The organism is Rhizobium sp. BK538, from assembly GCF_014197575.1.
Classification (GTDB): domain Bacteria; phylum Pseudomonadota; class Alphaproteobacteria; order Rhizobiales; family Rhizobiaceae; genus Rhizobium.
The window spans coordinates 1-57,321 of record NZ_JACIFT010000026.1; the positions used below are offsets into that span (position 1 = coordinate 1).

Consider the following 57,321-nt stretch of genomic DNA (forward strand, 5'->3'; position numbering starts at 1 on the left):
TCCCCACATCGGCGCATCGAACCCAGGACATCACCCGTCGCCTGGACCCGGCGCATTGAACAGATAAGTCCCCACCCGGGATCACCCGGTCGGGGCGGCGGCCCGCGCGGCAACTGATCGCCATCTTGATCATTCCGGAAGTTCGGATCCAGCAGACGCGGCAGAATCTGATCGGCAGCACCAACGAATTGCCCGCCCGGCAAGAGGTTGTTGTTGCTGCCATCAACATGGCGCAGACCCCACGGAAGGATCGCCGCATTCGGTCCGATGATCGATTGCAGGCTTTCACCGGCAACTTCGCGTTCGGCGACGACGATCTGCTTCAGAATATACGCAAGGTCGTCCTGATTGGCGGTGAAATTCGGATTCTGCGTAACCATGTCGGTCCTCGAAGCAAACGCCGCCCCTCGGAAAGAACGCTCATTCTTTCCGTTGCGATCGGCTGGCAATTGTTGACCGTCTGAAGTTGTACAGGTCCCGAGGTGCAGTGATCTACAGAACAAGGTCCAAGGAATGTCGCGACCAAGAGGCCAGTTCATTCCTGCCACCAAAGTCGCACAATGCTTGGACCGAGGTCCCGGTATTATCAGACCAAAGTCCGAGAGGGGCGTTGGCTATTCGCCGTCGCGCGCGGCATCCGTCGTCTTCTGCGCGATCAGCGCCAACTCGATGCGATTTTTCGCATTGACCTTACGGAGCAGCCGCGAGACGTGAAATTTGACGGTACGCAACGTCGTACCGGTCGCTTCGGCAATTGCCTGATTGCCCATGCCACGCCCCACGCATTCCAACACGTGGCGCTCCTTCGCCGACAACTCCGTTAGCAAATTGCCTTTCGTTCTCGGCTGCGTCTGCCCTCTCATTGTAGCAACCAGCTTGGAGCCGAGCGTCGGCGCGAGATAGGTGCTACCCCGCTGGACGGTCATCAACGCATCCAAAAGCTCGGTCGCGGCAATACCCTTGAGAATATAGCCGGAAGCGCCCGCTTCCAGTGCTTCGAGGGCATCTTGGTCATCCTCCGAAACGGTCAGCATCACAACCTTCACATCAGGCCATCGTTCATGGATTTCGCGGGCCGCTGCCACGCCACCACCCGGCATGGAAATATCCAGAAGCACGATCGTCGGCTGATGCAGCGCGATGAGGTCAAGCGCATCCTGCTTCGACGCGCCTTCGGCGACAACCTGCAAGTTCTCGCTGAGCGCAATCGTCTGCAGCACCCCCATGCGAAAGAGCGCGTGATCATCGACAACAATGACAGAGGCCGGCACCACCATTCAGATTGTCTCCCGAAGCTCGAAGAGCATTGTCAGCTTTGTTCCCGTGCCGGCGATGACGATCTGCAGGCTGCCGCCCAGGCTCTCGATACGCTGCCGCAGGCCCTGGAGGCCCATTCCGCCACCCGTTCGAGTAGCCGGCTTGACGAAGCCCTGCGGCGCCCCCCTGTCGGAGACGACCACTTTCATGTGTGCACGGCTCATCTCGCACCAAACTTCCTGGCCGTTGCCGCCAGCGTGCCTATAGGCGTTATTTAGCCCCTCCTGCACGAAACGGAAAAGGCAGATCTTCAATGCCGCCGGAATGTCGATATCCTCCGACACGACCGTCGAAGCGACCTTCGTTTCCGACCGGCTCTCGTGCATCTTGATCGCGCGTTCGATGATGCGACTGGGTGAAAGGTGCTCGATCTCCGGCAGGATCAACGATCGGGCGATCGCCCGGATCTCGGCCAGGGCAGTATCGAGCGACTCCTCGAGTGTCGCGAGCGGCACCTTGCGCGCAGGATCGGTCTTGGCCTGTCGGACCTGCTCGACCTGCAGGCGTGCGAAGCTGAGAAGCTGGGCCGGGCCATCATGAAGATCCGCGCCAACCCCACGCATAAGTTTTTCATTGCGTTCGGCAAGCTGCATCGACGCCTGACGGGCGATGCCCTGCAATTCTGCGAGCTTGCGCGACGCGGCCTCCGCATCTTCCGCGCGTTGGTTCAAGGCTCGCCGCTGTTCCTCAATGGTGTTGCTGCCCCGGCGAACGATCATGAAGAGACAAAGCAGGATCGCGCAGGAGGCAAGAGCCACCGCGACCCAACTTGCCAGTCGCACATATCCTACATCGTAATCGAAGGTTGCGGGATCCTCCTGTATCTCCGCGACAGCGATGATCGTGCCGGAGGAGCTGTCACGCAGTGGGCTATAGATCTCCAGATAATTTGTCTGGAAATTGCGGACGACGTGTTCGCCTGCATCGAGGTCGGCAAAGGAAAGCGCAACCTCGCCTGCCAGCGCACTCCTGGCACCAGAAGGCAGAGGGAACTTTCGACCGATTAGGTCCGGCGCGATCGAATAGGCAACCGTCCCATCCGGCTTCCATATCTCGACATGCGGGAAACGTCCCCGCAACATGGGATCGGTGAAAAGATTGTGGAGCCTGGCGAGATCCTCCGGCGGCACGGCATCCGCCGAAGCCAGCTTCTGCACTAACGGCTCGGTCATACTCTGAACGAATATCGCGGCGGCTCCGGCTTTGCTGCGGATGGCGTTTTGCTCAACGATTCCGGAGATGACGTAGCCCGAGATCAGTGTCGCGAAGAAGATCAGGATGCCACTGGCAAACAGGAACTGAATCGACAATGGTCGACTCCTCACCCAACTCAGCAATCCTTTGGACCGCAATCCTTGTCCTCCGATCGAAGAAAGCAGCTCTTGCCAGTATAAGCCCAGCAGAATGATCGCAGTGTTCGCGAAAAATTGAAAGACTGGCCTGGAAGGCATCGCAACGGCTAGTCGACGCGTCATTTTTCAAGGAGCCAGTTCTTCCGTGAGTGAAGGAGAATTGAGATGCGAAAGATCCTTGTGAACTGCACTGTCGCGGCGATGGCGCTCTGTTCGCTCGTCCTCCCCTCCATGGCCGACAGCGTGACCGTGACGCGCCAACGGAGCTTCGCCAACGACTATGATCAGGCGCGTCCCGCAATACCATCAACGATCACGGCATCAGAGTTGGCGCCGTTCGCGAGCGTGACCGCCACTATCGCGATCGCTGCTACACCAAGACGGTCAGAACGATGACCGACGATGGCGATGAGATCACCAAGACGGTACGCCGTTGCAGATAGCCACAAACGTGGCCGACCTCTTGCGACAATTCGAAATCCGAAGCAACAAACGCCTCGACCGAGGCGAGCGCAAGAGTGTCGACCATAAAGCGATAAGCCAAAGGAGAAATGCCATGCTTCTACGAGCGCTTGGAGCGCCCGTTCTAGCAATTGGTCTTGCAACCAGCGCTATGGCGCGATCGAGCGCGCGACCGGCGGCGGAGCAAATACGACCGGCAGCGGCTCGACAACACGCCCGGCCTGAACAACAACACACCTGTATCAACGACAGTAACAATGGCACCGGCACGCTGGATCCAAACGCTGCGAATAACGTCACCACTGCGAACGGACAGTCAGGCTCGTCGGGCGGCAATCCGAATGACCGCCAGCGCCGCGAGTCCAGTGGCACATCCAACCCAACGCCGCCGGTGAGCACCACGATGACCTCGCCTGACACCCAGCAGGCGTGCCGATAGAACTAAACCCGCCTTCGACCGGGTTTTTCCTTTTAGACTAACTCTCTGCCTCAAACTCGTCGGAAGGCGTCAGCGGAATCGATTGCAGCAGAGTCTGCCGCGCCGAGCGCAGATGCAGGCGGCACGCGAAATCAATCGTCGCCTGATCACGTGATTCCAGTGCGGCGATATAATCCAGATGTTCGTAAATGGCGCGTTCGTTGCGCTCACGGGCGAAAGCTTTGTTCCACTGGTAGTGATAGTGAAAGATGATCGCGATCGCATCGTAGAAATCGGCGATGAAGCGGTTCTTCGAGGCTGCGTGGATAAGCAGGTGGAAGCGTTCGTCGAGGGTGGAAAACTCCTTGTAGCGCGTATCGAGATCGCGCAGCATCGCCTGGTGTTGGGCCTTGATGTCCGAGAGCGCGCGCCACGCGTCGCTCTCGGGCGGAAGCTTGCCGAATTCCGCGGCCGAATGCAGCTCGAACATCTCACGCACGTCAGCGAGTTCAAGCGCAAAGTCACGCGTGAACCCCTTGAGGATCCAGTGGCTGTTCGGCCGCTTCTCGATCAGGCCGAACCGCGAAAAGCGGATCAGGAACTCGCGGACGCTGGTGGTGCCGGTGCCGATTTCGCGGGCGAGTTCCAACTCGTTGATCTGCATGCCGGGTGCAGCATCATCCGACAGAATGCGCTGCATAAAGCTGCGCTCGATGATGTCGTGCAGCGAATCCGTCTCTTCCGTCGGGAAGAAATCGGCCTCGGTCGGCTGCCGGAGGACAACCTTCTGGCGCTTGTTCCAGCGAATGATGCCGGCATCGCTGAGCCGTGTCAGGATGGCACGCGCCGTGCTGCGGCTGATGCCGAGCTGGGACGCGATCTCGGGCTCCGACGGTAATGCGGCGTCCGTCCGCAAAGCCGCGGCATAGCGGTTGTACGCTTCCTTGAAGACTGTATTCTGCCGTGCCATACGCGCTCCGCCCTCTTGCCTCGGCAACACGAACGGCCGGCCGCGGAGCGCGGCACGAAGCGTGGCAGAAGCTTATCTCTCAGCAATCCTTATCTTATTTTGGATCGCATGCGGCTGTTTGCCTCCCTCGTCCACAGGATCAATAATCCCGTTGACTTGAAAATGTTTATTGTAGATAAAAAACAAAATCAATGAGCATTCGCCGACGCAGCGAGTGTTTCCCTAGGGAGAAGAATGTTGACCAAGGACCCCTGGATCATCTTGTCTGCCGGCGACAACGTTGCGGTCGCAACGGCGGCGATCCCCTCTGGCGCGACGGTCGCCGGCATCCAGACCCGCGAGAAGATCGATCCCGGCCACAAGATTGCATTGGCCGATATTCCGCTCGGCCAGCCGGTCGTCAAATACGGGCAAGCGATCGGGCGGACGACGGCTGACGTTAGGGCCGGCGACCATATTCACAGCCACAATCTGCATTTCGAGAACGATCGTCTTGCGGCAACGGCCAATTCGGCGCCCGAGGAAGCAAGCGCCGCAGACAGAGCGCGCACGTTCATGGGCTATCGTCGCGCCGACGGCCGCTCGGCGACGCGCAACTACATCGGCATCATTGCCAGCGTGAACTGTTCCACCACGGTCTGTCGGGCGATCGCCGACGAGGCCAACCGGACGATCCTGCCGCATTTCGACGGCATCGACGGTTTCGTGCCGATCGTGCACGATCAAGGTTGCGGCATGAGCTCCACCGGCGACGGCATGGCGGTCCTCCACCGGACACTTGCCGGCTATACCAGGCATGTGAACTTCGGTGGCGTGCTGATGATCGGGCTCGGCTGCGAAGTCAACCAGCTCACGCTCTACGGCCAAAGCGGCGCCGGCAATTCCAAGCGCCATTTCAACATCCAAGATGCCGGTGGCTCGCGCCGTGCGGTTGCGCGCGCCATGGGCATGCTGCGCGAGATTGCTCAGGATGTCGCCAAGGAAAAGCGGGTGCCGCTGCCGATCAGCGATATCATCATCGGCCTGCAGTGCGGTGGCTCGGATGGATTTTCCGGCATCACCGCCAATCCGGCGCTTGGAGTGGCCGCCGACCTGCTGGCGGCTGCCGGCGGCACGGCGATCCTCTCCGAAACATCCGAGATCTATGGCGCGGAGCACCTACTGCGAAGCCGTGCAGTCAACGATGAGGTTGCCCGCAAGCTCGACGATAAGATCGCCTGGTGGGAGAAATATGTGGCGTTGCATGGCGCATCGCTGGATAACAACCCCTCGCCCGGCAACAAGCGTGGCGGCCTGACGACCATTCTAGAAAAATCGCTTGGCGCCGTCGCCAAGGGCGGTCGCTCGCCCTTGACCGCCGTCTATGGCTATGCCGAGCGCGTCAGCGCGCCGGGTCTGGTCTTCATGGATACCCCCGGCTACGATCCGGTTTCGGCAACCGGCCAGGTGGCCGGTGGCGCGAACATGATCGCCTTCACCACCGGCCGCGGCAGCTGCTTCGGCTGCCGCCCGGCGCCTTCGATCAAGCTTTCCAGCAACTCGGCTCTTTATGCCTCGATGGAAGAGGACATGGATATCAACTGCGGCACGATCGCGACAGGCGATGCAACCATTAGCGCGAAGGGCCGCGAGATCTTCGATCTGATCATCGACACAGCGTCGGGCAAGAAGACGAAAAGCGAAGAATTCGGCTACGGCGACAATGAGTTCGTGCCGTGGCATCTCGGAGCGACGCTCTAAACCACACGAAATATCAGGTCTTCGCAGGAGGAAGGATGAAGAGGAGGAGCATCGGCAGGACGGAGCTTGACGTGACCGAAGTGAGCTTCGGTGGCGCGGCTCTCGGCGGCCTGTATCGGACCTGCCCGCGCGAGCAGGCCATGGAGACGCTGGAGGCTGCATGGGACAGCGGCATTCGCTACTTCGATGTCGCGCCATGGTATGGCCTTGGCCTTGCGGAGCGTCGCTTCGGCGATTTCCTGCGTGACAAGCCGGAAAAGGAGTGGGTGCTCTCGACCAAGGTGGGCCGGCTGCTGCGCCCGGTGCCGACGGGGACGGTTCCCGATTATAGCTATGTCGATCCGCTCTGCTTCGATGCCGACTACGACTATTCCTACGACGGCATCATGCGCTCGGTGGAGTTCAGCTACGCCCGTCTCGGCCTGAACCGGATCGATATCCTCTATGTCCACGACATCGGCAGATACACCCATGGTGCGGCCAAGAACGCCATCCTCCAGAAGCAATTCCTGGATAGCGGCATCAAAGCGTTGGAGGAGCTGAAATCCTCCGGAGCGATCAAGGCCTTCGGGCTTGGCGTCAACGAGGTCCCGGTCTGCCTTGACGTGATGCGTAATGCCGATATCGACTGCATCCTGATGGCCGGGCGCTACACCCTGCTCGACCGATCGGCAGTTGCCGAGCTGCTGCCGCTCTGTCGGAAGAAGGGCACATCGCTCGTGGTCGGCGGCGTCTTCAATTCAGGTATCCTTGCAACCGGACCCGTGCCTGGCTCGCATTTCGACTATATGCCGGCGACAGATGACGTGCTCGCCAAGGTCGCGAGCATGGAAAAGATTGCCGTTAAGCACGGTGTGCCACTGGCCGCCCCTGCTCTGCAGTTTCCGCTCCGCGATCCGCTCGTCTCGTCCGTGCTGATCGGCACGGCCAAGGCATCAAGCTTGCAGCGCAACATGGAGCTTTTCGAGCCCACGTTGCCGGACTCCATCTTCCCCGAATTCGACGCTCTGACGCTCGTCGCGCCGCCGCTCGGCGAAGACGCTGTGCGTATTTAAGGACTGGCTATGCTTAAAGGCATCCACCCCATCCTCAATCCCGACCTGCTGCGTGCGATCGCTCGCATGGGACACGGCGACGACATCGTGATTGCCGACGCCAACTTCCCGTCGAGCACGATGGGGCCGGAGGTCATCCGCGCCGACGGCGTCAGCGCGACCGACATGGCCGGGGCCATCCTGACGCATTTTCCGCTTGATACGTTCGTGCCGGAAACGGCGTGGCGCATGGAGGTGGTCGGCGATCCGACTGCCGTGCCCGAAGTTTGTGCCGAATTTCAGGAAATCGTGTCGAGGCGCGCTGGCGACTTCAGGATCGCCTCCCTCGAACGCTTTGCCTTTTATGAGCGCGCTCGCACGGCTGCCTATATCGTGGCAACGACCGAATTCCGGCTCTACGGCAACTTGATTTTGAAGAAAGGCGTCGTTCACCCCCATGAAGTCTATCGCGGTTGACAGAACGTCAGACTGCGGTTGAATAATCGTAAAAACAATCACTTACGGCGAATGAAGAAACGACAATCGAGCCTGCTAAGCTACTTGCAATTTGACTTTCGCTCGGCTAGCTTCTCGTAGTAAATGTTTTTTATCGATAAAAATCGTCCGCCTGCGTTCAGCGGTACGGTTTACCTGGAGGAGAACGCACCTAGGAGGAGAACTACATGCGCATGAAATCCATTCTGTCGCGCCGAGCCTTCACGGCTCTCGCGGGTGCTGCCGTTATCGCCACCGCAATGCCGGTGACGTCGTTCGCAGCTGACGTGACGATCCCGATCATCGTCAAGGACACGACGTCCTTCTACTGGCAGATCGTTCTGGCCGGCGCCCGCGCTGCCGGCAAGGATCTCGGCGTCAACGTGCCGGAACTCGGCGCACAGGCCGAATCCGACATCAACGGCCAGATCAGCATTCTTGAGAACGCCGTTGCCGGCAAGCCGGCTGCAATCGTGATCTCGCCGACGGAGTTCAAGGCGCTCGGCAAGCCGATCGACGAAGCCGCCAAGTCCGTTCCGATCATCGGCATCGACTCGGCCGCGGACTCCCAGGCGTTTAAGTCGTTCCTGACGACCGACAACGTTCAGGGCGGGCGCATCGCAGCCGACGGCCTTGCCGCGGCCATTAAGGAAATGACCGGCAAGGAAGAGGGCGAAGTCGTCATCCTTACCAACCTTCCGGGCGTCGGCTCGCTTGAGCAGCGCCGCGAAGGTTTCCTGGATCAAGTAAAGACGAAGCATCCCGGCCTGAAGGTCATCGCCGACAAATACGGTGATGGCCAGGCGACGACCGGCCTCAACATGATGACCGATCTGATCACGGCCAATCCGAACCTCGTGGGTGTCTTCGCCTCGAACCTGATCCTGGGTCAGGGTGTTGGCCAAGCGATTGCGGAAAACAAGCTCGGCGACAAGATCAAGGTCATCGCCTTCGATAGCGACGACAAGACGGTTGGCTTCCTCAAGGACGGCTCGCTTGCCGGTCTCGTTGTTCAGGATCCCTATCGCATGGGCTATGACGGCGTGAAGACGGCGCTCGCCGTATCCAAGGGCGAGAAGGTCGAAGAGAAGGTCGATACCGGTGCCAACCTGGTCACCAAGGCCAACATGAGCGACCCGAAGATCGACGCTCTGCTGAACCCGAAGATCAAGTAATGATCTGACGATGGCCGCGCGGGAGAAATCCCGCGCGGCCTTTCCTTCACCTGTGTTATCGTCCGCATGAGGAGCGCGGACGGCCGGTGGAGAGTTGGCAATTCGCGAGAAGGAGACGTCCATGAGCCTGGAAGAGGTCAGTCATCGCCACGATGACAGCGCCACGCTGACGGAGGGAAACCGCATTCCGGCGGGCGCCCCAATCCTCGAACTCAAGGGATTGCAAAAGAATTACGGCTACGTTCAGGCGCTGAAGCCGGCGACGATGACGTTTCTGGCCGGCGAGATTCATGCGATTGTAGGTGAGAACGGAGCCGGAAAGTCGACGCTGATCAAGCTGCTGACAGGCGTTATCACCAGAACGGCCGGCGAGATCCTCTGGTGCGGACACCCCGTCGCGCTGGCAACGCCGAACGAGGCGATCGCGCGCGGCATCAACGCCGTCCATCAGGAAGTCGTGCTTTGCCCGCATCTGACGGTCGCGGCCAATCTCTTCCTTGGCGACGAGGTCAATCAATACGGCCTGATGCGCAAGAGAGAGATGGAGAAGATGGCGCAAGCCGTGCTCGACGATCTCGGCTTCGGGCTGCCCGCCGGCGTCCCGCTCGCCGATCTGACGATCGGCCAGCAGCAGCTCGTCGCGACGGCGCGTGCGGCGATGCGCGGCACCCAGTTTCTGATCTTCGACGAACCGACCGCTTACCTTACGCGTCAGGAATCGGCCCAACTTTTCAAGCTGATCCGTCGCCTGCAGGGCGAAGGCGTGACGATCGTCTACATCAGCCACCGCATGGAGGAAGTGTTCGAGCTCGCCGACCGTGTTTCGGTACTTCGCGACGGCACGCATGTCGGCACGCGCGCCATCGGCGAGACGAACGAGGCCGAGCTGATCGCTCTCATGATCAACCGCTCGATCGAGCAGATCTATCATAAGGAAGAGATCCCGATCGGAGAAACGATCCTCGACGTGCGCGGCCTTTCTGGGCCGGGCTTCGAGAACGTGTCGCTCTCGGTCAAGGCCGGGCAGATCGTCGGCCTTTACGGCCTGATCGGTGCGGGGCGAAGCGAATTCGCGCTGGGCCTTTTCGGCCGGGAAAAGACGACGGCCGGTGAGATCCACTGGATGGGCAAGAAGGTCGATATCAACAGCGAACGCACGGCGATGGAGCTCGGGATCGCGCTGGCGCCGGAGAGCCGCCGCGACCAGGGTCTTTGCCTCAACCTACCGATCGGGCTCAACATCAACCTCCCGGTCTTCAAGCGGCTGAGCAAGGGCCCGGTCATCAGCCACAGCGAAGAAACGCAGAATGCCGACCAACAGATCCGTGACCTCGCGATCAAGACGCCCAGCCGGCGCGTTCTGGTTTCGGCCATGTCCGGCGGCAATCAACAGAAAGTCGTCATCGGCAAGTGGCTGAGCTATGGCGCACGGCTCTTCATCTTCGACGAGCCGACCGTGGGCGTCGATGTTGGCACCAAGGCGGAAATCTACCGGCTGTTCGCCAAGCTTCTGAAGCAGGGGGCCGGGATCATTCTGATCTCGTCCTATCTGCCCGAGGTTTATGAGCTTGCGGATAGGCTGCACGTCTTCCGCCGCGGCCAGCTTGTCGCGAGCCACGACTTCCACGCCGCAACACATGAAGAAGTGCTGAGCGAAGCGATCGGCGTCTAAAAGAATAAGAGGGAGAGAGAACCAATGACCGCAACCCCCACCGAGATCGCCGCGCCGCCGCCGCGTCGAAAAGTGAACATCCTTTTCGGCCTGACTCTAATCGGGCTCCTGGCCTTCCTTTGGATCGTTCTCGGCTTCGTGACTGCCAGCTTCTGGACGCCACTGAATATCTCCAACCTCCTGCGCCAAGGCGCAATGACGGCGATTTTGGCTCTTGGCCAGACCTTCGTGATCATCACCGCCGGCATCGACCTTTCGGTCGGAGCGATCGTCGGCTTTACCAGCGTCATCCTTGCCTGGCTGCTGCAGGCGGGCGTGCCGGTCTGGGCGTCTATCCTGATAACGCTGCTGATCGGCGTCGGCATCGGGGTGTTCCATGGCTTCGGCATCGTCAAAATGGGACTGCCGCCTTTCATCATCACGCTGGCAACGCTCACGTCGTTGCGCGGCATCGGGCTTCTGATCACCAACGGCTCGACGATCAACATCGTCAACGAGCCCTTCACGAACTTTGCCCGCGCCGACTTCCTCGGAGTGCCGAGCCTGTTCTGGATGGTCATTCTCGTCGCGGTGCCGTCCTACATCTTCCTGCATCTGAGCCGATGGGGACGCTATCTCTTCGCCGTCGGCTCGAACCGTGAAGCGGCCCGCCTGTCGGGCGTCCGGGTGAACGGCATCATTTACCTCGCCTACATCCTCTCGGCGACGTTCGCTGCCTTCGTCGGCGTTCTGCTTGCCTCGCGTATCGCGATCGGCAACGCCACACAGGCCGACGGATGGGAGCTGCAGGCGATCGCTTCCTCTGTGATCGGCGGCACCAGTCTGTTCGGCGCTGTCGGTTCGGTCCACGGGCCGCTCATCGGCGCCTTCATTCTGGCAACCATCAACAACGGTGCGAACCTGCTCAACGTCAATTCGTTCTGGCAGCGCATCATCACCGGTCTGCTGATCATCGTGATCGTCTACTTCGATCAACTGCGCCGCCGCCGCAACCCGTAAGCAGGCAGCGACATACGGAGCCGGCCCCGAGGCCGGCTTCTTCCATTTCAGGAATGCGAGACCATCATGAAAGCAGTGCTCTGCAAAGAACCCGGTGTCCTCGAACTCGTGGAACGCCCTTCCCCCGGCGCGCCGTCACCCGGCTGGATCCGCCTTGCGGTCAGCCATGTCGGTATCTGTGGCACCGACTACCACATCTTCGAGGGCAAGCATCCATTCCTCGAATATCCACGCGTGATGGGGCACGAGATCTCCGCGACGGTTCTGGAAACAGGCGACGGTGTTGCCATGGCGGTCGGCACGCCCGTCATCGTCAACCCCTATCTTTCGTGTGGCAGCTGCGTTGCCTGCCGCCAGGGCAAGCCGAATTGCTGCACGGACATCAAGGTGTTGGGCGTGCACACGGACGGAGCGTTCTGCGACGAGATTTCGGTGCCGGCCGGCAATCTCTATGCTGCAAAGGGCGTGAGCCTGGAGGCCGCAGCCACCACCGAGTTCCTCGCAATCGGCGCCCATGCGGTCCGCCGTTCCATGGCGCCGGCCGGATCACGCTCACTCGTCATCGGTGCCGGTCCGATCGGGCTGGGCGCCGCGATCTTCTCGCGGATTGCCGGGCATGAGGTCACATTGCTCGACACCAGTCAGGAGCGACTGCAGATGGCTGCTGACCGGTTCAACTTCTCCTCAGGCATCGTTGCCGGCGAAGGTGCCTCCGAAGCTGTCAAAGCGAAGACTGACGGCGATGGTTTTGACGTCGTCTTTGATGCCACCGGCTATGGCCCGTCGATGGAGAAGGCCTTCGGCTTCGTTGCCCATGGCGGCGCGCTTGTGCTCGTCAGCGTCGTCAAGGACGACATCCGTTTCTCCGATCCGGAGTTTCATAAGCGTGAAATGATGGTGATCGGTAGCCGCAACGCGACGCGCGTGGATTTCGAGCATGTCGCAGATTCGATCGCCAAAGGACTCGTGCCCGTCGAGCAGCTGATCACTCACCGCACGACGCTGGCGGACGCGCCGCGTGACCTGGCACGCTGGGCGCACGAAAAGAGCGGCCTGATCAAGGCAGTCATCAAGGTCGGCGCCTAAAGCGCGTCGATCGCCGCCCGCATTTGACGCACTACGTCGGCATCCGTCCGGTTCGTCGTCGCGGCTTCGAAGCCGAAGGCAACCGCCCTTGGATCGATGCTGTCAACCCGTGAGCTGCAGGAGGCGTGAACCTCGCTTGCGCCCGTAACCCTTAGTATGTCGCCCACGTTGCCGGGACGCACGCCGCTGCCGGGCATGATCGAGACGCGGCCGGCGGCCTTGCGGGAGAGACGACCCAGCGTCTCCAAGCCGTCGATCACCTTCGGCACACAGCCGGACGTGAGAACGCGCTCGCAGCCAAGCTCGATCGCCTGTTCCAGCGCTGCATCGGCATCAGGGACGAGATCGAAGGCGCGGTGAAGGGTCGATCCAAGTCCCTCGGCGCGAGCCTTTAACCGGCTGATCAGCGGTACATCCAGTGTACCGTCCAAACGATTGGCGCCGATGACAACCCCGGCGAGGCCGAAGGCGCGCACGGCGTCAATATCGGCCATCATCGCTTCTTCGTCGACCGCATCGAATACGAAGGGCCCGGCATGCGGCCGGATCATCGCATAGACAGGAACAGGTGCGGCGGCCGCAGCCTTCATCAGGCCCGCAACCGGCGTCAGTCCGCCAAGCTCCAGAGCCGAGCAGAGCTCAATGCGGCCGGCACCGCCGGCGATCGCAGCCACAAGGCCCTGCGGGCTGTCTACGCATACTTCCAGCAAAACGGTCACGCTCGAATCTCCTTGTCCGCCGCTGTCTCTTTAAGCGAAGGCGCTCTCCTGCGCGATGGGCGTGGCAATTATTTTGGCGACGGCGTCGATGATCATGGCACTTGCGTCAGCCGAAGCTTTCCGATGGTTGAAGGCGACATGATAGGACATCGGAATGGACTCAGCGAGCTCGACGATCCGAACTTTGTCGGCGATGGGCATGGCGCTGACGCGGCCAAGAAACGAGATGTAGCCGTGATTGGCCACAAGGTCGACGATGACAGGCAGCGAGTCAGCCGCCGTGATATCCCGGTTTCGGTAGCGGCGATTGTTGACGCGCTCGTGGCTGAGCGCCATCGTGGCGTGTCCGAGGCCCGTCCGGGAACTCGGCGTGCAGATCGCGTGACCTTCGACAAGCTCGGCCACTGTCCGCTCGCGGCTCTGCGGCGGCGCGATAAGAACCATGTTCGTCTGCAGCAATTCACGGTGCGCTCGAGGCCGAAGACGGAGTCGAGAATTGCAACATCGATACGGCCGGCCTTGAGAGCTTCCCGCAAGTCATCCGCGGTCATCAGTACGAGCGAGATCGCGTTCTTGCTGCGGCTGGCATTCCACTCCGCAACCAGCGCGCCAAGGCATCGCGCTACCCAACTTTCCGATCCTGTTGGGATGATCGAACCGATGCGAAGCGCCCGCGCGGTGCGCTGATAGCGCTCGTCGGAGGATGCCTTCAAATCATTCCATCTCTGAGCGATGGCCTGGAAGATGGCATAGACCTGGTGGCCATGCTCGGTTAGCACAGAGCCCTGAGCCTGCCGCTCAAACAGGCGATGACCCAGTGCCTTCTCCAAAGTCGCGATCTGAAGCGAAAGCTGCGGCTGACCAAGCTTCAGCCGCCGCGCCGCACGGTTGATGCTGCCCTGGTCGGCGACCTCGAGAAATCGCTCCATGGTGGCGATCTTGATCGGCAGGCGCGACGGCTTGTCTGTCCCAATCCATTCCGCCAGATCCTCCGCCGACTGCACAATCGGCAGGAGTTTTTCGCGGACGTCGTCGCTGGCAAGCAGCGTCGCAAGCTCGCCGGAACTGCGCTCGGTCAGTTTGAGCGCAAGCTCGGTCTCAAGGCTGCGGACTGCTGTCGAAACCGTCGATACCGCGAGTGAAAGGTTTCGTGCCGTCTCTCTCACCGACCCGGACGAGAGCACGTGATTAGCAACAAACAACGTGCCGAGCTGCAACCGCGTTCTCCGTAACGATATGGAAAATCGAACGATATGATGTGTTCGTTAAAAAAGATATCCCTGCCGGGAAATCGGCCGGCTATCGTTCCTGCCAAGTACAAAACCGGGCGTGGCAGTAGAACCACGGAAAAGAGCACCGGACATCTGCGGAAACGCGTAAGGGAACAAAAACAAATCGCGCCGGCGATAGAAAAGGAAATGCATTTTCGCGCAAGCGTTTGCATTCACCGCCATAATCACGCCGCGACCGCAAAACTGGAGAGGCTTGCATCGATTTTTTCAACGCGAACGCTATTTCCATCACGCACGTATTTCCGGCACGATCGTAGCGGGGCTGCTTTCGCCGGTGATTTTATACGTGGGAGCCCTCCGCCGGGGCTTTCCGCGCAGTCCAACGGTGTAAATCAAGGGGACAATCCATGCTGAAGAAATTCGCTCTTGCCGTTTCGCTCTCCGCTTTTGCGGCAGGCGCGGCCGATGCTGCAGACGTCGTCGTTTCATCGAAGATCGATACTGAGGGCACGCTGCTCGGCAACGTCATCGTGCTGGCGCTCAACGCAAACGGCATCAAGACGCAGGACCGCGTCGCGCTCGGTACGACGCCGGTTCTTCGCAAGGCGATCACTGCCGGCGAAATCGATATCTATCCGGAATACACAGGTAACGCCGGCTTCTTCTTCAACAAGGCCGACGACCCGGCCTGGAAAAATCTTCTTCAGGGCTACGACCTCGCGAAGAAGCTCGACTACGACGCCAACAAGATCGTCTGGCTGACGCCTTCTCCGGCGAACAACACCTGGGCGCTCGCCGTGCGCAATGATGTTGCCGGCCCGAACAACCTGAAGACCATGTCGGATTTCGGAAAATGGGTCGCCGGCGGCGGGGCTGCCAAGCTGGTCGCTTCCGCCGAGTTCATCAATTCGGCCGGCGCGCTTCCGGCATTCCAGACGACCTACGGCTTCACGCTGAAGCCGGATCAGGAAATCGTTCTTTCGGGCGGTGACACGGCCGCGACCATCAAGGCCGCAGCCGACCAGACGAACGGCGCCAACACGGCCATGGTCTACGGCACGGACGGTGCGATCCAAGCCGCCGAACTGACCGTTCTCGAGGACGACAAGAACGTGCAGCAGGTCTATGCGCCGACCGCGATCATCCGTGAAGAAGTGCTAAAGGCAAACCCGAAGATCGAAGAAGTCCTCGCACCAATCTTCAAGAGCCTGAGCGCGGATGAACTGCGCAAGCTGAACGGCAAGATCCAAGTCGATGGCGAACCGGCGAAATCCGTTGCCGAAGGCTACCTGAAGGAAAAAGGCTTCCTGAAGTAATCTCGTCGCCCGATGCTCCGCCCGCCGCGGGCGGAGCATCGTTTCTGACCGGACAGGGATGGATCGATGGAAGAAACCTTAGCGGTCCGCAAGCTGGACCGGCTCGGCGCGGTGTTGGTGACGGCCGGCATCGTCGCAACTGCGCTCCTGCCTTTCATCTATGTGAAGGCAAACCGCATCGCCGCCGGAAAGCCCATGCTGCTGACGCAGCTTCTGAACCAGCCGTCCGCCATCATCCTGACAATCCTCCTAATCGTCACCGCACTGGCCGTTCTGTTTCTGCAGAACGCGCTGCTGCGGCTGGTGATCGCGACCCTCTGCTTTGCGGCGCTGCTTGCGACGATCGGGCTTGCGGCCGCGGTATTCACACCACCGAACAGCAATGCCGCACGCATGACGCCTGGCGGCGGATTCTGGGTGCTGTTCGCGGTCATCGGGCTCATCATCTCGGACGCGCTCGTCAAGATCAGGCTTACTCCGTGGATGCGGATTGCAGCCCTTGCTGCTTACACCGGCCTGCTCGGAATCTTCCTCACGTCGGGTCTGCTCGACAATCTCTCGATCATGAAGGAATTCGCGACCCGATCCGCGCAATTCTGGACCGAGGCGCTGGCCCATCTGCTGCTCGCATTCGGCTCGCTGGCGACCGCGATCGTCATCGGCCTGCCGCTCGGCATCCTGTGTTTCTGGGTTCCGAAGCTGCGTGCCGCAGTGCTACAGGGTCTCAGCCTGATCCAGACAATCCCGAGCCTTGCGCTTTTCGGTATTCTGATGCTGCCGCTCGGCTATCTCGCGACCCATGTGCCGGCGGCTGCCTCGATCGGCATTCGCGGCATCGGTGCTGCGCCAGCGCTGATCGCGCTCATCCTTTATTCGCTGCTGCCGATCGTCGCCAACACGGTCGTCGGTCTGCAGGGTGTTGATCCCTCGGTCCGCGACGCCGCGGCGGGGATGGGCTTGACGCGCCGCCAGATCCTCACTGGCATCGACCTGCCGCTGGCCTTTCCCGTCATCCTGACAGGCATTCGCATCGTCCTCGTTCAGGCGATCGGTCTGGTGACGGTGGCAGCGCTGATCGGCGGTGGCGGCTTCGGCATCTTCATCTTCCAGGGGCTTGGCCAGACAGCCATGGATCTCGTTCTGCTCGGCGCCGTGCCGACCGTTTTCTTCGCCTTTTCTTCGGCCGTCATCCTCGATGCGGTCATCGACAGCATACGGGGATCCGCTGCATGAGCATGATCGAGATCAGGAACGTTACCAAGCGCTACGGAGCGGCAACCGTCGTCGACAATGTCTCGATGGATGTCGAGAAGGGCTCGATCACCGTCATCGTCGGTACGTCGGGCTCGGGCAAATCGACACTGATGCGGATGATCAACCGTCTCGTGCCGATCACCGCGGGTGAGATCTTCGTTGGCGGGCAGAACATCATGGATGTGCCAGTGACGGAACTGCGCCGCAAGATCGGCTACGCGATCCAGGGCCACGGCCTCTTTCCTCATCGGACGGTCGCACAGAACATCGCGACGGTGCCGCAGCTTCTCGGCTGGGACACGGTAAAAATCAAAGCCCGCGTCGAGGAACTGCTCGGCCTCTTCAACCTCGATCCGGCGACCTTCGCCGAGAAATATCCGCATCAGCTCTCGGGCGGCCAGCAGCAGCGCGTCGGCGTTGCGCGTGCGCTGGCGGCGGAACCGGAACTGCTATTGATGGACGAGCCGTTCGGCGCGCTCGATCCTGTCATCCGCGGCAAGGCGCAAGACGATCTCCTCGCGATCCAGAAGCAGTTCGGTACGACCGTCGTCCTCGTGACGCACGATATGGACGAGGCCTTCCACCTCGGCAACCAGATCGCCGTGATGAGCGTCGGCAAGCTGCTGCAATGCTCGACCCCGGAAAAGATCCTGACCGAGCCGGCCGATCCCTTCGTGCAGCAATTGACCGGCACCTCCGACCGGGCACTGAAACTGATGTCGCTGCTGCCACTGAAGGAGAGCATGGAGCCGGCGAAGTCAGGCCTGGCTTACACATTACCAGAATCGCTCAGCCTGCGCGACGCGCTGGCCGAGATGATCTGGCAAGGCGTCGACGAAGCCGCCGTTCAGGATGGCGACAGGGCGCCTATCGGCTCGATCTCGATAACGCGGCTGCTCGAACTGGGCCGTAAGGCATGAAACACGTCTTCGCGAACCTCTTCCGCGTCGTCGCACTGCTGTTGCTGCTGATCCTCCTGTTCAGGACGGAGTGGCTGTCGTTCCTGCTCGTGCCGTTGACGAGTAACAATGCGCCGGCCGTCTACACGCAAAACAGTCTTCCGCAGCTTGCCGCTTCGCATCTCTTTCTTGTGGCGATCTCGATCGCGGGCAGCGCCGTTCTTGCGATCCTCGGCGGCATTTTCGTCACCCGCAAGAGCGGCGAAGACTTCCTGCCGTTGTCGCGGGCGATTGCCAATGCCGGCCAGACCTTTCCGCCGGTCGCGGTGCTCGCTTTGGCCGTGCCAGCAACCGGCTTCGGTGCCGGTCCGACGTTGATCGCCCTCTTTCTCTATGGCCTGCTGCCGATCTTCGAGAACACCGTCTCCGGCCTGAAGCAGGTCTCCCCCTCCGTGCTTGATGCCGCCGATGGCATGGGCATGAATGGCAGACAGCGGCTCTTTCAGGTGGAACTGCCGCTTGCTCTGCCGCTGATCCTCGAGGGCTTGAAGGTTGCGACCGTCATCAACATCGGCACCGCGACGATCGGCTCGACGGTGGCGGCCAAGGGCCTTGGCGAAGTCATCATCGCCGGGCTGATTTCCGACAATACCGCCTTCATCCTGCAAGGTGGTCTGATCGTCGGCCTAATGGCAGTGCTGATCTATGATGCGATGGGGCTTGTCGAAAACGCCATCACGCAAAGAATTGGCTTGCGCCCGGCCTGAGGCGGCGGCTACCAAGGCTGCCGTGATATCGGCAACGGGAGGCAGCCTTGGCCAAGATGATTCATTCCATGATCCGCGTTCTCGACGAGGCGCGCTCGGTCGAGTTCTACGGCAAGGTTCTCGGCCTCAAAGTCGCCGATCGCATCGACTTCGATACCTTCACCCTGATCTACATGAGCAACGACGAAACCGGCTTCGAGCTGGAGCTGACGGTCAACAAGGGGCGCACTGAACCCTATGATCTCGGCAATGGCTATGGGCATCTTGCCCTCTCCGTCCAGGAAGTGAAGATCGAGCATAAGCGCCTGATGGAAGCGGGCCTGAACCCTGGCAAGATCGTCGAACTCAATCGCGACGGCAAACTGCTGGCGCTGTTCTTCTTCGTTACCGATCCCGACGGCTACAAGATCGAAATCCTGCAACGCCACGGCCGTTATCTCTAAAAGTTTCCCATGATCGAAAAGACCGAACTAAACCGGGGCTGGACTCTTTCCTGCAACGTTACAGGTCGACGCGACCTGCCGGCTGAGATTCCAGCAAAAGTGCCCGGTTGCGTACATCTCGACCTTCTGGCCGCCCGGCTGATCCCCGACCCCTATCTCGACATCAACGAGATCACCAACGACTGGATCGGCAAGGACGACTGGACCTATCGCTGCACTTTAGACGCGTCACCGGACGCCGGAAAAATCCACGAACTGGTGTTCGACGGCCTCGATACCGTCGCGACGATTGTCCTGAACGGCGAGGAGCTCGGCCGAACCTTCAACATGCATCGCACCTATCGCTTCGATGTCTCGGAGCGACTGAAGCAGGGCTCGAACGAGCTCGTCGTGGCATTTCGCTCGGCATACGCATACGGTGCCGAGATGGAGGCGCATTACGGCTATCGGCCGAATAACTATCCCGGCCCTGGCAACCTGATGCGCAAGATGGCCTGCAACTTCGGTTGGGACTGGGGACCGACGCTGGTGACCGCGGGGATCTGGAAGCTGGTGCGGCTGGAAAGCTGGGAACGGGCTCGGCTTGCAGAAACGCGGGTTTCGGCAACGCTTGCCGGCCGCGACGGGCTTGTGACGGTGCGAGCACGTGTCGAGCGCCACGCCGGCGAGGGCGCGAAGATCGTCGCTAGCATTGCCGGCATCAGCCATGTCGCCGAGTTCGCGGAGGGAGCAGATGAGATCGAGTTTCGGTTGACTGTCCCTGCCCCGCAGATCTGGTGGCCACACCATCTCGGCGCACAACCGCTCTACCCGTTGCAGATTGAACTGCGCGATAGCGTAAGCAATGACTTACTTGACAGCTATTCGAAAGAGATCGGCTTCCGCTCGGTCAGGCTGGATACCGCACCCGACGAACACGGCTCCGCATTTACTTTCGTTGTCAACGACGTCCCACTTTTCCTCTGCGGCGCGAACTGGATTCCGGACGACTGCTTCCCATCGCAGGTGACCGCAGAGCGCTATACTTCCCGGATTGAGGAGGCCAAAGCAGGGAACATCAATCTGCTGCGTGTCTGGGGCGGCGGCATATTCGAGCGCGACGAGTTCTACGAAGCCTGCGACCGCGCCGGGATGCTCGTCTGGCAGGACTTCCTGTTTGCCTGCGCATCCTATCCCGAAGAAGAGCCCTTGCGCAGTGAGGTCGAAGCGGAGGTGCGCGACAACGTCATGCGCCTGATGCCGCACCCGTCGCTTATCGTCTGGAACGGCAACAACGAAAATATCTGGGGCTTCGACGAGTGGGGTTGGCGTCCGATCATCAAGGATGGAGTGAGCTGGGGGCTCGGCTACTATCTCGATGTTCTGCCGAAACTCTGTGCTGAGCTGGACCCGGATCGGCCGTATTATCCAGGCAGCCCCTACTCCGGGACGATGGAGATCGAGCCGAACGCCGATGAACATGGCTGCAAGCATATCTGGGATGTCTGGAATGACCTCGGCTACGAGGTCTATCGCAACTACATCCCCCGCTTCTGCTCAGAGTTCGGCTGGCAGGCACCACCCAACTGGGCGACGATCGAGGAAAGCGTCCACGATACGCCGCTGACACCGACCTCGAATGGCGTTTTCCACCATCAGAAGGCGACGCAAGGCAACGACAAGCTGATCCGCGGCCTCGCCGGGCATCTGCCGGTGCCGCGGACCATGGACGACTGGCATTTCGCCACACAGCTCAACCAGGCGCGCGCCATCCGCTTCGCGATCGAGCACATGCGCTCACACCGCGCTGCCTGCAAAGGCGCCGTCGTCTGGCAGTTCAACGATTGCTGGCCGGTCACCTCCTGGGCGGCGCTCGATTCGGCCGGACGCCGCAAGCCGCTCTGGTATGCCATGCAACAGGCATTCGATCCGAGGCTGCTGACGATCCAGCCGCGCAGCAGCGGACTGGCGGCGGTGGCAGTCAACGAGCGTACCCTCTTCTGGCGTGCGAAGATTTCAGGCAAGCGCCTGCGGCTTGACGGAACAGTGCTGGCCGAATTCGAGTTCTGGCGACTGCTCTGCGACCGCTTCGAAGCGAAGGAGTTTCCGCTGCCGGCTGACATCGCAACGCCAGACAACGCAAACGATGAGCTCATCGTCGTGCAGATGCTCGACCGCCGTGCCTTCCACTACTTCGTCGAGGATGTCGACCTGAAGCTGCCGGCGCCGCAGGCATCGATCGAGGTTAGCCCTTCCGCGGATGGCTATGAGGTGAAAGTAACAGCTGTGACGTTCCTGAAGGATCTCTGCTTGATGTCAGATCGGCTCGATCCTGATGCCGTCGTCGATTCCATGCTGGTAACGCTACTTCCGGGCCAAAGCCACATATTCGGGTTACGGACTGCAACGGCGCTTTCGGCAAGCGATATCACCATTGGCGCTGTGCTGCGCTCGGCCAACGACCTCGTTGCCACAAACTGAAAAGGCCCGTCTGCACGGCGCCCATCCAAGTCGCTTTACCACGCCAAGCGCCATAAAGCGCGCTCTGGCGCAGCGGATATACGCGCGATAGATAGACCGCGCGCCGACGACGTTGCATCCAGTAGGGCGGCACGCCGTAGTAGTCATAAACGCGGCCATTATCCTTGTACCAAGTGTGGTCATCATCCGCATAGCTCGGCGCGCCTTCGATCTTTTCCTTCGTCTGGTCGATGCGGTAGCCGTCCAGTTGTGTGTCGTAAGTCAGCTTTTCCCACGGCAGCGGACAGTGATCGTGACCGATGCCCAGGAAGCCACCGAAGCTCAACACGGCGTAGGCAACGCGCCCATCCTGCTCGCATCAACCGTTCGATCGAGCCGATGTCTTTGCCATCGGCGCCATAGACTCTGGTGCCTTCCACGCGGTCGCTCGCAATCAGCGTTGGCGTATCCTCTACATTCGGGTCACGGCGGGCCGTGTCAGCGTCCTGATGCAGCATCGTGCACCTCCTCCTTTTTCGTTCCTCGTGGTTGGTCCACAGTTGAAAGACGCTGCCCGAACTCGAGGTTCCCTTTAGTCACAACAACCAGCCCCGCAGCGTTATTGACGTTTACGTCAAGGTTAGTGTAACTCTATTCTCAGCTTGAACCGTTCAGGCGATGACATAAGCTGCCGTGTTGGAAGATGGAGGATCGTCCAATCGGTTTTGTCGGTAGGACCGGCCGGCGGCGACAGGGAGAGAGACACGATGAACAGCATTTCCGTCCATCCAGGCGGTGCGAATCCCCAAAAGCCCTGGCTTGCGACCTATCCCGACAGCGTGCCGGCCGAGCTGCCGCCTTTGGAATACGAATCGCTGGCGGAACTGCTCGAAAAATCCTGTGCGCGCTACGCCAATCGTACCGCCTTCTCCAGCATGGGAAAGACGCTGACCTATGGCGAGCTTGAAAGCCAGACGCGGAAGATCGCAGCCTGGCTTCAGGGCCTCGGCCTCGAAAAGGGCGACCGCGTCGCCGTCATGATGCCGAATGTGCTGCAGAACCCCGTCGCCGTCTACGGCATCCTGCGCGCTGGCCTTGTGGCAGTGAACGTCAATCCGCTGTACACGCCGCGCGAGTTGGAGCACCAACTGCGCGACTCGGGCGCCAAGGCGATCTTCGTGCTGGAGAATTTCGCCCGCACCGTGGAGCAGGTACTTGTGAAAACCGATGTGCGCCATGTGGTGGTCACCTCGCTCGGCGAAATGCTGGGCGCCAAGGGTCTGATCGTCAATCTACTCGTGCGCAAGGTGAAGAAGCTCGTTCCATCCTGGTCCATCCCGCAGCACAAAACCTTCAAGCAGGTTCTGGCCGAAGGCGCCGGCAAGGCGCTGAAACCGGCAAACCTCAAGGGCGACGATATCGCCTTCCTGCAATACACGGGCGGCACGACGGGGATCGCCAAGGGCGCAGTGCTAACGCACAAGAACCTGCTCTCCAATAAGCTCCAGCTGGAACTCTGGCTGCAATCGGCTTTCGACAAGAAGCAGCGGCCAGAAGTGCTGAACTTTCTCTGTGCCCTGCCGCTTTATCACATCTTTGCGCTGACGGTGAATTCGCTGATGGGCATGTCGCTCGGCGCGCACAACATCCTCGTTGCCAACCCGCGCGATATTCCGGCGCTCGTCAAGGAGTTCGGCAAGGTCAAGGTCCACATATTCCCCGGCCTCAACACACTCTTCAACGCCTTGATGAACAACGCCGATTTCGCCAAGGTCGACTTCTCCTCCATGGTGATGTCGCTTGGCGGCGGTATGGCGGTACAGCGGCCGGTTGCGGAGCGGTGGATGAAGATCACCGGCTCCCATATCACCGAAGGCTATGGCCTCTCCGAGACGTCGCCGGTGGCAACGGCAAACCGCTTCGATTCGGCCGAGTTTACTGGCTCGATCGGTCTGCCGATCCCATCGACCGAGCTCGACATTCGCGACGAAGACGGCAATTCGCTTCCGCTTGGCGAAATCGGCGAGATCTGCATACGCGGTCCTCAGGTGATGGCTGGCTATTGGAACAAGCCGGAGGAGACGGCGCGCGTGATGACACCGGACGGTTATTTCCGCACCGGCGACATGGGCTTCATGGATGCACGCGGCTACACCAAGATCGTAGACCGCAAGAAGGACATGATCCTCGTCTCCGGCTTCAACGTCTATCCGAACGAGATCGAGGAAGTGGCCGCGATGCATCCGGGCATCCTCGAGGCCGCGGCGGTCGGCATTGCCGACGGGCACTCCGGCGAGGCAGTGAAACTCTTTGTGGTGCGCAAGGATCCGGCGCTGACGGAGGCGGACGTCAAGGCGCATTGCGCCGCGAATCTCACCAATTACAAGCGCCCGCGCTTCGTAGAATTCCGCACGGAATTGCCGAAGACACCGGTCGGAAAAATCCTGCGCAAGGATCTGCGCGGTTAAGTTTGACGGTTGCGTGAAATTGAGAGCCATCCGTTTGTTCGGATGGCTTTTTTGCGTTTCGACAGGTCGCCGAACTTGATTTGCGCCCTACAAAGCGAATAGTTTCCGCGACCCTCTCGCCCTGCAAAGGAGCCTCCCATGAATGCCATCGTCGAACAATTGAAGAGCACTGCGGCCGCCACCAAAGCGACCGATCTGCGCGCCGCCTTTGCCGCCGATCCGCAGCGTTTCTCGCACTTCAGCGTGTCGCTCGACGACCTGCTGATGGACTATTCCAAGACGGCCGTGAACGATAAGATCCTGGCTCTCCTGGTCAAGCTCGCGGAAACGAGCGGCGTCGAAGCCAAGCGCGACGAGATGTTTGCCGGCAAGGCGATCAACTTCACCGAAAACCGCGCAGTCCTGCACACTGCTCTGCGCAACCGCTCCAATACGACGGTGCTGGTCGACGGCAAGGATGTCATGCCTGAGGTCAACGCTGTACTTGCCGCCATGGGCAAGTTTGCCGACGGCATCCGCTCCGGCAGCCTGAAGGGCGCGACTGGCAAGGCGATCACCGACGTCATCAATATCGGCATCGGCGGCTCCGACCTCGGCCCGGTCATGGCGACGCTGGCGCTGGCGCCTTTCCACGACGGTCCGCGCGCGCATTTCGTTTCCAACATCGACGGCGCCCATATCGCCGATACGCTGAAGCTCGTTCAGCCCGAGACGACGCTCTTCATCGTCGCCTCCAAGACCTTCACCACCGTGGAGACGATGACGAACGCACAGACGGCGCGCAAGTTCATCGCCGACGCGCTCGGTGAGGCCGCCGTTCAGCATCATTTCGCTGCCGTTTCGACTGCACTCGACAAGGTCGCGGCCTTCGGCATCGAAAGCGAACGCGTCTTCGGCTTCTGGGATTGGGTCGGCGGTCGCTATTCCCTGTGGTCGGCGATCGGCCTGCCGATCATGATCGCGATCGGACCGGACAATTTCATCAAGTTTCTCGAGGGCGCCCATGCCGTCGACAACCACTTCCGCACGGCGCCGATCACCCAGAACCTGCCAATATTGCTCGGCCTGATCGGCTACTATCACCGCAATGTACTCGGCTACCCGACCCGTGCGGTCCTGCCCTACGACCAGCGCCTGTCGCGCTTCCCGGCCTATCTGCAGCAGCTCGACATGGAATCGAACGGCAAGGGTGTGACGATCGACGGCACGCCGGTTGAAGGCAATTCCGGTCCGGTTGTCTGGGGCGAGCCCGGTACCAACGGCCAGCACGCCTTCTACCAGCTCATCCACCAGGGCACGAGCGTCATCCCGGCCGAGTTCATGATCGCGGCGAATGCCTTCGAGCCAAATCTGCGCCACCAGCACCAGCTTCTGATGTCAAATGTGCTCGCCCAGTCCGAAGCCCTGATGAAGGGCCGCACCTTCGAAGAGGCGAAGAAGCAGCTGACCGACAAGGGCATGGACGACAAAAAGGCCGATTTCATCGCGCCGCACCGCGTCTTCACCGGCAATCGCCCGTCGATCACCTTCGTCTACGACAAGCTGACGCCCTATGCGCTGGGTCGCCTGATCGCGCTCTATGAGCACCGAGTCTTTGTTGAAGGTGTGCTCTTCCGCATCAACTCCTTCGATCAGTGGGGCGTTGAGCTCGGCAAGGAACTGGCGACCGGCCTGCTGCCTGTCGTCGAAGGCAAGGAAAGCGCTGACGGACACGACTCCTCGACGCAGGGGCTCGTTTCTGCACTGGCGAAGCTCGCCAAGTAAGCGCTCGCACAAAGCGATTCAAAAGCTCGCCCATGTCATGTGGGCGAGCTTTTTTGTTTGAAGCAGTCGAACCGGGCTACATTTCTTCGTCTTTACTGCAGTGTTCGATGGGAGAGACGCATGATCGAAACAGACGACGAGCTGGCAATATTCGAAGCGAAGGGTGCCGCGCCGCTGCCCACCGCAGCTCGTGCTGGCTTCGTCGAAAACGACGGTGCTCGCATCTGGTATGAGAGCTATGGCTCCGGCCCCGCTGTCATCCTGCTGCATGGCGGACTCGGCAATGCCGGGAACTGGGGATATCAGGTGCCAGCACTTGTTGCCGCCGACCGACAGGTCGTCGTCATCGACAGTCGCGGACACGGCCGCAGCACGCGCGACGCACGTCCTTTTCACTATGCCCAGATGGCAGACGACGTGCTTGCGGTGATGGATCGGCTGGCGCTCGCGAAAGCCGCCCTCGTCGGCTGGAGCGACGGTGCCTGCACGGCGCTGATCCTCGCCGATAAGCGGCCGGAGCGGGTTTCCGGTGTGTTTTTCTTCGCCTGCAACATGGATCCCAGCGGCACGCTTGAATTCAAGCCGACACCCGTGATCGATCGTTGCTTTAGTCGCCATCGTAAGGACTATCAGGCGCTATCCGCCACGCCCGATGCCTTCGATGGCTTCGTGGCGGACGTGTCGAAGATGATGGCCAGCGAGCCGAACTACACGGCCGCCGACCTCGCCGGCATCAAGGTGCCGGTCGCGGTCGTGCTTGGAGAGAACGACGAGTTCATCAAGCGTGAGCATGCCGATTATCTGGCACGCAGCATTCCCGACGCCGAGCTGATCCTCCTACCAGAGGTCAGCCATTTCGCACCGCTACAGCGGCCGGAGCACTTCAGCCGCGAAGTGCTCGCCTTTCTCGATCGCCTATAGTTCAGAGGCCGATTTCTTTCGCCCATGGGGGATTGGCGCCGGCGCGCGAGACCGTGACGGCGGCGGCCTTCGCGCCAAGCGAAAGGGCGTTCTGCAGAGCCTTTTCGCTGAGCGAGGCAACCTTTTCCTTGGTCAGGAGGTCGTCGATCTTCAGCGAGGCGAGCACGCCGGCATCGAAGGTGTCGCCCGCGCCAACGGTATCGACGACGGTGACGCGCTCGCTCGGCACGGTGACCTTGCGTTCCTTGGTGTAGCCGGACGCCCCTTCCGCACCCTTGGTGATGACGACAAGCTTGACGCCCTGTTGCAGCCAGTAGGCGGCGAGATCGTCGTGGCTGCCCTCGAGACCGAACCACTCCAGGTCCTCGTCGGAGAACTTCACGATATCCGACTTGGACGCCATGCGCTTGATGCGCGCCATGTGGGCTTGCTTGTTCTTGATGAAGCCGGGGCGAATGTTGGGATCCAGCGAAATGACGCGCTTGTCGCACTCGCGGTCGAGCAGTGCCTCGTAGGTCTCGCCGCAGGGGCTGGGGATGAGGCTGATTGCGCCGAAATGCAATGCTTCGCAATCGTCGCCAAGTGCGGGCAGATCGTCGGTGGTGATCATGCGGCCGGCCGTGCCTTCATCGTAGAAAGCATAGGTCGCCTGGCCGTTGACCAACTTGACGAACGCGACAGTCGACGGGCGCGGGGTGATGGCGCAGAGGCTGAAGTCGACATTGCTCGCCTTCAGCGTATCGCGCAGGATCTCGCCCATCATGTCGTCGGCGAGGCCGGTGAAGAACGCCGTTGGGATGCCGAGGCGTCCGAGCGCGATCGCCGTGTTGAAGATCGCACCCCCGGCGTACGGCGCAAAGCCCTTCTCGCCGAGAGTTGTCTCCCGCGGCAGCATGTCAATCAGCGCTTCGCCACAGCACAAAATCATTCCGGCCTCCAGCATTACGATCCATCGATGTTCAAATCGATTAGATAATTTCGTGGCAAAAGCAAAGCGCCGCGACGCAATTCTTCATTCAAAGTGATGAAATGCCCCCATTGCGTCCCGACCAGGCGAGGGGCGCATCAAGGAAGGCCTCCACTTCGCTCAATGTCTTCTCGTCGAACAGCTTCTGCGCCTTGGCGACCGCCAGCACATCGCGCCAGGTGGCGATGTAGTGCAGCTTGACCTTGCCGTCGGCAAAGCGCAGGGCGCCTTCGTCGAAAATGCCGTAGTAGAAGAGCGCGATACCGTGATCGACCACACCACCGGCGGCACGGACAGCATCGATGAACTTGAACATGCTGCCGCCGGCCGTCGTCAGGTCCTCGATGACGAGGACGCGCGAGCCCTCCGGCATGTTGCCTTCGATCTGCGCGTTGCGACCGTGACCCTTCGGCTGCTTGCGCACATAGATCATCGGCAAGCTGAGGCGATCTGCGAGCAGTGCGGCAAAGGGGATGCCAGCGGTTTCACCACCGGCCACGCAATCGAACTGCTCGAAGCCGGCCTCGCGCAACACGACGCTGGTGGCAAAGTCCATGACGGTCGAGCGGACGCGCGGGAAGGACAGAAGCTTGCGGCAATCGATGTAGACGGGGCTCGCCATACCGGAGGCGAACTTGTAGGGCTGGGCAGCGTTGAAGTGCACCGCCTTGATCTCCCAGAGCATCTTCGCAACGAGTTCCGCCATGACTGCGCGGTCGGTGAATGTCGTCTGGATCATCGCTCTCTCCTTTGGTCAAATTTATGGGCCAATAGCAGCAAGCGGGTCAGTTTTCCAGAACAGCGAGCGGTTCCATGCCGAGAATGATGGCAAAAACGCCCTGGTGATCGAACAATGCCCGCGCGCCGCCGCACAAGAAATGCTGAGAGAACCGCGTTCGAGGGCACGGCGGCGCGCAATGCATCAATTCTTTCAGATATTTGCGCTTGCGCGCCCGCGCGGCGGCGATATCGTCATGCCATGGACCATATCGACGTTTTCCAGCGCCTCGGCGTCGCACTTGCCATTGGCCTGCTCGTCGGCGTCGAGCGGGGCTGGCAGGAACGCGAAGTTCGCGCGGGCGGCAGGACGGCGGGTATCCGCACCTTCGGTCTCACCGGCTTTCTCGGCGGAATAGCTGGAACACTTCAGTCCATGACCGGCCCCCTTCTGCCTGCAGCAATCGCGGTGCTTCTGGGTCTCATCTACATCGCCGGCAAGTGGCAGGAGACGAAGGAGGACGAAGACTACAGCATCACCTCGGTCGTGGCCGCCCTTGTGGTGTTCGGGCTCGGCGTTCTGGCTGCCGTCGGCGACATCGTTACCGCGGCAGCCGGCGGCGTCGCAACGACAGCAATTCTTGCGGCTCGCCACAGCCTGCACGGCTTTCTTAGAGGGTTAACGTGGGTTGAACTCCGCTCCGCCTTGCTGCTGCTTGCGATGACCGTGATTGCACTGCCACTGCTGCCGGACGAGGCGCTCGATCCCTGGGGCGCGCTCAATCCTTACTCGCTGTGGCTGTTGACGATCACCATCGCAGCCCTGTCTTTTGCCGGCTACATGGCGATTCGATTGATGGGCACCGGCCGTGGCGTTCTGTTGGCGGGGGCTGCCGGCGGGCTTGTCTCGTCGACCGCCTTGACGCTGTCTTTCGCCCGCTATTCGGCGGAAGCGCCCGAGGGTGCACGGCACCTTGCGGCAGGCGCAGGTATTGCCGGCGCCCTCTCCTATGCGCGCGTCCTCGTCATCGCCAGCGCCCTCTCCTTCACCATGCTGGCGCCGCTCGCGTCCGCGCTCGTCCCGGCGATCATCGGTTTCATGGCGGCCGGCCTGTTCTCGGTGTGGCGTTTCAAGACTGCGACCGAGGCGCCGGAGATCGACCTGAAAAACCCCTTCGAGCTCAAGACCGTCATCTCCTTTGCGGCGCTGCTCGGTCTCATCAGCCTCGTGTCGAAGATGGCGATCGACTATGTCGGGCCATCCGCGCTCTTCGTCGTGGCGGCGATCTCCGGCCTCGTCGATGTTGATGCCATCACGCTTTCCACCGTACGCCTCGTAGGCTCGACGATCGACGTGACGACGGCGGCCGATGTCATCCTGATCGCCGTCGCGGTTAACACGGTGACGAAGGTGGTGCTTGCCTTCACGGCCGGGCGGCGGGAATACGCGATGGCGCTCGGCGAAGCGTCGGCAGTGGCGGTCGTGCTCGGCGCCGTAGGCTATTTCGCGGCGCGCAGCTTTCTGCCTGCCTGAGCCGATTGCACCAAGGCGAGCCCAGAAAAAGAAGCGTGGATCCAGCGCCTACGATAGTCGTGCAATATCGGCGGGCAGCATCCGCTGATAAAGCGCAATCGTGGCACGTCCGTCCGCATCGTCCAGTGAAATCGCGTAACGAACGGCCGCTGCCAGAAGCTGCATGGTAAGCCTGGCAATGGCGAGAAGCTCGCTCTTGCCACGTTCCGGCTCCAGCTTTGCGAGAACGGAAAACAGCGCCTGAGCGTGAAACTCCATGTCCTCGCCATCGACCTCCTGCAGCAACCGATCAGCCTGGGTGGCGACCCATATGTCGCGCATCACGGGCTCCTGCCGGAAAAAAGCGTAGTACTGGCCGGCAATGTTGCAGAGCGCCTGCCGCAGCGTTGCGGCATCCGTCGCCGTTGCAAGCTCAGCCCCGACGCAAGCCCTGCCCTGTTGGTTGAAGCGTTCGGCAAGTGTGCGGATGATCGAACTCTTGTCCGGGAAATACTGGTAGAGCGCCCCGAAGGATAGCTCAGCCCTTTCAACGATCTCACTCATCCTCAACGCATCGCTGCCATTCTTCTGGATCAGTTCCAGCGCCACGGAAAGGATCTTCTCGAAACGCTCACGGCCGCGCTTCTGCTGCGGAATCCGGCGCGGCTGGCCGATCGGTTCCGGCTGTCTTCTGCGCCTAACGGCAACCTCTTCGCCCATTCCACTCTCCATTTTTCACTTGACGAATAAAATAAGAGAGTTTATCTCATTTTGCAAATGAGAGACTTTCTCTTATTTAAACCGGAGGAGTGGTCCCATGCAGAATTCCGAAATCATCGTCATCGGCGGCTCGGGCAAGACAGGCGGCCGCATCGCAGACCAGCTGGCGAAGCGAGGGCTCACCTTCCGCTTTGCCTCGCGTTCCAGCGCGCCTCCATTCGATTGGGAAAAGCGGGCAGACTGGGCCGCGACGCTCGCCGGCGCAAAGAGCGCCTATGTGAGCTTCCAGCCTGACCTTGCCGTATCATGGGCCGCTGATGCGGTTGGTGCGCTCGCCCGCACAGCGATCGACTGCGGCCTTAGCCATATCGTCCTGTTGTCGGGCCGCGGCGAAGAGGGTGCGCAGCGCGCCGAGGAAGCGCTCAAGGCGTCCGGCATCGACTACACTATTCTGCGAGCATCATGGTTCTGCCAGAATTTCAGCGAAGGCGCCTTTGCCGAGCAGGTCGCTGCAGGCGAACTGGCCCTTCCGGCGGGTGCTGTGAAGGAACCCTTCATCGATACCGACGACATTGCCGACGCGGCCGTTGTGGCGCTAACCGATGCCAGCCATGTTGGCAAGACCTACGAACTGACCGGTCCACGCGCGCTAACCTTCCGCGAGGCGGTCGCCGAGATCGCTGAAGCATGCGGCAGGGATATCGCCTATCAGCAGATATCCATGGCAGAGTTCAAGGAGGGACTTGCTGCCGCTGGGCTGCCGAAAGACATGATCGGCCTGCTCGAAGAGCTCTTCACGCAGGTGCTTGATGGCAGAAATTCGCAGGTTGCGAATGGGGTCGCGGAAATTCTCGGCCGCCCCGCCAAAGATTTCGGCGACTATGCACGCGATGCTGCTGCCAATGGAACGTGGAGGGTATGACAATGACACTTGTTGTCAGTATCGCTTTGGCGGCTGCGGCGATCGGCAGCGGCCTTGTTGCCGGCATCTTCTTTGCCTTCTCAACCTTTATCATGACGTCGTTCGCCCGCATTCCCACCGAACAGGGCATAGCGGCGATGAACTCCATCAATGTCACGATCGTGCGCTCGCCCTTCATGCTGCTTTTCGTACCGACCCTGGTCCTGTGCCTCGTGATCGCTGCCGTCGCGTTCTTCAACTGGCGCGGTGGCGTCAGCGTCTGGATGCTCTCCGGCGCAGTGCTTTACGTCTTTGCATCGTTCCTCTCCACGATCGTCTTCAACGTGCCGATGAACGCCGCGCTGGCGGAAGTCAGCGGCAGCGGCGCCGAGGCCACCGCGCTCTGGACGGCCTACCTCAAGGATTGGACCTGGTGGAACCACGTGAGGACGATTGCTTCGCTCCTCGCCTCGATCGCCTTCGTGCGCGCCTTGATGCTCGTGTGAAATAAGGCCGCAGGGGATACCTCCTCCCACCTGGCGACATTACATCCGTTCGCAGAACGTGAGCCGGTTATTGAAGGGGTCGATTGCCTCCATTTCGAGGCCCCAGGGCGCCTCCTGCAGGCCGGGCTTCATGTAGCGATATTGCTTGGCCGCGAGCTCGCACTGCAAGACACGAACACCGGTGACGGGCACGAAGGCGCGGGCGCCGGGGCTGGCGTCGCCGGAATGTTCGCTGAGATGCAGGATCATGCCGCTTCTCGACACCTGGCAGTAGAGCGGGAAATGATCGCCGAAGGGGTGCTCCCAATCCAGCGCGAAGCCGAGAAATCCGCAATAGAACTCCTTCGCCTTGTCGACGTCGAAGATGCGGAAAATCGGGATCGGCGGCTGAATGGCAATCGCGGGCGTTGCCGCTTCCTGCTCTTCAAGCTTGGCCGAAAGGATATTCCACTGATCGAACCCGAACTGCCGGGCAACGATCTCCAGGGTTTCACTATGGGTGAAGTCTATGTCGCGGGTAGCCAGAGCCTGCCGCAGAGCTTTCGCCATGAGTTTGGCGTCGCGAAAATCGCGCATGATTCATTCCTTACGTTGGCGGCAAACAGGATGATCAGTGCCCGCGTCTGCTGACCCGTTCGCCATCAATCGCCAAACGGCAAGGGATGTGAAGGATGTATCTGGATGCATTCACCATCGCGCTTTCGCGCCGCGGGGCGGCTGGCCGCATCCGGCCGACGGCGACAATAGGCGAGCTGAGTTTTTCGCTCAAGAGCCGGTGCGAGCCGCACCCGCCGGCACAGAATGGAGATGGCTTGCGAGCTCGATTCGGTTCCGGCCCGCGCTTGGCGGCGTAGAGCGCCTTGTCTGCGGCATTCAGCATCGCGTCAAAATCCATCGGCGTGGAGCGCCCCGGCGCGACACCGACACTGACCGTGCATGTGAGTGTTTCGTCGTCGAGGTAGATCTCGCGGCCGGCAAAAGCTTTGCGGATGCGTTCGGCCACCATTTCGGCGCGGCCAGGCATGATCTCTTTCACAACCAGCGCAAACTCCTCGCCGCCGAGGCGCGCGGCGGTATCACCGATTCTGCAATTCGCCGCGAGCTCAGCTGCGAAAACCTTCAGTACACGGTCGCCTCCGGCGTGCCCAAAGGTATCGTTAATGGACTTGAAGCGATCGAGATCGAAGATCAGCACTGCGGTTGCCGATCCCATCAGACCCTGCCCGTAGCGATCGAAAAGCGCACGGCGATTCACGAGCCCGGTCAGCGGATCCGTCATGGCATCCAGACGGTGCCGCGCGGCGAGCCGCCACTGGTGAAGTGCCAGCGACAGGGCACCGATGCCGGTCATGCTGGCGATGCAGATCGCAAGGCTCAGATCCTCGGCCCAATTGCTCGGCGCAACGCCCAGCACCATCTTTCCATCGGTGATCAGGACGGCCGCGCACAGAACGAAGGAAATCGCCGTCAGGCAATAGAGGACGGTAATTCCGGTCAGAGGCGCCGGCGCCTCTTGCCGCGCCCGCCAATACTGATAGGCGGTAGCGAAGAGCATGGCAGCGATCGCCGCATTTTCGGCGATAAATGCGAGCCCGTCATAACCGATCAACAGTGGAGGAATGGAAACGAGCATCGCCACCAGGGCGCAGGCGACGGTGGCTCGCAGCGCCAGTCCGCTAGTGCGAAACTGGCAACCGGCGCCCCAGACAGTTGCAAAGCCGGCATGGAAAAGTACGAACGAGACAACGGCAAACACCACCGCCGGATCATCGACATACATGCCGTAAGCAATGATGCCGCTGACGATGAGAACGAGGCCCAAAGTGCAGGTTAAAAGAAAAGTCTCGGAGCGGTGCACAAACCAACTGCCCAGCGACCGGCGCGCCCCATTCGTGCAAAGCCTACGGGTCTGCTATGACGAATGTCTTACTTATTTCGTTAAAAATTCATGCATTTAGATCAGCGATGCCGCAGGCATAGCATATCGCTGCAGCCCTCAAAGAAGAGCGGCAGTAAACATTCCGTGATGACAAAAGATCTTTAGCGTTCAACGTCCCAATGGAGCGGGAACATTGGATCGAAAACGGTAACTACGCCTGCACCGGTTTCGACCTTGCTCGGAAAACTGACGGGGCTATCACGCTTGACCAGCGTTATTCTTTCTTCGTTGACCGGCAGGCCATACCAGGCGGGTCCGTTCAACGACGCGAATGCTTCGAGCTTGTCGAGCGCGGCTTCCTGTTCGAAGACATGCGCAAGGCAACTCATCGTGTTGATCGAAGTATAAATGCCGGCGCAGCCGCAGGCACATTCCTTCAAGGGATCGACGTGCGGGGCTGAATCCGTGCCTAGAAAGAAGCGCTGATCGCCGCTCGTTGCGGCGGCGCGAAGGGCAAGGCGGTGGTTCTCGCGCTTGGCGACCGGCAGGCAATAGTAATGCGGGCGAATGCCGCCGACCAGGATGGCATTGCGGTTGATGATCAGATGGTGCGTCGTGATCGAGCCTGCGAGATTGCCGCTTGCAGACTTGATGTAGTCGACGCCGTCCTTGGTGGTCACGTGCTCCATCGTGACCTTGAGTTCGGGCAGGCGTTTGCGGAGCGGATCGAGCACGGTTGCGATGAACACCGCTTCACGATCGAAGATGTCGACGTCAGGTGTCGTCACCTCGCCATGAACGCAAAGCGGCAGGCCGATCCTGGCCATGCGTTCCAGCACCGGCATCGCCTTCTCGATATCGCGCACCCCGCCATGCGAATTGGTCGTGGCGCCGGCGGGGTAAAGCTTGACGGCGGTAATCAGCCCGCTCGCCTTGCCGGCCTCAACGTCATCGGGATTGGTGTGCTCCGTCAGGTAAAGCGTCATCAGCGGCTGGAACTTGTCGCCCTTCGGCAGCGCCGCCATGATGCGACCGCGATAGGCTTCGGCGTCCGTTGTGGTCACCACCGGCGGCACCAGGTTCGGCATGATGATTGCGCGAGCGAAGTTGCGGCTCGTATCACCGATCACCCCTTCCAACATGGCGCCGTCACGCAGATGCAGGTGCCAATCATCGGGACGACGGATGGTGATCGATTGCATGCGCTGAAACTCCGCGGGCTGGCCTATAAGGTTCAGCCCTGCGCATTATCACCCCAACGCGCTGCATGGCAAACATTTTACCCACCGTTTCAGGCGGGCGCGCCGTATTCATTGAAGCCGGGCGTGCCACGGCTGACATACCAGACGAGAAGAACGATCCAGCCCACCAGCGGAATGACGCCGACCAGAATCCACCAGCCGGAGCGGCCGATATCATGGAGGCGCCGAACCGCGACGCCGAGGCCGGGAAGCAACACGGCAAGACCGTACAGGGCGCCAAGTATTTCGTAACCGAAGAGGACCTTGTCGAGAAAGGCCAGGATCAGTGAGGCGATGACGTTGAAGAGCGCAAACCACCAAAATTCGGGGCGGCCGGCGCGGCCGCTGAAGACGGCGTATTTCGAAAAAACTGTCGAGACTGCTTCCGTGAAACCCATTTGCTCTCCCTCCAGGCATTCCGCTGATAACGCGGAAGTTGCATGAGGATAAACCTGCAACGATTCCATCACGCGCTGCAAGTCCAGTACTTCAGCGGGAACAGCGGACAGATCAGGCCATGTCGAGCGTCACATCCGCCCTGCGGCGGTTGCCGAGGATCAGCCGGCCATTAGGCAGATCATTGCCGTAGACCTTGGCGCTCGCTTCCTCCTCTGTCAGCCTGTAGCCGCGCCAGCGCGCCCACAGCCGCTCCTCGAGCACCTCGATCGGCGGCGCCAGCATGACAGAGTAGTCGAAGATGCCTTCGAGTTCGGCCCATTTGCCTTGGCTGAACAGCAGGTAGTTGCCCTCGACGATGATGAAGCGATGCTCCGGCGAAACGACACGCGCCGAGGCGATGGCTATCTCGCGGGACCGGTCGAAGACCGGGATCAGGACTTCCTGGTCGGCAGGGCGTACAGCCCGGATGATATCCAGGAAGCCTCGAACGTCGAAGGTTTCCGGGATACCCTTGCGCGCCAGAAGACCGCGTTCGACGAGGATGGCATTGTCCATATGGAAGCCATCCATCGGCAGGACCTCGGCCGTTTCGCCCCTGGCTTTCAGGGCATCGGCAAGATTGTCTGCCATGGTGGACTTGCCAGCGCCGGGGGGACCTGCAATGGCGATCAGGAAGCGTTTGATATCGCCGGCGCGGTCGATGACCTCGCCGGCGATTTCGTCGATCGTGACGCTCATGCGGCGACCGGCTCCGTCGGCACGGCTTTGGCGCCGGTCATGAAAGCAACGGCGTCGGACATCGTGTATTCCTTCGGATTGATGACCGTCAGACGGCGGCCAAGCCGATGAATATGAATGCGGTCGGCGACCTCGAAAACATGTGGCATGTTGTGCGAGATCAGCACGATCGGCAAACCGCGCGAGCGTACGTCGAGGATCAGTTCCAACACCTTGCGGCTTTCTTTGACGCCGAGGGCGGCCGTCGGCTCGTCCATGATAACGACCTTCGATCCGAAGGCGGCGGCGCGCGCCACGGCCACACCCTGGCGCTGCCCGCCCGAGAGCGTTTCGACCGCCTGGTTGATGTTCTGGATGGTCATCAGGCCAAGCTCGGAGAGCTTGGCGCGCGCCCGCTTCTCCATCGCCGGGCGATCGAGCATACGGAACCAGCTGCCGAGCAAGCCAGGTTTCCTGATCTCGCGACCCAGGAACATGTTGTCGGCAATCGATAGTGCCGGCGAAAGCGCGAGATTCTGGTAGACGGTCTCGATGCCCGCCTCTCGCGCCTCCATGGGGGACTTGAAGTGGACCGGCTTGCCCTCCAGCGTAATCTCGCCCTCATCGGGAGCGATCGCGCCAGATATGGCCTTGATGAGCGACGATTTGCCAGCACCGTTGTCGCCGATCACAGCGAGAATCTCGCCGGGATAAAGGTCGAAATCGGCATGATCGAGTGCGGTGACGCGTCCGTAGCGTTTGACGAGCCCGCGAGCCGAAAGAAGGGGTTCGTTTGCCATGTTACACCGACACCTTTCTGATCCACTGGTCGATTGCGACTGCGGCGATGATGAGCACGCCGGTGAGCAACACCTTCCACTGCGGATCGGCGCCGAGCATGTTGAGGCCCATCGAGACCACGCCAACGATCATCGCGCCGAACAGGGTGCCTAGGATCGAGCCGCGACCGCCGAAGAGCGAGATGCCGCCGATCACGGTCGCCGTGATGGCCTGCAGGTTATAATCCGTCACCGCGGACGAGGGAGAGATCGAGCCATTACGGCCGATCGAGACCCAGGCTGCGAAGGCGGCAATGATGCCGGAGACGGTATAGACCGTCAGCAGCACACTCTTGGCCTGGATGCCGGAGAGCTTGGCCGCTTCAGGGTCGTCGCCGACGGCATAAACGTGGCGGCCCCAGGCCGTGTGATTGAGGATATACCAGAGCACAAGAACGAGCAGCACCATGGCGATGACGCCGAGAGTAAGCACGGCGGTGCCCAATCTGAAGCTGATCGCAAAGAAATGTAGCAGCGGCGCCTGCGCATCGACATCGGTGTCGCGGATCGTTTCGTTGGCGGAATAGATGAAGTTCGTCGCCATGACGATGTTCCAGGTGCCGAGCGTTACGATGAACGGCGGCAGCTTCACATAGGCGACGAGGAACCCGTTCAGCAAGCCACAGAGACCGCCGACAAGCATCCCGGCCAGCACAGCGATCGGTGTCGGAATGCCGTAAGTAATGGCGCAGTTGCCCATGATGACAGCCGAAATGACCATGATGACGCCGATCGAAAGATCGATGCCGGCAGTCAGGATGACCAGCGTCTGTGCAGCACCGAGAATGCCGACGATGGCAATCTGCTGCAAGATGAGCGTCAACGTGTAGGACGAGAAGAACCGTCCGCCGAGCGCGAAGCCAAAGATGATGATCGCCAGCACCAGCACGATCAGCGGCACGGCGGCCGGGGTCGAATGCAGGAAGTGCTGCGCACGTTTCACAAATGGTACGCTTTGGTGTTCGAACGACGCGACGTTCTTGTCGCTGCCGTCAAGCACCCGTTCGAATTCCTGTGCTCCGGTCATTGTTCCTCCTCCGCTTTCGCGCCAAACCGCGCGCGGAAAGCCCCTGCCCCTTATCACGCCGGTCTTCGTTCGCCGGTTTCTCAGGCAGCAGCTATGGTCAGTCGAAACCGGCCGAGGATCAAGCCCCGGCCGGCGCTAGATTCATATCGCGAGACTTAGCCCCAGCACTTGTCGGTGCCGACCTTCGTGTCGATTGACTCGAGGCCAGAGACCGGCTTGTCGGTGACAAGCGAAACGCCGGTATCGAAGAACGACTTGCCTTCGGTTGGCTTCGGCTTTTCACCGCTGTCGGCGAACTTCTTGATCGCCTCGATGCCGAGCGAAGCCATCAGCAGCGGATACTGCTGGGAGGTGGCGCCGATGACGCCTTCCTTGACCGACTGGACGCCTGGGCAACCGCCGTCAACCGAGACGATCAGGACGTTCTTTTCCATGCCGACAGCCTTGAGGGCCTGGTAGGCGCCAACTGCGGCTGGCTCGTTGATCGTGTGAATGACGTTGATGCTCGGATCCTTCTGCAGAAGGTTTTCCATCGCCTTGCGGCCGCCTTCTTCGTTGCCGTTCGTCACGTCGTGGCCGACGATGCGCGCATCGTCTTCGTCGCCGATCTTATTCGGGTCCTTGGTGTCGATGCCGAAGCCCATCATGAAGCCCTGGTCACGCAGAACGTCGACAGTCGGCTGCGATGGCGTCAGGTCGAGGAAGCCGACCTTGGCATCCTTTGCCTTGTCGCCGAGCGTTTCCTTGGCCCACTGGCCGATCAGCTTGCCGGCGAGCAGGTTGTCAGTTGCGAAGGTTGCGTCGGCTGCGTCAGCCGGATCGAGCGGGGTGTCGAGGGCAATCACCAGGAGGCCGGCATCGCGGGCCTTCTTGACCGAGGGGACGATGCCCTTCGTGTCGGACGCCGTGATCAGAATACCCTTCGCGCCGTCGGCAATGCAGCTTTCGATCGCGGCAACCTGGCTTTCGCTGTCACCATCAATCTTGCCGGCGTAGGACTTAAGCGTCACGCCCAGTTCCTTAGCCTTGGCCGTCGCGCCTTCCTTCATCTTGACGAAGAACGGGTTGGTGTCGGTCTTGGTAATGAGGCAGGCGGAAACATCCGCGGCCATGGCCGGCGCCGAGAAGGCGACACCGAGGGCGAGCGCACCAAGCGCGGCGGAAAGCACTGATTTCTTCATTGAGTCCTCCCTGAGATTAGCCGACCCGCCCCCTGGCGGTGCCGGAATTGACGGGCACGAGAACCGCTGCAGTCTCGCCGACGGCCTCCTCCAAGCCGTTCCGTGCCGTTTGACGATGGCAATTAAGAGCGAAAGGAATTGCCTTGTCAATAAATAAATCCAATTGAATTATTAATTCTATATGGCATGCTCGATGAAAATAGGGCATAGGCCAACAGACGGGAGGAGTGGCCAATGTCGTCTTTGGACGGTCCGGTACATACGTCGGCTCAACCGCCTATTTTGAGTCCGGCAGGCGGCGCGAACCAAATCAGGGTGCGCGCCTATAACGAGCGGCTTGTGCTGTCGCTGGTGCGCCTTTACGGCTCCCAGTCGAAGGCCGATATCGCGCGGCGAACCGGGCTTTCGGCGCAAACAGTCTCCGTCATCATGCGAGCACTGGAGAAGGAAGGGCTGCTCTCCCGCGGAGAGCCGGTGCGTGGCCGGGTTGGCCAGCCGTCTATCCCGATGCGCCTCAATGCCGATGCCGTCTACTCGTTCGGCGTCAAGATGGGCCGACGCAGCGCGGACCTAGTGTTGATGGATTTCGTGGGCAAGATCCGCCTGCAGCTTCACCAGACCTATGCCTATCCGCTGCCTGACGTCTTTCTGGATTTCATCACTTCAGGGATCCGCGAACTCGAAAGCCGGCTCGACGAGAAGCAACGCGGCCGCATTGCCGGCATCGGTATCGCGGCACCGTTCGAGCTTTGGAACTGGGAAGAGGAAGTCGGTTCACCCAAGGGCGCGATGGATGTATGGCGCGACTTCGATCTCCACACCGAGATTGCCGCCCGCGTGCCCTACCCGGTCTACCTGCAGAACGATGCGACAAGTGCCTGCGGCGCAGAACTCGTATTCGGCATCGGGCCGTCCTACCCCGACTTCGTTTATTTTTTCATCGGCTCCTTCATCGGCGGCGGCATTGTCCTCAATTCCGCGATCTTTTCGGGGCGCACGGGTACGGCTGGCGCCATCGGCCCACTCCCGGTGCGCGGCAAGAACGGCGAAACGCTGCAGCTGCTTGAAGTTGCCTCAATCTTCGTTCTCGAGAACATGCTGCGGGAGCGCGGCATCGACCCGCAGCCACTCTGGTATTCAGCCGACGACTGGATCGACTTCGGCGAGCCCCTGGAAACGTGGATCCAGGACACCGCCCGAGCACTCGCGCAGGCGATCGTCGCGGCAGCCTCGATCATCGACTTCAGCGCGGCCGTGATCGACGGCGGCTTTCCCGGATGGGTGCGAGAACGGATCGTGCAGGCGACCATCCACGAAGCAGCGATGCTCGATCTCCAGGGCGTCGTCATGCCCGACATCATCGAAGGCGCAATCGGAGCCCATGCGCGCGCCATCGGCGGCGCCAGCCTACCGATCTTCGCGCGCTATCTCACGGACCAGAACGTTTTATTCAAGGAGGTCGAAAATGCTGAAGGGACTTAACCCACTTTTGAGCCCGGAATTGCTTTCGACGCTGCGTGCCATGGGGCATGGCGACGAAATCGCTATCGTCGACGGCAATTACCCCGGCGTCGAACATGCACGGCGGCTGATCCGTCTTGATGGCCACGGCATCGTGGCCGTGCTCGACGCCGTTCTCAGCGTCCTGCCGATCGACGACTTTGTTACAGAGGCGATCTTCCGGTCGACCGTCAAGGCCGAGCGCGACAGGCTCGACCCGGTTCACGAGGAGATGATCGACTGCTGCGCCCGCCACGAGCCGCACCGACAGGTCGTGCCGCTCGTCGGGGCAGACTTCTACAATCGAGTACGGACCGCTCACGCCGTGATCCAGACCAGCGAACCGCGGCTTTACGCCAACATCATCCTGCGCAAGGGTGTCATCTATCCGGAGCGAGCGGGCGACCACGCCGTTGAAAAGGCAGAGGTCGACCCCTTCACCTATTGAGCGTCAGATCTCGCCGGCCAATGGCCCCCAGACATCCGTCAAGGCAAAACCGCCCGGATGCGGATCGAAGGGATCGAGTGCGACCTGCGAAAGGCCGAAGGTGAAACCGCGGCCCGCGATGGTCGGAATGATCGCGGGGCGACCGGCAACTTCGGTTTCCGCCAGCAATCCGACTTCGAACTCCGAACCGATGATCGAGCGCGACTTGAAGACATCGCCGACCTTTGCCTTGCCGCGCGCATGCCATGCCGCGAGATTGGCGGAACTGCCCGTGCCGCAGGGCGAGCGATCGGCCCGGCCCGGCCACATCGTGGTGCAGGTGCGAACGGTGCCGTCCGCCTCGAGGTCGCGGAACATGACGTAGGCAACGCCGGAGATTGCCGGGATTTCCGGATGGACAACCTCGATGCCACGGTTGATCAGTTCCTTCAGGACCATGCCGGCCTGAACCAGGGCGGCAGCATTGCCCTTCTCGATTGTCAGATTGATCTGCCCGACGTCGACCAGCGCGTAGAAAACACCGCCGTAGCATAGGTCGACCTTGACCTTGCCCCAGTGCGGCGTGTCGATGGCCACGTCGAGCTCGTGCACGAAGGACGGGACCATGGTGAGCTTCACCTTCTCGCATCGCCCGTCGCGGCAGGTCGCGGTCGCCTTGACGAGGCCGGCGGCCGTCTCCAGCGTGACAATGGTTTCCGGCTCCTTCATCTCGACGACGCCGGTTTCCAATAGCGCGGTTGTGACACAGATCGAGTTCGAGCCGGAGCTCGCATGCGCCTGGTCCGGCTGCAGGATGATGAAGGCCGCATCGGCATCCGGATGCTTCGGCGGCAGCAGCAGATTGACAGAGCCGATCGGCGCGCCGCGCGGTTCGAGGCAGAGGAAGCGGCGCAGTTCCTGACCCTTCGGATCAGTGTTCAGCCAGTTCAGCTGCTCGGCGACGGTATTGCCGGGAATCTTTGGCACGCCGCCGATCGCGACCTTGCCGATCTCGCCCTCGGCGTGAACATCCAGAAGCTGGATCGTGCGCTTCCATCTCATCAGTCAACTCCTCTCAAGCCTGTCGCGTGATGCTGGCGCAAATCAACACGAACGGCCTGATATATCAGATCACTGGCGATTGCCTACGGGATTTTTTCGCTCGGTAAAAGACTTCCCGACGCTGCCATGGCTCGCGGCAGTGTAGCGCAGTCCCGAGCAGATGGGCCAGCACAAGCGCCTGATCATGTGTGAGGGGGGCTGAAATAGAAAAGAGCCCGGTGCGGGAGGAGGTGCACCGGGCTCTTGATCCTGACTGACAACTGGGAGGAGGAGTGTTGCCAGTCCGATGAAGGAGCGCTGGGAGGAGGAGTGCGCTGCCTTCGAGATAAGAGATAGCCCATTGTTTCGATCAGGAATAGGGAGATTACCGCAATGCAGCAATGCGCCTCGCGCATATCTCGCCTATTATTGAAGCCTCTTTTTGCGGCATTTTTGATCAGTTAGTCAATTTCTTAGGCGAAGCAGGCCAATCTGCGCAGGGGCGGCTCACATACTACCGGACGGTGGCCGGACCGCGGCGCACCCACCGCAAAATATCGCCAACAGTTGGAGGAAATCGATGATCGGAAAGGCGAGAGATCGTCCCGCCTTTCCCCTGGCCCAACGCGATCAATAGCCGTTGTCACAGGGCATGCTGCCATCGCCATTGGTGCCGCCGAACGTGTTCTGGCAGTAGGTTTGCCGTTGCATCGGCCGCACGGGCCGATTGCCGATCGAACCCGTTGTACCGCCCTCGACGCCAAAGGCTGCCAGCGGATACCAATAGCCATCCGGACCGCGGCGAGTGCCCGGGCGCTCGGTGCGTGTGCCACGATAGCCGTTCAAGTGGCCTGCCCGCTGACTGTACTGCACCATTTGAATGTTCGAGGCGCTTGGGAGCGGGACCTGCTGCACAGGCGCCGCCTGAACGGGAGTGATTGATGCGAGCGTGAGCAGAGCCCCTGCTGACAGGGCGGGAACGAAGATGGAGATTTTCATGATAAATCCTCCTTCTGGATTTATCCGAGAAAAATGCGTTCCTTCGTAGCAAAGTTCCGCGATCACACGCAGCCTCCAGCAGTCGTGATCGGCAGCGACTGGGCGTGATCCGCAGGCGCTGATCTCAAGAACTGCTTGCTCCGTTCGGAGATGGTATCAAGCGATGCAGAGTCCGGCGGCAGCAATTCACTCTCGAACTTATCTGTCGGCGATCCGATATCCCTGGCTCGACAGGCACGTGACATACTGCCGGTGTGCGGCAGCGGTCGCGTTCGCTTCTTCCTGGGCCGGATCGATTGGATAGCCACCCATGCCGGCGCGCAGTTCGTATTGCTTCTTCGCCTCGCGATACATGAAATTGCCGTCGCCGACGCAGATGTGATGGGCGACAGCCGGCAGATTGAGAGGCGGGTCAAAGGGTGCTGCGACGGGCACGAGCGTCGGCGCATTGGCGTCAACGCAGCCGGCAAGCGTCACTACGGCCGCGCAAAACGCAAACGCTCGCACCATACTCCTCCGCATATTCCCTCCGGTCATGCGCCATGAATCGCTGCACACGCGCAGCGCCGACCGCATCATGGCTTCGCAACATTGCGCCAAGCTAGCGGGCCGGCTATGCCGATATCGGCGGCATGGTGCTTTCACAACGGAGAGGCAACACTGAGGTGACCTCAACGAAGGTTCCGATCGATCGAGCGGCCGCTAATGACCTTCTGCGAGCTGCCATCTCCTGACGCCGGCAGACATCGCTGCCTCCGTGACCGCAAGGATTTTGAACAGAAGCGTCGTGCGCCTTCTCACTTCGTTGTCGTGTCTCTTTCTCGCCGGTCAGGCCGTGCAGATGCTGGCAACGCCGACCTTTTGGAACAGCTGCGGTCTTGCAATTGCGGACGATGGATAGCTCGTCAGCTTCGCCCGGAACTCAGGATGTGTGAAAGCTGCGCGAAATGCTTCATTCGATTCCCACACCGCATAGTTCAGGTAGGCTGGGCTTTCGCCTATGGCGCGATGGAGTTGGGTCGAGATAAAGCCCGGCTGGCGCTTCATGAACTCGGCGTCGTCCTTCCAGACTTCGAGAAAGCGCTCTTCATCGGCCGCATCGAGTGTGAAGAGGTTGATGAGTACGACCGGCGCGGCTTCGATGGCCAGTTGGCGTTCGATAGGTAGTCTCTCGTCCATGGGCTTCATGCGGGACATTTCGAGCTCCTTCCAGATTGTAAGCATGATGTCAATTCGATACGATGAAGACATATTAACTTGACATAATAATGTCAATATAGATGGATGTTGCCAATGAGCGAAACGACCCGAAACCGGAAGGGCGATGCCTTGACCGACCTGATCCTCAGCCTGTTCAGAGCGAACAACCTGACCCTGTTGTGGGGAGACAGGCTAGTTGGGTCCTACGGGCTGACCAGTGCTCGGTGGCAGATTCTCGGAGCGATCGTGCACGCCGACCGGCCGCAGCCGGTGGCGTGGCTCGCCCGTGACCTCGGAGCTAATCGGCAGAATGTTCAGCGCATCGTAAATGATCTGCACCAGGAAGGGATCGTGGTGTTCGAGCCCAACCCGCACCACCGGAGGGCGCATCTCGTGGTGCTTACGGCGAAGGGACGCCGCGCCTACGAGTCCGCGATCAACGCGTACAACCCGAGGGTCGACGCGTTGGCTGAGGGCTTTTCACTTGAAGATATCAGGATAGCGCACCGCGTGATGGCGACGCTGCGAGCAAGACTCGAAGGAGAAATGGATGCTGAGAAGCACAACTAGCCGCTACGGCGCGATCCCCGTCACGATCCACCGGCTGGTCGCCATCCTCGCTATACTCGCGCTCGGTTCCAGGTTTCAGGCGGGCAGCGCGCTTGCCCCGGACACGAAAGCCTGCGCATGCACATCCCCGCAGCGATCATAGCCCTGCTGCTCACCACGTTCCGCATCGTCTGGTGGTGGTTCTTCGATAAGAAGCCCGAGCCGGTGCAGGGATCGCTCCTGTGGCAGGAACGGCTGGCGCGCGGCGTTCACATTGCCTTCTACATTGTCATCCTCGGCATGATCGCAAGCGGTATCGGTATGATTGTGTTGAATGGTGCGGGACCCTTCATCTTCGGTGGAGCGGGCGCTGAACTGCCGAACGTCCTTTAATATCCTCCGCGTATCCCGCACGGCCTCGGAGCCAACCTTCTGGTCGCACTGCTACTCGCCCATGTCGGTGCAGCGCTCTACCACCATTACATCCGCAGCGACGGGTTGCTCTGGCGCATGTGGTACGGGCGTTGATCATCGCAGCAGCATCGAAACAAACGGGGTGTTTTGCCACGAGCCAAAAGAGACTCGCGAAGAGCGCCGCCCGCTCCATGCCGAGTCCTTTCACTGAAAACAGGCTTCGGTCCCACCTCTCACACACTTGCGCGGCATAATGCCGGACCTCATGCCCGCCCGGTCAATCCGAAGCGCTTGCGGTAGTCTCCCGGCGATAGCCCGGTGATTTTCTGGAACACTTTTCGGAACGCACCCGAATCCTCGTAACCGGCCGCAACGGCGGTCTGCTCGACGGTGCAATTCGAGAATTCGAGCATCTCGCGCGCCTTGCCGACCCGCAGATGCTGGCAATATTCGGTCGGCCGCAGGCCGGTCGCCTTGTGGAACCGACGAAGGAAGGTGCGCTCTTCCAGGCGGGCACGCTGCGCCATCGCCGCAAGTGTCACGCCGCGCGCGCCGCTCGCGTGCAGCCAGTGCTGCACCTTTAGGATCTGCCCGTCGCCATGGTTCAGGCGTGGCGAGAAACTGCTGTAGCAGCGCTGCTCCCTGCCCGGCGGATCGACGAGGAGGTGGCGCGCGGTATCGAGCATGATGGTCGATCCCAGCAATCTTTCGACGAGGTTGAGACCGAGATCGGTCCAGGCCATCATGCCACCCGCGGTAATCATGTCGCCCTCGTCGACGATGAGTTTGTCGGTGTCCACCCGCACCTCGGGAAATCGCTGCGCCAGCAAGTCCGCATAGACCCAGTGGGTCGTCGCCATGCGGTGTGCCAGAAGGCCCGTTTCTGCAAGAAGGAAGGCGCCGACGCAAACGGAGCTCAGCGTCGTTCCCTCGGCATGCCGCTCACGAAGCCATCGCGCCAGCGGACCGGCTTCCTCCGAGGTCATCGGCTCGCTGAAGCTTGGAGGCAGGACGAGGACGGTGGGCGACCCAGTAGTGCCGGGCACCGTATCGAAAACGCGCTCGATTGTCGCTGCGGTTTCTGTCCCGCGCCAATGGCTTACACGCAGGGCGGGGCCTCCCGACGGTTGCCGGGCCGCTGCGAACCGATTGGCTAGGTAAAAGAGATCGGTCAGGCCGTAGACGGCTGCGAGCTGGACGTTCGGATAAAGCAGGATACCGATCTCGGCCGGCGCGTCGGTCTGGCTCATTTGTCAGTTTTGGCCTCGATAATGTCAATTACGCCAATCCACACAATGCGGCTTCAGACGTAACTTGTCCATCAACGAACGGGGATCGTCCCCGGAAGGAATGAAAGGATACAAGGACATGAACAAGCGAGCCCTCATCGTCGTCGACATTCAGAACGATTACTTTCCAAACGGCAAGTGGCCGTTGAACGGTGCTGACGCAGCCGCCGACAATGCCGCACGGATGATCGCGGCAGCCCGCGATGCAGGCGATCTTGTCGTCCATATCAGACATGAGTCGGCCGGCGAGAATGCAGCCTTTTTCCTTGCCGGCTCGGAGGGTGCGCAGATTCACCCGAAAGTGCTGGACCGGCCCGGCGAAACCGTCATCGTCAAGAACCACGTCAACTCGTTCCGTGAAACTGATCTGAAGGCGACACTCGACCGCAATGGCATCGACGAGGTCACCGTCGTCGGCAGTATGAGTCATATGTGCATCGATGCCATCACGCGAGCCGCCAGCGATTTCGGGTACCGGGTAACGGTCATCCACGATGCCTGCGCAACGCGCGACCTCGAATTCAACGGCACGTCGGTCCCCGCCGCGCAGGCGCATGCGGCCTTCATGGCGGCATTCGCCTTCGCCTACGCCTCCGTGCTCTCGACGGACGAGGCACTGGCCGTACGCAGCGAACTGAGAGCCTCCGCCTAGCACGGAGATATCGGGCGCGTGTCAACCGCGCGGAGCACCGGAGAGCTTGTTCGACCGCCATCGCCCCATGGCGGTCATCAGCCAACGAACCGCAACAGGCATTTGCGGCCGCTCGCCGTTGACTTCGCAGGCGATGAGAGGAGAATACCTTTCATGCCTCGCCACGCAATACAGGGGGCGCCCAGATGACGATCGCAAGGAAACTTCAGGATTATATCGACGGTGAGGGTGTCGCCTACGACACCGTGCCTCATCATCGCACAGCGACAACCAGCCAATCGGCACAAGCCGCACATGTTCCGGGCAGCCGGCTGGCCAAATCAGTCGTCGTACATCATGAAATGGGATACGTCCTGGCCGTCGTTCCCAGCACACACCGGATCGAGCTCAGCACGTTACAGGATGTGATGAACAGACGCCTTGGCCTCGCCTCGGAAGATGAGGTCAGTTCGCTTTTCGCCGATTGCGACATTGGCGCAGTTCCGCCGATCGGATCGGCCTACAACGTGCCTGTGATCCTCGACGAAAGCCTCGGCAATGCCAGCGACATCTATTTCGAAGGCGGCGACCACAGGACACTGGTGCATATGAGCGGCCTCAGCTTTCGCAACCTGATGAAGGATGCGCAAATCGCCCGCTTCAGTCACCGACCGTAAAATCGTGATCCTAGGGTCATACTGACGCGGCTCGATGCCGCCCGAAAAGTCGATCAATCCTGCCGGCTGGTGCGTCAAGAGGCGCGCACCGGGTCGTCGCTCACTGATCTCGCTTCCTGGTAGGTCCCGGAAAGAACTGGCACGCCGGACGAGATGAAACTGCGAACTCGCATGTGATTGGTACCGCCGTCGACGTCCACACGGCAGGCCTGCTTCGCGCGCGATCTCCGGATCTTGCCGAACGACCCCGCAAGTTCACGAGCCCGGCCTAGCTTCGCAGAAGTCACGCAACCTTGCCAGTTCAGCAGCATACCCTAGTTTGAAGTCGCGCGGGATTGTCGCGACCAACATGCATGCCGTTGTTCTAAAGTAGCTTTTCAATCACAAAGGGCCTCCATCATGTCGGACAAATCGAAGAACGGCATCGATCGCCGCGATCTGTTGATTGCATCTATTGCCACGGTCGGCGCGTCGGCTGCCCTTGCCGTCAACGCGGGTGCTGCAAATGCTCAGGACGCAGCGACACCCGCTGCCCATCCGACATCAGGAACGGCCTATACCGGCGATGTTATCCGGGGAAAAAAGGTTATCAGCGCGCTCGACGTCAACGACCTGGAGCCGGGACAGAAGCACCTCCTGTATTTTCAGGGTGCGCAGATGCCCACGGGGCAGCACTGGTACGTGTCCGTGACGGTCGCCAAGGGGGCAAGGCCGGGCAAGCGCGGCGTCCTGACCAGTGGTGTGCATGGCGACGAAATGAGTAACATTCACGCGGTCCAGACCGTGATGAACCAGCTCGATCCGGCGCAGATGTCGGGCACGGTCATGGCGGTCACCGACGTGGCACGCCCGGCCATTGAAAGCATGCAGCGCAGGTGGCCCAATCAGGGCAGAGGCCTAGATCTGATCGATATGAATCGGGAATGGCCCGGGAACGAGAACGGTGCCACCGCGCCCAGCCGACACGCCGGGCTGCTGTTCAACCGGCTGCTGCGGCCGAACGCCGACTTCGCGATCGACTTCCACACCGGAACAACCGGATTCGAAGTCACCGCATTTAATCTTGGCGGCATGGATGTGCCCGAGGTCAAGGCAATGGTGGAGCTCTATCCCGTCGGCCAGATCTTCGACAACCATGTCTATCCCGGTGTCCTGCACAACGCGTTCATGGACGCGGGCATCCCGTCCTTTACACCGGAGATCGGTGCTGCTCGCGTTCTGAACGTCGAGATGATCTCACTGTTCGTGGAAGGCACGATGAACGTCCTCAAGCATCACGGCATCGTCGCCGGGCCGATGGGCCGGACAGGCAAGGACGTGAATGTCTTCGTCGGCAACAGTGCGTTCCCTATCCTGGCAACCCAGGGCGGGATCGTCGAGCATTTGGTCAAGCTCAATGACAAGGTCGAACCCGGACAGAAGGTGGCCATCCAGCGCAACAGCTTCGGCGAAGTGGTCGCGGAGTATACGAGCGGCGTGGCCGGAGAGATAGCGGGCCAGCGCAGCGACGCAATGTCCGAGCCCGGCAACCCCCTGGTATTCATCCTCTTCCACAAGCCGACGATGGAGGGCATTGAGTCCTATCCCGAATAGTCCGCCTTGCGAGCGATTCTTCGCCCGTCTTAGTAGTTCAGAATCACAAATCGCGCGCTTCAAACCGACGGTGATGTCGTGTTTCCTGCAGCGGATGGACGCAGCCTTGGGGCTTTTCTCATCTAGGCCACACCGAGCGGTTGAAGTCTGCCTCGATGAGGCGAGCCGCGTTCTCCACTCGTTACGGGCTATACGCACCCTGCATAACCCTATACGTTCCTAATGATTTCACTGCTTTACACCGAGCAAGGTTCCGATCCCATGCAGCTCGACGCACACCCTCGGCAGATACTGTCCCAATGGCCGACGCCGATCGAGACGCTCGACCGGCTCTCCGCCGCTTACGGTGGCCCGCGGATCTCCATCAAGCGGGATGATTTCGGCAGCATCGCCATGGGCGGCAATAAGCTGCGGAAGCTCGAATATCTGATGGGGGACGCTCTGGTGAAGGGATGCGACATCGTCGTCACGTCCGGAGCCTTACAATCGAACCACGCTCGCTTGACTGCGGCGGTCGCGGCCAAGCTTGGCCTGACGTGCCATTTGGTCCTAAAGGACGACGTTCCCGACCGTTCCGAGACCTACCACAACTCGGCAAACCTGCTTCTAGACAAGCTTGTCGGTGCGGAGATCGTGCGGGTCGGACGCCACGACCCGCTCGCCGAGGCGGTGGAGGCTCATGCGGCGTCGTTGCGGGCGAAAGGGCTTTCGCCGTACGTCGTGCCGCTGGGCGGGTCGAACGCGATCGGCTGCCTGGGCTACGTGACCTGCGCCCTGGAAATCGCGGAACAGGAACGGAAACTCGGAAAGGCGTTCAGCCACATCTTCGTCGTGTCAGGATCAGGCGGGACTCATGCGGGGTTGCTTGCCGGGCTCAAACTCACCGGCTCGACGGCGAAGCTTGTCGGCGCGACAATCTCACGGTCGAAAGCGATGCAGCGTCCGATTATCGAGCAGTTAGTCTCTGACGTCGCCCCCCTGGTCGGAATCCATGAATCTGGAACCACGGATGCTATCGAACTCGATGACAGCATGTACCTTCCCGGCTACGGGCTTCCGAACGGCCCTTCGAGGAATGCCGTCGTTCAGTGCGCGAAGTCCGAGGGCATCTTTTTGGACCCGGTCTACACGTCGAAGGCGATGGCGGCTCTTTACAACCGGATCGAGGCAGGGACCTTTAAGCCCTCGGATGAGGTGCTCTTCATCCACACCGGCGGTGCGCCAGCATTGTTCGCGTACGATGAGATCTACGCCAAGAACGCTCCCCTGTAGTTGCCTCCTCCGCAGAGCCCTGGCGCTCCCTGGGCGTTTTCGCTGCCAGCCATGTAAGGTGACCCAGCGGGAGCGACTTGAGGTGACTATTGTGAGCCGGCACTACGATTGCCAGTTGGCCAATGCGGATTTCAGATGCGCTTTCACGTCAGCGTTGGCAAAACTCGCGTCGATGGACGTTCGAGCAACGTCGCGCATGATCTCGTCGCTCCACCCGAAGGCGGCCGCCGCCAGTTCGTATTCAGCCGGAAGGTTTGTAGCCAACAGGCTTGGATCGTCGATGTTGACCGACACCCTGACGCCCGCCTTTCGGAGGCGGTCGATGGGATGGGCCTCAATAGAGGGATAAAGCTTGAGCGTGAGGTTCGAGGTGGGGCAGACGCCCAGCGGGATACCGCGTTCGGCAAGAAGCGCCACCACACGGTCGTCCTCGACAGCTCGGACACCGTGGTCGATGCGATCTGCGCCTAACAATTCGACCGCATCACGAACTCCTTCCGGTCCGCTCGACTCGCCGGCATGAACGGTACGCCGCAAGCCGGCAGCCGCGGCCCGGCGAAATGCCTCGGCAAAGCGTGGTCCGGTGCGACCTGCGGCTGCCTCATTGCCGTCAACCGACAGGGCGACCACCCGCGGATGGCGCCAGGCGATGAGATTTTCGACGAGTTCTACCGCTTCATCGGAGTTCTGGGTGCGGAGCAAGCTGACGCACAATCCAACGGGTGGAAGTCCGTCCTGCGCCGCAGCGGTGAAGCCTGCATCGAGGGCCTCTATCAGCTCCCTGGTCCTGCCCTGCCATGAGGCCCAGTGCTTGGGATTGATGATCAGGTCTGCGTAACCGGTGCCGTCCGCCGCCAATCGCCGGCAAAACCCATAGGCCAATTCGGCCAGGCGGTCCCGAGTGCTGGCCAGGCCACAGGCCCAGTCTAGAAATTCGAGCATATCAGCGAGGCTCTCGAAAGAGAAAAGCCGCTCGCGCGGCCGCGGCATTGGAACGCCAGCCTGCCTGCCCAACTCTCCAGGGTGGCGGATTCAAAGCAGCCCTCCAGGTGAACATGCACTTCCGCCTTAGGCAATGCCTGAAGGGATTCGCCGCTACGTGTGCCGTCTTTTCTCATCGCGGTTACTCCCCGCTGCAGGGTCCCCACCATGCGGCGACCGCGCGAGGTACGAGGACGGCCGCTATCCTATGCCGTCGCCGGCTTCGCCTGACCGTTGATCACGTGAAGGATGACCGCTTATAGTAGAGTGCCGATCAAGCCGCCTGTCAAACCGACGCAAGAAAGATACAGCATGACGACTGCGCTGTGGATCAACATGCCGACCACAGGCGGCAGTCGTCCTGTTCACGCCGCATTTGAGATTTTCGCGTGCTCGTAGTCGACGACCAACAAGGGTCATTGTCGTAAGTTCAGCTGAAGACGCGCGAGTTTCTGCTTGGGTCGCGATAGCGGACCCCAAGTGCCCAGTTCTGTTCTGAAGCGGTGGAAAAATGGCGCGCCGGACGAGATGAAACTGGGCACCGCTATGTGATTGTTTGCACTATTTAATTTCCCGGCACCACAATCGCACCAACCATTGACGCGGTGATCCGATGAGTTATTGGGTCGATGGCTCACACGCACGCCAATTGCCTGGCACTCCAGTTTCCCCCAAATCCCAATAGAGTCCGGCCATTAGCGCGAGTCCTTCGCGGGCGATCGCGAGGGGGACATGCTCGTTCGGCGCGTGCTGGGAGCAGGCCGGATACGAATGCGGCACCCACACGGTAGGCAATTCTAGAACCTCGGCGAAGATGTCGTTCGGTAGCGCGCCTCCAAGGCTCGGCAGGATCGCCGGCTTCGTCCCGATTGTGCGGCTGATCGATTCGACTGCCCACTCGACCCAAGGATGGTCGGGCTCGAGCATCGACGCCCGGAAGGGTTCGGCGCTTGCCTGTGCGATCTGGACATTCGAAAAGCCGTGCCGATCAAGATGGCGGCGTAGGGCTGGCAGGATGCCATCCGCGTCAACCCCGACCACAAACCGTAGCTGGCAGCGCGCCCAAGCGCGCGGGGGGATTGCATTGACAGGTGTTCTCGGATTGCCGGCTTCGAAGGCCAGCACCGCGAACGAGGACCAACCGAATACCTTCTCGGCCGGTGTAAGCGCTGGCTCGCCCCAGGTCGGATCAATTTCAGGTGCGCCGGGGCTGCTCACAATCTCGCAATCGAAAAGAGCGCGCCGCACGCTGTCGGGAAAGCTTTTTGGAATCCATTCAGGCACCTGAATCTTGCCTGTCGGCCCGGCAAGGCTCGCAATGGCATTGGCAAGCTGGATTGCCGGATCGGAAAGAAGGCCGCCCCAATTGCCGGAATGATGGCCGCCCTCGCGTGCATCAATCCAGATATCGAATGAAAGAGCGCCCCGCGATCCCAAGAAGATGGTCGGTCGTTCGGCCGACAGCCGAGGTCCGTCCGACGCAATCAGAACGTCAGCCCGCAACAAATCCTTGTGCGCGGACGCGAACTCGCGCAACGCGGGCGATCCGATTTCCTCGCCCATTTCGAAAAGATACTTTGCGTTGAACCCGAGACGCCCACGTGTCTCCAGGACGGCTTGCAGGGCGCCGATGTTAATCGAGTGCTGTCCCTTATTGTCGGCAACGCCACGACCATACCATCGACCATCCCGCTCGGTAAGTCGCCAAGGCGAGAGACCTTCATCCCAGCCATCGTCAAGGCCGCGAACGACATCACCGTGGCCGTAGCCAAGGACTGTTGGCCGCAACATATCCTCGATGCGTTCTGCGAGAAGGAATGGCCACTGGCCTTCCGACAGCACATGGCAGACAAAGCCGAGCGCCTTGAGAGTGGGCTTGATCTCGGCTTCGAGATATTCGATCAGCGTTGACGCCTGATCGGGATTCTGACTTTCGGTCGGCATCGCCACGCGTCGGGCCAAGTCTTCGCGGAAGGCACCCGAGTCAAAATAGCTTTGGGCTTTTGCAACAGCGCTGTCTCGGTTGATGCATCCAAACTATCACGCTCGTATGGATTGCGTCGAACTGAATTGGCTAATCGAGGCTGTTGCCGCTACACGACGGCAACGTGGTCAGCGTAGGCTACGACCGTGGTGTACTGAACACGGTTCGCCATCTTGTCCGGTGTCGAGAATATATTGTAGAGAAATCAATATGATAGAAATGGCGCACCCGAAGAGATTCGAACTCCTGACCCCCAGATTCGTAGTCTGGTGCTCTATCCAGCTGAGCTACGGGTGCGTGCCGGAAGCGGCCGAACCGCTTGCGTGGGCGGTTCTCTAAAGGGTCCTTTCGGGGATTGCAATAGGCTTTCTGAAAAAATCGCGACTTTGGTGGTGCAGAGCGGAAACGCATCACTTTTCTTGGAGAGCGCGGCTGCGATAGTCGTCGAGCGATACCGGGCGGTCCGGAATCTCGATGCGGAACTGCGTTCCGACGGAAGGCTTTTCCACAAGAGCGATCGTGCCGCCGTGGGCCAGCACCAGTTCACGGGCGATCACCAGGCCGAGGCCCGTGCCGCCGGAGCGGGCCGAGCCGCGGAAGGCGGCGAAGAGATTCTGTCTGGCCTTCTGCGGCATGCCGGGGCCAGTGTCATCGACGATGATGCTGACGACGCTACCGACGCGCTGGGCCGAGACGGTGATGCGCTTGCCGCCCTCCGACCCGCGCCCCGCGCCCGTGGCACTCAGCGCCTCTACGGCGTTGCGGCAGAGATTGTGGATGACGCGAAACAATTGCTCGCTGTCCGCGTCGACCTCGAGCTCAGGCGCCATCTGGTCGATGAACTCGATGCCGCTTTGAGCATCGATCGCCAACATGTCCTTCACGTCTTGGGTGAGGTCATAAAGCCGGATGCGGCGCCTGCGAGGCGCCGCTTCGCTTGCCTGGCCATAGGACAGCACCTCGGTCGTATAGCCGACCGCGCGGTCGATGGTGCGCAGCAGCTTTGGCGCGAAGGCCTTCACCATCGGATCGTCGACATCCACGAGACGGTCCGACATCAGTTGCGCCGAGGCCAGGATGTTGCGCATGTCGTGGTTGATCTTCGAGACGGCGAGGCCGAGCGCTGCCAGGTTCTTCTGCTGCTTCAGCGTCTTTTGCAGTTCCATCTGCATGGAGGTCAGGTGCCGGCCGGCCACCGCGAGCTCATCGCGGCCGCCATCGCCAACGAAGACGTTGTGCGGATTTTCCGGATCCGAGGAGAATTGCTGCATGCTTCCGGTCAGCTTGCGAATCGGCCGGATCAGGATGCGGTTGATCGCGAAGAACACCAGCGTCGCGGTGAACAGCGAGATCAGGATCGACAACAGGAAGACGTTGCGGGAATACGCAAGCATCGCATTGCGCAGGTGCTTGTCCTTCATCACTACTTCGACGCCGGTATTGGTGTCCTGCACCGGGCCATAGACACGGATCAGGCGGTTGCCGCCGAAAATCATCGTATCGAGCGCATCGCTGATCGCCGTCAAAGCCGGCACATCCGTCAGGTCGTATTGCTCATCGACAAAGGTGGGCATGTCAGTCGTGGCAAGCAGGCGAGAGGTGCCCTCCTTGCGCAGCACGATTGCCTTGGTGCCGGTCGCCTCCAGCGTCTCCTTTTGCAGCGCGCGCGGCAGTTCGACCGGCTGCAGGCCGTCGATCACGATCGCGGCCGCAGCCGCAGCATTCAACCTCTCGTCCAGCCATCGCAGGCGCATGCTGGCCACCGAGGGAAAGAAGATCAGCACCTCGGCGAGCATGATGCAGACAACCGTCAGCCATAGCAGCTTGCCGGAAAGCCCGCCAAACTTGCCAGGCGGGCGCTGTTCCGCCTTGTCAGCCTCGGTCCCAGTAGCACCGCCGGGGGGAAGATTGTCACCTTGGGCTTGCATGGTCTTTCGTCCGCTTGGCGCAAAGCGCCCTCTGCGCCTTCTATATTAGACGATGACGGTCCGCTTTCAAATCTTTGCGAGCAAAGCCATTTGCGACAAAAGGAAACGCCACCTGGAGGCGGCGTTTCCCATCGGTCGAAAAGAGGAGGGGATCAGAACTCTTCCCAATTCTGCCCGGCGACGGCGGCATTGCCGCTGAACGCCCGGGCGACGGTGCCCATGGAACGACGGGCCGGAGAGGCCACTGGCCGGTGCTCCTGATGGCGGGCAACGGCGACTGGGGCCGCTGCCGGCACGTTCGAGACCTTGAAGCGCGAGATGAGACGGACGAGGCCGTCGGCTTCGGCGGAAAGCTTGTGCGTTGCTGCTGAGGTCTCCTCGACCATGGCAGCGTTCTGCTGCGTCACCTGATCCATCTGGTTGACGGCTGTGTTGACTTCCTTGAGGCCGGTTGACTGCTCCTTCGCGGCGGTTGCGATCGAGTGAATGTGGTCGTTGATCGCGTTGACGCGGCGCTCGATCTGGGACAGTGCCTCGCCGGTTGCCTGCACCAGCTTCACACCGACCTGCACTTCGTCGCCCGACTTGGTGATCAGGCCTTTGATGTCCTTCGCCGCTGTCGCCGAGCGCTGCGCCAGCTCGCGGACTTCCTGGGCGACGACGGCAAAGCCCTTGCCTGCCTCGCCGGCACGAGCGGCTTCAACTCCGGCATTGAGGGCGAGCAGGTTCGTCTGGAAGGCAATCTCGTCGATGACGTTGATGATTTGGCTGATTTCGCGCGAGGCCTGCTCGATCCGGCCCATGGCGTCGACGGCGTTACGGACAACCACGCCCGACTTGCCGGCATCGTCCTTGGCCTCGGAGACCATGACGCTGGCTTCCTGAGCGCGCTCGGTCGAATTGTTGACCACCGCAGTGATCTCGTCGAGAGCAGCCGAAGTCTGTTCGAGGGCGGCAGCCTGCTGCTCGGTACGCTTGGAAAGGTCGTCGCTGGCGGCGCGCAATTCGTTGGTGTTGCCGTGGAAGCCTTCAGCCGTTTCGCGGACCTCGCGCATCGTCGTCTGCAGCGTCGCGAAGGTGCTGTTGACGTTCTGCTGCAGTTCGGCGAAGGCACCCTGGAAGCTGCCGCGCATCGTCTGCGTCAGGTCTCCTTCCGCCAGGCTTGCTATCACGCGGCGCGTTTCGCCGACACCGGCATCGATGCTGGAAAGCAGATGGTTGATGTTGCTGGCGAACTGGTTGAGGTTTTCATCGCCATAGTCCGTTTCGATGCGGCGGCTGAAATCG

General features: G+C 60.8%; 50 protein-coding genes, 1 tRNA gene and 5 pseudogenes (1 of these 56 only partly in view). 28 read left to right on the forward strand and 28 right to left on the reverse strand.

Going from position 1 to position 57,321, the window contains the following annotated elements:
* The 3 genes from FHX09_RS25245 to FHX09_RS25255 all read right to left on the reverse strand — a co-directional run.
* The coding region (locus tag FHX09_RS25245) for a hypothetical protein (RefSeq protein ID WP_184450799.1) at window positions 1–380 on the reverse strand (380 nt) is incomplete at its 3' end.
* Between the two features lie 234 nt (window positions 381–614).
* Window positions 615–1,277, reverse strand: a complete 663-nt coding sequence (locus FHX09_RS25250; protein WP_132593311.1) for a response regulator transcription factor — start codon at window positions 1,275–1,277, stop codon at window positions 615–617.
* Window positions 1,278–2,627 carry a histidine kinase gene (locus FHX09_RS25255; RefSeq protein WP_183723264.1) on the reverse strand — a complete coding sequence of 450 codons (1,350 nt, stop codon included), beginning with the start codon at window positions 2,625–2,627 and terminating at the stop codon, window positions 1,278–1,280.
* Window positions 2,628–2,834: 207 nt separating this feature from the next.
* Here FHX09_RS25255 and FHX09_RS25260 point away from each other — a divergent pair.
* Window positions 2,835–3,112, forward strand: a pseudogene (locus FHX09_RS25260) (hypothetical protein).
* Window positions 3,113–3,607: 495 nt separating this feature from the next.
* On the opposite strand, the gene FHX09_RS25265 reads toward FHX09_RS25260, so the two are convergent.
* Entirely contained in the window at window positions 3,608–4,519 is a 912-nt protein-coding gene (locus FHX09_RS25265; protein WP_007801915.1) for a GntR family transcriptional regulator, read from the reverse strand.
* Window positions 4,520–4,756: 237 nt separating this feature from the next.
* Here FHX09_RS25265 and FHX09_RS25270 point away from each other — a divergent pair, with 237 nt between their 5' ends.
* From FHX09_RS25270 to FHX09_RS25300, 7 genes are all read left to right on the forward strand, one after another.
* Entirely contained in the window at window positions 4,757–6,259 is a 1,503-nt protein-coding gene (locus FHX09_RS25270) for an altronate dehydratase family protein (RefSeq protein ID WP_184450802.1), read from the forward strand.
* Window positions 6,260–6,294: 35 nt separating this feature from the next.
* Entirely contained in the window at window positions 6,295–7,314 is a 1,020-nt protein-coding gene (locus FHX09_RS25275) for an aldo/keto reductase (RefSeq protein WP_132593317.1), read from the forward strand.
* A 9-nt stretch (window positions 7,315–7,323) separates the two neighbouring features.
* A complete protein-coding gene (locus FHX09_RS25280; RefSeq protein WP_007801920.1) occupies window positions 7,324–7,770 on the forward strand; it encodes an RbsD/FucU domain-containing protein in 447 nt (148 codons plus the stop codon).
* A 206-nt stretch (window positions 7,771–7,976) separates the two neighbouring features.
* Window positions 7,977–8,963, forward strand: coding sequence for an ABC transporter substrate-binding protein (locus tag FHX09_RS25285; RefSeq protein WP_007801922.1), 987 nt, complete (start codon window positions 7,977–7,979; stop codon window positions 8,961–8,963).
* Between the two features lie 121 nt (window positions 8,964–9,084).
* Window positions 9,085–10,635, forward strand: coding sequence for a sugar ABC transporter ATP-binding protein (locus FHX09_RS25290; RefSeq protein ID WP_007801924.1), 1,551 nt, complete (start codon window positions 9,085–9,087; stop codon window positions 10,633–10,635).
* Window positions 10,636–10,659: 24 nt separating this feature from the next.
* Window positions 10,660–11,634, forward strand: a complete 975-nt coding sequence (locus tag FHX09_RS25295) for an ABC transporter permease (protein WP_007801926.1) — start codon at window positions 10,660–10,662, stop codon at window positions 11,632–11,634.
* Between the two features lie 66 nt (window positions 11,635–11,700).
* The gene (locus FHX09_RS25300) at window positions 11,701–12,720 is read left to right on the forward strand and encodes a zinc-binding alcohol dehydrogenase family protein (RefSeq protein WP_132593319.1); all 1,020 of its coding nucleotides are present in this window, start codon (window positions 11,701–11,703) and stop codon (window positions 12,718–12,720) included.
* On the opposite strand, the gene FHX09_RS25305 is transcribed toward FHX09_RS25300, so the two are convergent.
* Together FHX09_RS25305 and FHX09_RS25310 are read right to left on the reverse strand one after the other, a co-directional pair.
* The gene (locus tag FHX09_RS25305; RefSeq protein ID WP_132593321.1) at window positions 12,717–13,439 is read right to left on the reverse strand and encodes a copper homeostasis protein CutC; all 723 of its coding nucleotides are present in this window, start codon (window positions 13,437–13,439) and stop codon (window positions 12,717–12,719) included. The two genes, FHX09_RS25300 and FHX09_RS25305, sit on opposite strands and share 4 nt — an antisense overlap.
* Window positions 13,440–13,469: 30 nt before the next feature.
* Window positions 13,470–14,656 (reverse strand): annotated as a pseudogene (locus tag FHX09_RS25310) (LysR family transcriptional regulator).
* A 422-nt stretch (window positions 14,657–15,078) separates the two neighbouring features.
* Here FHX09_RS25310 and FHX09_RS25315 point away from each other — a divergent pair.
* The 6 genes from FHX09_RS25315 to FHX09_RS25340 all read left to right on the forward strand — a co-directional run bounded on the left by FHX09_RS25315 (window position 15,079) and on the right by FHX09_RS25340 (window position 21,810).
* On the forward strand, window positions 15,079–15,987 hold the full coding sequence (locus FHX09_RS25315) for an ABC transporter substrate-binding protein (protein ID WP_132593325.1): 909 nt from the start codon (window positions 15,079–15,081) through the stop codon (window positions 15,985–15,987).
* A 66-nt stretch (window positions 15,988–16,053) separates the two neighbouring features.
* A complete protein-coding gene (locus FHX09_RS25320) occupies window positions 16,054–17,220 on the forward strand; it encodes an ABC transporter permease (protein ID WP_132593327.1) in 1,167 nt (388 codons plus the stop codon).
* Complete coding sequence (locus FHX09_RS25325; protein WP_132593329.1) at window positions 17,217–18,161, forward strand: ABC transporter ATP-binding protein; 945 nt, start codon at window positions 17,217–17,219, stop codon at window positions 18,159–18,161. Before FHX09_RS25320 ends, FHX09_RS25325 begins: the two co-directional genes overlap by 4 nt.
* Window positions 18,158–18,907, forward strand: a complete 750-nt coding sequence (locus FHX09_RS25330; protein ID WP_007801938.1) for an ABC transporter permease — start codon at window positions 18,158–18,160, stop codon at window positions 18,905–18,907. The genes FHX09_RS25325 and FHX09_RS25330 overlap by 4 nt, the downstream gene beginning before the upstream one ends.
* A 47-nt stretch (window positions 18,908–18,954) precedes the next feature.
* Entirely contained in the window at window positions 18,955–19,350 is a 396-nt protein-coding gene (locus FHX09_RS25335) for a glyoxalase superfamily protein (protein WP_132593331.1), read from the forward strand.
* Window positions 19,351–19,359: 9 nt separating this feature from the next.
* Window positions 19,360–21,810 (forward strand): glycoside hydrolase family 2 protein, encoded by a 2,451-nt coding sequence (locus FHX09_RS25340; RefSeq protein ID WP_132593333.1) that lies wholly within the window; start codon window positions 19,360–19,362, stop codon window positions 21,808–21,810.
* A gap of 115 nt (window positions 21,811–21,925) precedes the next feature.
* Here FHX09_RS25340 and FHX09_RS25345 read toward each other — a convergent pair.
* Window positions 21,926–22,307, reverse strand: a pseudogene (locus tag FHX09_RS25345) (PRC-barrel domain-containing protein); the annotation flags it as partial.
* Window positions 22,308–22,556: 249 nt separating this feature from the next.
* Between FHX09_RS25345 and FHX09_RS25350 the strand changes: the two are divergent.
* The 3 genes from FHX09_RS25350 to FHX09_RS25360 all read left to right on the forward strand — a co-directional run bounded on the left by FHX09_RS25350 (window position 22,557) and on the right by FHX09_RS25360 (window position 26,942).
* Complete coding sequence (locus tag FHX09_RS25350; protein WP_132593335.1) at window positions 22,557–24,257, forward strand: long-chain fatty acid--CoA ligase; 1,701 nt, start codon at window positions 22,557–22,559, stop codon at window positions 24,255–24,257.
* Between the two features lie 138 nt (window positions 24,258–24,395).
* Window positions 24,396–26,021: a glucose-6-phosphate isomerase gene (pgi, locus tag FHX09_RS25355; RefSeq protein WP_007801948.1), complete on the forward strand. Its 1,626-nt coding sequence runs from the start codon at window positions 24,396–24,398 to the stop codon at window positions 26,019–26,021.
* 120 nt (window positions 26,022–26,141) lie between these two features.
* Window positions 26,142–26,942 carry an alpha/beta hydrolase gene (locus FHX09_RS25360; RefSeq protein WP_132593337.1) on the forward strand — a complete coding sequence of 267 codons (801 nt, stop codon included), beginning with the start codon at window positions 26,142–26,144 and terminating at the stop codon, window positions 26,940–26,942.
* A gap of 1 nt (window position 26,943) precedes the next feature.
* Here the strand turns inward: FHX09_RS25360 and FHX09_RS25365 are convergent, their stop codons facing one another.
* Window positions 26,944–27,870, reverse strand: a complete 927-nt coding sequence (locus FHX09_RS25365; RefSeq protein WP_132593339.1) for a carbohydrate kinase — start codon at window positions 27,868–27,870, stop codon at window positions 26,944–26,946.
* Between the two features lie 88 nt (window positions 27,871–27,958).
* Entirely contained in the window at window positions 27,959–28,648 is a 690-nt protein-coding gene (locus tag FHX09_RS25370; RefSeq protein ID WP_007801954.1) for an orotate phosphoribosyltransferase, read from the reverse strand.
* A gap of 240 nt (window positions 28,649–28,888) precedes the next feature.
* Between FHX09_RS25370 and FHX09_RS25375 the strand changes: the two genes are divergently transcribed.
* The gene (locus tag FHX09_RS25375) at window positions 28,889–30,160 is read left to right on the forward strand and encodes an MgtC/SapB family protein (protein WP_132593341.1); all 1,272 of its coding nucleotides are present in this window, start codon (window positions 28,889–28,891) and stop codon (window positions 30,158–30,160) included.
* 48 nt (window positions 30,161–30,208) lie between these two features.
* Here FHX09_RS25375 and FHX09_RS25380 read toward each other — a convergent pair whose 3' ends face one another.
* Window positions 30,209–30,859 carry a TetR/AcrR family transcriptional regulator gene (locus FHX09_RS25380; protein WP_184450800.1) on the reverse strand — a complete coding sequence of 217 codons (651 nt, stop codon included), beginning with the start codon at window positions 30,857–30,859 and terminating at the stop codon, window positions 30,209–30,211.
* Between the two features lie 97 nt (window positions 30,860–30,956).
* Here FHX09_RS25380 and FHX09_RS25385 point away from each other — a divergent pair, with 97 nt between their 5' ends.
* Window positions 30,957–31,781, forward strand: coding sequence for an NmrA family NAD(P)-binding protein (locus FHX09_RS25385; protein WP_132593345.1), 825 nt, complete (start codon window positions 30,957–30,959; stop codon window positions 31,779–31,781).
* A 2-nt stretch (window positions 31,782–31,783) separates the two neighbouring features.
* Complete coding sequence (locus FHX09_RS25390) at window positions 31,784–32,266, forward strand: anthrone oxygenase family protein (protein WP_132593347.1); 483 nt, start codon at window positions 31,784–31,786, stop codon at window positions 32,264–32,266.
* A gap of 39 nt (window positions 32,267–32,305) precedes the next feature.
* Here FHX09_RS25390 and FHX09_RS25395 read toward each other — a convergent pair whose 3' ends face one another.
* The 8 genes and pseudogenes from FHX09_RS25395 to FHX09_RS25430 form a co-directional block, all read right to left on the reverse strand.
* A complete protein-coding gene (locus FHX09_RS25395) occupies window positions 32,306–32,842 on the reverse strand; it encodes a glyoxalase superfamily protein (protein WP_132593349.1) in 537 nt (178 codons plus the stop codon).
* Window positions 32,843–33,031: 189 nt separating this feature from the next.
* Window positions 33,032–34,139 (reverse strand): annotated as a pseudogene (locus FHX09_RS25400) (GGDEF domain-containing protein).
* A 167-nt stretch (window positions 34,140–34,306) separates the two neighbouring features.
* On the reverse strand, window positions 34,307–35,347 hold the full coding sequence (pyrC, locus tag FHX09_RS25405) for a dihydroorotase (RefSeq protein WP_183722708.1): 1,041 nt from the start codon (window positions 35,345–35,347) through the stop codon (window positions 34,307–34,309).
* 89 nt (window positions 35,348–35,436) lie between these two features.
* On the reverse strand, window positions 35,437–35,784 hold the full coding sequence (locus tag FHX09_RS25410; protein ID WP_007801970.1) for a DUF805 domain-containing protein: 348 nt from the start codon (window positions 35,782–35,784) through the stop codon (window positions 35,437–35,439).
* Between the two features lie 112 nt (window positions 35,785–35,896).
* Window positions 35,897–36,523, reverse strand: coding sequence for a nucleoside triphosphate hydrolase (locus tag FHX09_RS25415; protein ID WP_184450801.1), 627 nt, complete (start codon window positions 36,521–36,523; stop codon window positions 35,897–35,899).
* Entirely contained in the window at window positions 36,520–37,302 is a 783-nt protein-coding gene (locus tag FHX09_RS25420; RefSeq protein ID WP_132593355.1) for an ATP-binding cassette domain-containing protein, read from the reverse strand. The genes FHX09_RS25415 and FHX09_RS25420 overlap by 4 nt, the downstream gene beginning before the upstream one ends.
* A 1-nt stretch (window position 37,303) precedes the next feature.
* Complete coding sequence (locus FHX09_RS25425; RefSeq protein WP_007801975.1) at window positions 37,304–38,368, reverse strand: ABC transporter permease; 1,065 nt, start codon at window positions 38,366–38,368, stop codon at window positions 37,304–37,306.
* Window positions 38,369–38,523: 155 nt separating this feature from the next.
* Window positions 38,524–39,549: a sugar ABC transporter substrate-binding protein gene (locus FHX09_RS25430; RefSeq protein WP_007801977.1), complete on the reverse strand. Its 1,026-nt coding sequence runs from the start codon at window positions 39,547–39,549 to the stop codon at window positions 38,524–38,526.
* A 234-nt stretch (window positions 39,550–39,783) separates the two neighbouring features.
* Here FHX09_RS25430 and FHX09_RS25435 point away from each other — a divergent pair, with 234 nt between their 5' ends.
* Both FHX09_RS25435 and FHX09_RS25440 read left to right on the forward strand, forming a co-directional pair.
* Window positions 39,784–41,031 (forward strand): ROK family transcriptional regulator, encoded by a 1,248-nt coding sequence (locus tag FHX09_RS25435; protein WP_007801979.1) that lies wholly within the window; start codon window positions 39,784–39,786, stop codon window positions 41,029–41,031.
* On the forward strand, window positions 41,015–41,497 hold the full coding sequence (locus tag FHX09_RS25440) for an RbsD/FucU domain-containing protein (RefSeq protein WP_007801982.1): 483 nt from the start codon (window positions 41,015–41,017) through the stop codon (window positions 41,495–41,497). Before FHX09_RS25435 ends, FHX09_RS25440 begins: the two co-directional genes overlap by 17 nt.
* Window positions 41,498–41,500: 3 nt before the next feature.
* On the opposite strand, the gene FHX09_RS25445 is transcribed toward FHX09_RS25440, so the two are convergent.
* From FHX09_RS25445 to FHX09_RS25460, 4 genes are all read right to left on the reverse strand, one after another.
* The gene (locus tag FHX09_RS25445; protein ID WP_132593357.1) at window positions 41,501–42,538 is read right to left on the reverse strand and encodes a 4-hydroxyproline epimerase; all 1,038 of its coding nucleotides are present in this window, start codon (window positions 42,536–42,538) and stop codon (window positions 41,501–41,503) included.
* A gap of 609 nt (window positions 42,539–43,147) precedes the next feature.
* Entirely contained in the window at window positions 43,148–43,516 is a 369-nt protein-coding gene (locus FHX09_RS25450) for a surface protein (RefSeq protein ID WP_132593358.1), read from the reverse strand.
* Window positions 43,517–43,714: 198 nt separating this feature from the next.
* Window positions 43,715–44,038, reverse strand: a complete 324-nt coding sequence (locus tag FHX09_RS25455; RefSeq protein WP_132593360.1) for a hypothetical protein — start codon at window positions 44,036–44,038, stop codon at window positions 43,715–43,717.
* A gap of 306 nt (window positions 44,039–44,344) precedes the next feature.
* Window positions 44,345–44,713 (reverse strand): antibiotic biosynthesis monooxygenase family protein, encoded by a 369-nt coding sequence (locus FHX09_RS25460; protein ID WP_132593362.1) that lies wholly within the window; start codon window positions 44,711–44,713, stop codon window positions 44,345–44,347.
* 96 nt (window positions 44,714–44,809) lie between these two features.
* Between FHX09_RS25460 and FHX09_RS25465 the strand changes: the two genes are divergently transcribed.
* Window positions 44,810–45,286 (forward strand): MarR family winged helix-turn-helix transcriptional regulator, encoded by a 477-nt coding sequence (locus tag FHX09_RS25465; RefSeq protein WP_007801992.1) that lies wholly within the window; start codon window positions 44,810–44,812, stop codon window positions 45,284–45,286.
* A gap of 117 nt (window positions 45,287–45,403) precedes the next feature.
* Window positions 45,404–45,793, forward strand: a pseudogene (locus FHX09_RS25470) (cytochrome b/b6 domain-containing protein).
* Between the two features lie 149 nt (window positions 45,794–45,942).
* Here FHX09_RS25470 and FHX09_RS25475 read toward each other — a convergent pair.
* Window positions 45,943–46,929, reverse strand: a complete 987-nt coding sequence (locus tag FHX09_RS25475; protein ID WP_132593364.1) for a GlxA family transcriptional regulator — start codon at window positions 46,927–46,929, stop codon at window positions 45,943–45,945.
* 118 nt (window positions 46,930–47,047) lie between these two features.
* Between FHX09_RS25475 and FHX09_RS25480 the strand changes: the two genes are divergently transcribed.
* From FHX09_RS25480 to FHX09_RS25495, 4 genes are all read left to right on the forward strand, one after another.
* Complete coding sequence (locus tag FHX09_RS25480; RefSeq protein WP_007801999.1) at window positions 47,048–47,620, forward strand: cysteine hydrolase family protein; 573 nt, start codon at window positions 47,048–47,050, stop codon at window positions 47,618–47,620.
* A 185-nt stretch (window positions 47,621–47,805) separates the two neighbouring features.
* The gene (locus tag FHX09_RS25485; protein ID WP_007802001.1) at window positions 47,806–48,276 is read left to right on the forward strand and encodes an aminoacyl-tRNA deacylase; all 471 of its coding nucleotides are present in this window, start codon (window positions 47,806–47,808) and stop codon (window positions 48,274–48,276) included.
* Window positions 48,277–48,675: 399 nt separating this feature from the next.
* Entirely contained in the window at window positions 48,676–49,869 is a 1,194-nt protein-coding gene (locus FHX09_RS25490) for a succinylglutamate desuccinylase/aspartoacylase family protein (RefSeq protein ID WP_132593368.1), read from the forward strand.
* A gap of 261 nt (window positions 49,870–50,130) precedes the next feature.
* The gene (locus FHX09_RS25495) at window positions 50,131–51,141 is read left to right on the forward strand and encodes a D-cysteine desulfhydrase family protein (RefSeq protein WP_132593370.1); all 1,011 of its coding nucleotides are present in this window, start codon (window positions 50,131–50,133) and stop codon (window positions 51,139–51,141) included.
* A 102-nt stretch (window positions 51,142–51,243) separates the two neighbouring features.
* Here the strand turns inward: FHX09_RS25495 and add are convergent, their stop codons facing one another.
* The 5 genes from add to FHX09_RS25520 form a co-directional block, all read right to left on the reverse strand.
* Window positions 51,244–52,083, reverse strand: a complete 840-nt coding sequence (add, locus tag FHX09_RS25500; RefSeq protein WP_246699509.1) for an adenosine deaminase — start codon at window positions 52,081–52,083, stop codon at window positions 51,244–51,246.
* 657 nt (window positions 52,084–52,740) lie between these two features.
* A complete protein-coding gene (locus FHX09_RS25505) occupies window positions 52,741–54,150 on the reverse strand; it encodes a M20 family metallopeptidase (protein ID WP_132593372.1) in 1,410 nt (469 codons plus the stop codon).
* Window positions 54,151–54,326: 176 nt separating this feature from the next.
* A tRNA-Arg gene (locus FHX09_RS25510) sits at window positions 54,327–54,403 on the reverse strand.
* 113 nt (window positions 54,404–54,516) lie between these two features.
* Window positions 54,517–56,034 (reverse strand): HAMP domain-containing sensor histidine kinase, encoded by a 1,518-nt coding sequence (locus FHX09_RS25515; protein ID WP_132593374.1) that lies wholly within the window; start codon window positions 56,032–56,034, stop codon window positions 54,517–54,519.
* A gap of 152 nt (window positions 56,035–56,186) precedes the next feature.
* Window positions 56,187–57,321, reverse strand: partial view of a methyl-accepting chemotaxis protein gene (locus FHX09_RS25520; protein WP_183722716.1) — the 3' portion only. The gene runs 866 nt beyond the window's last position; 1,135 of the gene's 2,001 nt are visible here — the last part of the coding sequence; its start codon lies beyond the right edge, outside the window; the stop codon is at window positions 56,187–56,189.

Bases quoted from the DNA above. Each gene is read 5' to 3' on its own strand.
- FHX09_RS25250 (WP_132593311.1), bottom strand. From the start codon at position 1,277: ATGGTGGTGCCGGCCTCTGTCATTGTTGTCGATGATCACGCGCTCTTT.
- FHX09_RS25265 (WP_007801915.1), bottom strand. From the start codon at position 4,519: ATGGCACGGCAGAATACAGTCTTCAAGGAAGCGTACAACCGCTATGCC.
- FHX09_RS25275 (WP_132593317.1), top strand. From the start codon at position 6,295: ATGAAGAGGAGGAGCATCGGCAGGACGGAGCTTGACGTGACCGAAGTG.
- FHX09_RS25280 (WP_007801920.1), top strand. From the start codon at position 7,324: ATGCTTAAAGGCATCCACCCCATCCTCAATCCCGACCTGCTGCGTGCG.
- FHX09_RS25285 (WP_007801922.1), top strand. From the start codon at position 7,977: ATGCGCATGAAATCCATTCTGTCGCGCCGAGCCTTCACGGCTCTCGCG.
- FHX09_RS25290 (WP_007801924.1), top strand. From the start codon at position 9,085: ATGAGCCTGGAAGAGGTCAGTCATCGCCACGATGACAGCGCCACGCTG.
- FHX09_RS25295 (WP_007801926.1), top strand. From the start codon at position 10,660: ATGACCGCAACCCCCACCGAGATCGCCGCGCCGCCGCCGCGTCGAAAA.
- FHX09_RS25300 (WP_132593319.1), top strand. From the start codon at position 11,701: ATGAAAGCAGTGCTCTGCAAAGAACCCGGTGTCCTCGAACTCGTGGAA.
- FHX09_RS25315 (WP_132593325.1), top strand. From the start codon at position 15,079: ATGCTGAAGAAATTCGCTCTTGCCGTTTCGCTCTCCGCTTTTGCGGCA.
- FHX09_RS25320 (WP_132593327.1), top strand. From the start codon at position 16,054: ATGGAAGAAACCTTAGCGGTCCGCAAGCTGGACCGGCTCGGCGCGGTG.
- FHX09_RS25325 (WP_132593329.1), top strand. From the start codon at position 17,217: ATGAGCATGATCGAGATCAGGAACGTTACCAAGCGCTACGGAGCGGCA.
- FHX09_RS25330 (WP_007801938.1), top strand. From the start codon at position 18,158: ATGAAACACGTCTTCGCGAACCTCTTCCGCGTCGTCGCACTGCTGTTG.
- FHX09_RS25340 (WP_132593333.1), top strand. From the start codon at position 19,360: ATGATCGAAAAGACCGAACTAAACCGGGGCTGGACTCTTTCCTGCAAC.
- FHX09_RS25350 (WP_132593335.1), top strand. From the start codon at position 22,557: ATGAACAGCATTTCCGTCCATCCAGGCGGTGCGAATCCCCAAAAGCCC.
- pgi (WP_007801948.1), top strand. From the start codon at position 24,396: ATGAATGCCATCGTCGAACAATTGAAGAGCACTGCGGCCGCCACCAAA.
- FHX09_RS25360 (WP_132593337.1), top strand. From the start codon at position 26,142: ATGATCGAAACAGACGACGAGCTGGCAATATTCGAAGCGAAGGGTGCC.
- FHX09_RS25365 (WP_132593339.1), bottom strand. From the start codon at position 27,870: ATGATTTTGTGCTGTGGCGAAGCGCTGATTGACATGCTGCCGCGGGAG.
- FHX09_RS25370 (WP_007801954.1), bottom strand. From the start codon at position 28,648: ATGATCCAGACGACATTCACCGACCGCGCAGTCATGGCGGAACTCGTT.
- FHX09_RS25375 (WP_132593341.1), top strand. From the start codon at position 28,889: ATGGACCATATCGACGTTTTCCAGCGCCTCGGCGTCGCACTTGCCATT.
- FHX09_RS25380 (WP_184450800.1), bottom strand. From the start codon at position 30,859: ATGGGCGAAGAGGTTGCCGTTAGGCGCAGAAGACAGCCGGAACCGATC.
- FHX09_RS25385 (WP_132593345.1), top strand. From the start codon at position 30,957: ATGCAGAATTCCGAAATCATCGTCATCGGCGGCTCGGGCAAGACAGGC.
- FHX09_RS25390 (WP_132593347.1), top strand. From the start codon at position 31,784: ATGACACTTGTTGTCAGTATCGCTTTGGCGGCTGCGGCGATCGGCAGC.
- FHX09_RS25395 (WP_132593349.1), bottom strand. From the start codon at position 32,842: ATGCGCGATTTTCGCGACGCCAAACTCATGGCGAAAGCTCTGCGGCAG.
- pyrC (WP_183722708.1), bottom strand. From the start codon at position 35,347: ATGCAATCGATCACCATCCGTCGTCCCGATGATTGGCACCTGCATCTG.
- FHX09_RS25410 (WP_007801970.1), bottom strand. From the start codon at position 35,784: ATGGGTTTCACGGAAGCAGTCTCGACAGTTTTTTCGAAATACGCCGTC.
- FHX09_RS25415 (WP_184450801.1), bottom strand. From the start codon at position 36,523: ATGAGCGTCACGATCGACGAAATCGCCGGCGAGGTCATCGACCGCGCC.
- FHX09_RS25420 (WP_132593355.1), bottom strand. From the start codon at position 37,302: ATGGCAAACGAACCCCTTCTTTCGGCTCGCGGGCTCGTCAAACGCTAC.
- FHX09_RS25425 (WP_007801975.1), bottom strand. From the start codon at position 38,368: ATGACCGGAGCACAGGAATTCGAACGGGTGCTTGACGGCAGCGACAAG.
- FHX09_RS25430 (WP_007801977.1), bottom strand. From the start codon at position 39,549: ATGAAGAAATCAGTGCTTTCCGCCGCGCTTGGTGCGCTCGCCCTCGGT.
- FHX09_RS25435 (WP_007801979.1), top strand. From the start codon at position 39,784: ATGTCGTCTTTGGACGGTCCGGTACATACGTCGGCTCAACCGCCTATT.
- FHX09_RS25440 (WP_007801982.1), top strand. From the start codon at position 41,015: ATGCTGAAGGGACTTAACCCACTTTTGAGCCCGGAATTGCTTTCGACG.
- FHX09_RS25445 (WP_132593357.1), bottom strand. From the start codon at position 42,538: ATGAGATGGAAGCGCACGATCCAGCTTCTGGATGTTCACGCCGAGGGC.
- FHX09_RS25450 (WP_132593358.1), bottom strand. From the start codon at position 43,516: ATGAAAATCTCCATCTTCGTTCCCGCCCTGTCAGCAGGGGCTCTGCTC.
- FHX09_RS25455 (WP_132593360.1), bottom strand. From the start codon at position 44,038: ATGCGGAGGAGTATGGTGCGAGCGTTTGCGTTTTGCGCGGCCGTAGTG.
- FHX09_RS25460 (WP_132593362.1), bottom strand. From the start codon at position 44,713: ATGTCCCGCATGAAGCCCATGGACGAGAGACTACCTATCGAACGCCAA.
- FHX09_RS25465 (WP_007801992.1), top strand. From the start codon at position 44,810: ATGAGCGAAACGACCCGAAACCGGAAGGGCGATGCCTTGACCGACCTG.
- FHX09_RS25475 (WP_132593364.1), bottom strand. From the start codon at position 46,929: ATGAGCCAGACCGACGCGCCGGCCGAGATCGGTATCCTGCTTTATCCG.
- FHX09_RS25480 (WP_007801999.1), top strand. From the start codon at position 47,048: ATGAACAAGCGAGCCCTCATCGTCGTCGACATTCAGAACGATTACTTT.
- FHX09_RS25485 (WP_007802001.1), top strand. From the start codon at position 47,806: ATGACGATCGCAAGGAAACTTCAGGATTATATCGACGGTGAGGGTGTC.
- FHX09_RS25490 (WP_132593368.1), top strand. From the start codon at position 48,676: ATGTCGGACAAATCGAAGAACGGCATCGATCGCCGCGATCTGTTGATT.
- FHX09_RS25495 (WP_132593370.1), top strand. From the start codon at position 50,131: ATGCAGCTCGACGCACACCCTCGGCAGATACTGTCCCAATGGCCGACG.
- add (WP_246699509.1), bottom strand. From the start codon at position 52,083: ATGCTCGAATTTCTAGACTGGGCCTGTGGCCTGGCCAGCACTCGGGAC.
- FHX09_RS25515 (WP_132593374.1), bottom strand. From the start codon at position 56,034: ATGCAAGCCCAAGGTGACAATCTTCCCCCCGGCGGTGCTACTGGGACC.